This window comes from Anaerocolumna xylanovorans DSM 12503 (genome assembly GCF_900143645.1).
GTDB classification, from domain to species: Bacteria; Bacillota; Clostridia; order Lachnospirales; family Lachnospiraceae; genus Anaerocolumna; species Anaerocolumna xylanovorans.
On the sequence record NZ_FRFD01000019.1, the window covers coordinates 1 to 57671 of the forward strand.

Annotated in this window: 49 protein-coding genes, 1 tRNA gene and 1 rRNA gene (1 of these 51 running past the window's edge); 14 read left to right on the forward strand and 37 right to left on the reverse strand. The window is 39.8% G+C overall.

Features of this window, described 5'->3' with window-relative positions; genetic code table 11:
• The 11 genes from BUF11_RS23155 to BUF11_RS23205 form a co-directional block, all read right to left on the reverse strand.
• Nucleotides 1-97: ribosomal RNA gene (locus tag BUF11_RS23155) — 16S ribosomal RNA — on the reverse strand; the annotation flags it as partial.
• A gap of 717 nt (nt 98-814) precedes the next feature.
• Nucleotides 815-2152, reverse strand: coding sequence for an ABC transporter permease (locus tag BUF11_RS23160; RefSeq protein ID WP_073591247.1), 1338 nt, complete (start codon nt 2150-2152; stop codon nt 815-817).
• Nucleotides 2142-2435: a hypothetical protein gene (locus BUF11_RS23165; protein WP_073591248.1), complete on the reverse strand. Its 294-nt coding sequence runs from the start codon at nt 2433-2435 to the stop codon at nt 2142-2144. Before BUF11_RS23165 ends, BUF11_RS23160 begins: the two co-directional genes overlap by 11 nt.
• A gap of 19 nt (nt 2436-2454) precedes the next feature.
• A complete protein-coding gene (locus BUF11_RS23170; RefSeq protein WP_073591249.1) occupies nt 2455-4935 on the reverse strand; it encodes a COG1361 S-layer family protein in 2481 nt (826 codons plus the stop codon).
• Nucleotides 4936-4959: 24 nt separating this feature from the next.
• Entirely contained in the window at nt 4960-5820 is an 861-nt protein-coding gene (locus tag BUF11_RS23175; RefSeq protein WP_073591250.1) for an ABC transporter ATP-binding protein, read from the reverse strand.
• Between the two features lie 219 nt (nt 5821-6039).
• Nucleotides 6040-7155 carry an AI-2E family transporter gene (locus BUF11_RS23180; protein ID WP_175562136.1) on the reverse strand — a complete coding sequence of 372 codons (1116 nt, stop codon included), beginning with the start codon at nt 7153-7155 and terminating at the stop codon, nt 6040-6042.
• Between the two features lie 255 nt (nt 7156-7410).
• Nucleotides 7411-10047 (reverse strand): transglutaminase-like domain-containing protein, encoded by a 2637-nt coding sequence (locus tag BUF11_RS23185; protein WP_073591252.1) that lies wholly within the window; start codon nt 10045-10047, stop codon nt 7411-7413.
• A 199-nt stretch (nt 10048-10246) separates the two neighbouring features.
• Nucleotides 10247-11302, reverse strand: a complete 1056-nt coding sequence (locus tag BUF11_RS23190; protein ID WP_175562137.1) for a DUF58 domain-containing protein — start codon at nt 11300-11302, stop codon at nt 10247-10249.
• 297 nt (nt 11303-11599) lie between these two features.
• On the reverse strand, nt 11600-12538 hold the full coding sequence (locus tag BUF11_RS23195) for an AAA family ATPase (protein ID WP_073591254.1): 939 nt from the start codon (nt 12536-12538) through the stop codon (nt 11600-11602).
• Nucleotides 12539-12777: 239 nt separating this feature from the next.
• Nucleotides 12778-13401, reverse strand: a complete 624-nt coding sequence (locus BUF11_RS23200; RefSeq protein ID WP_073591255.1) for a DUF47 domain-containing protein — start codon at nt 13399-13401, stop codon at nt 12778-12780.
• 15 nt (nt 13402-13416) lie between these two features.
• Complete coding sequence (locus BUF11_RS23205) at nt 13417-14469, reverse strand: inorganic phosphate transporter (RefSeq protein WP_073591256.1); 1053 nt, start codon at nt 14467-14469, stop codon at nt 13417-13419.
• A 319-nt stretch (nt 14470-14788) separates the two neighbouring features.
• Here BUF11_RS23205 and BUF11_RS23210 point away from each other — a divergent pair, with 319 nt between their 5' ends.
• Both BUF11_RS23210 and BUF11_RS23215 read left to right on the forward strand, forming a co-directional pair.
• The gene (locus BUF11_RS23210) at nt 14789-16333 is read left to right on the forward strand and encodes an ATP-binding protein (protein ID WP_073591257.1); all 1545 of its coding nucleotides are present in this window, start codon (nt 14789-14791) and stop codon (nt 16331-16333) included.
• Nucleotides 16317-17024, forward strand: coding sequence for a response regulator (locus tag BUF11_RS23215; RefSeq protein WP_073591258.1), 708 nt, complete (start codon nt 16317-16319; stop codon nt 17022-17024). The genes BUF11_RS23210 and BUF11_RS23215 overlap by 17 nt, the downstream gene beginning before the upstream one ends.
• A gap of 82 nt (nt 17025-17106) precedes the next feature.
• Here the strand turns inward: BUF11_RS23215 and BUF11_RS23220 are convergent, their stop codons facing one another.
• The 9 genes from BUF11_RS23220 to BUF11_RS23260 all read right to left on the reverse strand — a co-directional run bounded on the left by BUF11_RS23220 (nt 17107) and on the right by BUF11_RS23260 (nt 25428).
• On the reverse strand, nt 17107-18786 hold the full coding sequence (locus BUF11_RS23220; RefSeq protein ID WP_073591259.1) for a M3 family oligoendopeptidase: 1680 nt from the start codon (nt 18784-18786) through the stop codon (nt 17107-17109).
• 134 nt (nt 18787-18920) lie between these two features.
• On the reverse strand, nt 18921-20366 hold the full coding sequence (locus BUF11_RS23225; RefSeq protein ID WP_073591260.1) for a radical SAM protein: 1446 nt from the start codon (nt 20364-20366) through the stop codon (nt 18921-18923).
• A gap of 156 nt (nt 20367-20522) precedes the next feature.
• Nucleotides 20523-20753, reverse strand: coding sequence for a hypothetical protein (locus BUF11_RS23230; RefSeq protein ID WP_073591261.1), 231 nt, complete (start codon nt 20751-20753; stop codon nt 20523-20525).
• Between the two features lie 97 nt (nt 20754-20850).
• Nucleotides 20851-21564, reverse strand: coding sequence for a fascin domain-containing protein (locus BUF11_RS23235; protein ID WP_073591262.1), 714 nt, complete (start codon nt 21562-21564; stop codon nt 20851-20853).
• On the reverse strand, nt 21564-22034 hold the full coding sequence (locus tag BUF11_RS23240) for a cellulase family glycosylhydrolase (protein ID WP_175562138.1): 471 nt from the start codon (nt 22032-22034) through the stop codon (nt 21564-21566). The genes BUF11_RS23235 and BUF11_RS23240 overlap by 1 nt, the downstream gene beginning before the upstream one ends.
• Complete coding sequence (locus BUF11_RS24550; protein ID WP_073591264.1) at nt 21979-22209, reverse strand: hypothetical protein; 231 nt, start codon at nt 22207-22209, stop codon at nt 21979-21981. The genes BUF11_RS23240 and BUF11_RS24550 overlap by 56 nt, the downstream gene beginning before the upstream one ends.
• A gap of 1 nt (nt 22210) precedes the next feature.
• Nucleotides 22211-23836 (reverse strand): glycoside hydrolase family 5 protein, encoded by a 1626-nt coding sequence (locus BUF11_RS23250; protein WP_073591265.1) that lies wholly within the window; start codon nt 23834-23836, stop codon nt 22211-22213.
• 284 nt (nt 23837-24120) lie between these two features.
• Nucleotides 24121-24312 (reverse strand): hypothetical protein, encoded by a 192-nt coding sequence (locus tag BUF11_RS23255; RefSeq protein ID WP_073591289.1) that lies wholly within the window; start codon nt 24310-24312, stop codon nt 24121-24123.
• 96 nt (nt 24313-24408) lie between these two features.
• Nucleotides 24409-25428 (reverse strand): SPFH domain-containing protein, encoded by a 1020-nt coding sequence (locus BUF11_RS23260; protein ID WP_073591266.1) that lies wholly within the window; start codon nt 25426-25428, stop codon nt 24409-24411.
• 305 nt (nt 25429-25733) lie between these two features.
• Between BUF11_RS23260 and BUF11_RS23265 the strand changes: the two genes are divergently transcribed.
• The 3 genes from BUF11_RS23265 to BUF11_RS23270 all read left to right on the forward strand — a co-directional run bounded on the left by BUF11_RS23265 (nt 25734) and on the right by BUF11_RS23270 (nt 26997).
• Nucleotides 25734-25817 (forward strand) — tRNA-Leu (locus BUF11_RS23265).
• A gap of 386 nt (nt 25818-26203) precedes the next feature.
• Nucleotides 26204-26377 carry a hypothetical protein gene (locus BUF11_RS24555; protein WP_175562139.1) on the forward strand — a complete coding sequence of 58 codons (174 nt, stop codon included), beginning with the start codon at nt 26204-26206 and terminating at the stop codon, nt 26375-26377.
• Nucleotides 26378-26379: 2 nt separating this feature from the next.
• The gene (locus tag BUF11_RS23270) at nt 26380-26997 is read left to right on the forward strand and encodes a Fic/DOC family protein (protein WP_073591267.1); all 618 of its coding nucleotides are present in this window, start codon (nt 26380-26382) and stop codon (nt 26995-26997) included.
• A gap of 157 nt (nt 26998-27154) precedes the next feature.
• On the opposite strand, the gene BUF11_RS23275 is transcribed toward BUF11_RS23270, so the two are convergent.
• The 7 genes from BUF11_RS23275 to BUF11_RS23305 form a co-directional block, all read right to left on the reverse strand.
• Nucleotides 27155-28243, reverse strand: coding sequence for an ABC transporter permease (locus BUF11_RS23275; protein WP_073591268.1), 1089 nt, complete (start codon nt 28241-28243; stop codon nt 27155-27157).
• Nucleotides 28230-30272 carry an efflux RND transporter periplasmic adaptor subunit gene (locus BUF11_RS23280; protein ID WP_073591269.1) on the reverse strand — a complete coding sequence of 681 codons (2043 nt, stop codon included), beginning with the start codon at nt 30270-30272 and terminating at the stop codon, nt 28230-28232. Before BUF11_RS23280 ends, BUF11_RS23275 begins: the two co-directional genes overlap by 14 nt.
• Nucleotides 30273-30290: 18 nt before the next feature.
• Complete coding sequence (locus tag BUF11_RS24170) at nt 30291-31139, reverse strand: carbohydrate ABC transporter permease (protein ID WP_073591270.1); 849 nt, start codon at nt 31137-31139, stop codon at nt 30291-30293.
• The gene (locus BUF11_RS24175) at nt 31140-32069 is read right to left on the reverse strand and encodes a carbohydrate ABC transporter permease (RefSeq protein WP_139243499.1); all 930 of its coding nucleotides are present in this window, start codon (nt 32067-32069) and stop codon (nt 31140-31142) included.
• Between the two features lie 30 nt (nt 32070-32099).
• Nucleotides 32100-34379, reverse strand: coding sequence for an ABC transporter substrate-binding protein (locus tag BUF11_RS23295; RefSeq protein WP_073591271.1), 2280 nt, complete (start codon nt 34377-34379; stop codon nt 32100-32102).
• Between the two features lie 133 nt (nt 34380-34512).
• Nucleotides 34513-35808, reverse strand: coding sequence for a sensor histidine kinase (locus BUF11_RS23300; RefSeq protein ID WP_073591272.1), 1296 nt, complete (start codon nt 35806-35808; stop codon nt 34513-34515).
• Complete coding sequence (locus tag BUF11_RS23305; protein WP_073591273.1) at nt 35801-36484, reverse strand: response regulator transcription factor; 684 nt, start codon at nt 36482-36484, stop codon at nt 35801-35803. Before BUF11_RS23305 ends, BUF11_RS23300 begins: the two co-directional genes overlap by 8 nt.
• A gap of 405 nt (nt 36485-36889) precedes the next feature.
• On the opposite strand from BUF11_RS23305, the gene BUF11_RS23310 reads away from it, so the two are divergent.
• Nucleotides 36890-37732, forward strand: a complete 843-nt coding sequence (locus tag BUF11_RS23310; RefSeq protein ID WP_073591274.1) for a MerR family transcriptional regulator — start codon at nt 36890-36892, stop codon at nt 37730-37732.
• 172 nt (nt 37733-37904) lie between these two features.
• Here the strand turns inward: BUF11_RS23310 and BUF11_RS23315 are convergent, their stop codons facing one another.
• Nucleotides 37905-38843 carry a hypothetical protein gene (locus tag BUF11_RS23315; protein ID WP_073591275.1) on the reverse strand — a complete coding sequence of 313 codons (939 nt, stop codon included), beginning with the start codon at nt 38841-38843 and terminating at the stop codon, nt 37905-37907.
• 305 nt (nt 38844-39148) lie between these two features.
• Between BUF11_RS23315 and BUF11_RS23320 the strand changes: the two genes are divergently transcribed.
• From BUF11_RS23320 to BUF11_RS23335, 4 genes are all read left to right on the forward strand, one after another.
• Nucleotides 39149-39460, forward strand: a complete 312-nt coding sequence (locus tag BUF11_RS23320) for a hypothetical protein (protein ID WP_073591276.1) — start codon at nt 39149-39151, stop codon at nt 39458-39460.
• 1 nt (nt 39461) lies between these two features.
• A complete protein-coding gene (locus BUF11_RS23325; RefSeq protein WP_073591277.1) occupies nt 39462-39773 on the forward strand; it encodes a hypothetical protein in 312 nt (103 codons plus the stop codon).
• An 84-nt stretch (nt 39774-39857) separates the two neighbouring features.
• A complete protein-coding gene (locus BUF11_RS23330; RefSeq protein WP_073591278.1) occupies nt 39858-40916 on the forward strand; it encodes a WD40/YVTN/BNR-like repeat-containing protein in 1059 nt (352 codons plus the stop codon).
• A gap of 229 nt (nt 40917-41145) precedes the next feature.
• Nucleotides 41146-42429 (forward strand): LysM peptidoglycan-binding domain-containing protein, encoded by a 1284-nt coding sequence (locus tag BUF11_RS23335; protein WP_073591279.1) that lies wholly within the window; start codon nt 41146-41148, stop codon nt 42427-42429.
• 249 nt (nt 42430-42678) lie between these two features.
• Here BUF11_RS23335 and glgD read toward each other — a convergent pair whose 3' ends face one another.
• From glgD to BUF11_RS23350, 3 genes are all read right to left on the reverse strand, one after another.
• Nucleotides 42679-43794: a glucose-1-phosphate adenylyltransferase subunit GlgD gene (glgD, locus tag BUF11_RS23340; protein ID WP_175562140.1), complete on the reverse strand. Its 1116-nt coding sequence runs from the start codon at nt 43792-43794 to the stop codon at nt 42679-42681.
• A gap of 75 nt (nt 43795-43869) precedes the next feature.
• Nucleotides 43870-45078, reverse strand: a complete 1209-nt coding sequence (locus BUF11_RS23345) for a glucose-1-phosphate adenylyltransferase (protein ID WP_073591292.1) — start codon at nt 45076-45078, stop codon at nt 43870-43872.
• A gap of 218 nt (nt 45079-45296) precedes the next feature.
• Nucleotides 45297-46115 (reverse strand): sulfite exporter TauE/SafE family protein, encoded by an 819-nt coding sequence (locus BUF11_RS23350; protein ID WP_073591280.1) that lies wholly within the window; start codon nt 46113-46115, stop codon nt 45297-45299.
• A gap of 267 nt (nt 46116-46382) precedes the next feature.
• Between BUF11_RS23350 and BUF11_RS23355 the strand changes: the two genes are divergently transcribed.
• The gene (locus tag BUF11_RS23355) at nt 46383-47267 is read left to right on the forward strand and encodes a LysR family transcriptional regulator (protein ID WP_073591281.1); all 885 of its coding nucleotides are present in this window, start codon (nt 46383-46385) and stop codon (nt 47265-47267) included.
• A 413-nt stretch (nt 47268-47680) separates the two neighbouring features.
• On the opposite strand, the gene BUF11_RS23360 is transcribed toward BUF11_RS23355, so the two are convergent.
• The 5 genes from BUF11_RS23360 to BUF11_RS23380 are packed head-to-tail and all read right to left on the reverse strand — an operon-like array spanning nt 47681 to nt 53297.
• Nucleotides 47681-48742 (reverse strand): isocitrate/isopropylmalate dehydrogenase family protein, encoded by a 1062-nt coding sequence (locus tag BUF11_RS23360; RefSeq protein WP_139243501.1) that lies wholly within the window; start codon nt 48740-48742, stop codon nt 47681-47683.
• A gap of 15 nt (nt 48743-48757) precedes the next feature.
• Nucleotides 48758-50062, reverse strand: coding sequence for an alpha-glucosidase/alpha-galactosidase (gene melA / locus BUF11_RS23365; protein ID WP_073591283.1), 1305 nt, complete (start codon nt 50060-50062; stop codon nt 48758-48760).
• 55 nt (nt 50063-50117) lie between these two features.
• Entirely contained in the window at nt 50118-51479 is a 1362-nt protein-coding gene (locus BUF11_RS23370) for an ABC transporter substrate-binding protein (RefSeq protein WP_073591284.1), read from the reverse strand.
• A 54-nt stretch (nt 51480-51533) separates the two neighbouring features.
• Nucleotides 51534-52391 carry a carbohydrate ABC transporter permease gene (locus BUF11_RS23375; protein WP_084558851.1) on the reverse strand — a complete coding sequence of 286 codons (858 nt, stop codon included), beginning with the start codon at nt 52389-52391 and terminating at the stop codon, nt 51534-51536.
• Nucleotides 52392-52394: 3 nt separating this feature from the next.
• The gene (locus tag BUF11_RS23380) at nt 52395-53297 is read right to left on the reverse strand and encodes a carbohydrate ABC transporter permease (protein WP_084558852.1); all 903 of its coding nucleotides are present in this window, start codon (nt 53295-53297) and stop codon (nt 52395-52397) included.
• Nucleotides 53298-53662: 365 nt separating this feature from the next.
• Here BUF11_RS23380 and BUF11_RS23385 point away from each other — a divergent pair, with 365 nt between their 5' ends.
• Nucleotides 53663-54532, forward strand: coding sequence for a LysR family transcriptional regulator (locus BUF11_RS23385; RefSeq protein WP_073591285.1), 870 nt, complete (start codon nt 53663-53665; stop codon nt 54530-54532).
• 35 nt (nt 54533-54567) lie between these two features.
• A complete protein-coding gene (locus BUF11_RS24560; protein ID WP_175562141.1) occupies nt 54568-54705 on the forward strand; it encodes a hypothetical protein in 138 nt (45 codons plus the stop codon).
• Between the two features lie 590 nt (nt 54706-55295).
• Here BUF11_RS24560 and BUF11_RS23390 read toward each other — a convergent pair.
• Nucleotides 55296-55547, reverse strand: coding sequence for a kinase to dihydroxyacetone kinase (locus BUF11_RS23390; protein ID WP_073591286.1), 252 nt, complete (start codon nt 55545-55547; stop codon nt 55296-55298).
• A 473-nt stretch (nt 55548-56020) separates the two neighbouring features.
• Between BUF11_RS23390 and BUF11_RS23395 the strand changes: the two genes are divergently transcribed.
• Nucleotides 56021-57671, forward strand: partial view of a YncE family protein gene (locus tag BUF11_RS23395; RefSeq protein WP_073591287.1) — the 5' portion only. It continues 167 nt past the right edge of the window; only the first 1651 of its 1818 coding nucleotides appear in the window; the start codon lies at nt 56021-56023; its stop codon lies beyond the right edge, outside the window.

Below are 57671 nucleotides of genomic sequence, written 5' to 3' on the forward strand. Positions count from 1 at the left end.
TTCCATCCGAAAACTTCCACTCTTAACTCCGTTCGACTTGCATGTGTTAAGCACGCCGCCAGCGTTCATCCTGAGCCAGGATCAAACTCTCAAATTAAAGTTTAATCATTTCAGAATTAACATTGGCTATTTAGAAGCTTTGGTTTATAGCATAAACCAAACTTTAAACAATCGTTAATTTCCGTTAGTCTGTGATGCAAATCACACACTACTTTACTGTTTTTTTAGGTCGTATCATTTCTGATACTGTTCTTTTTCAAAATCCAAAGCCGAGGCTTTCTATTTTGAATGAAATTTTAAAGAAAATTTCAGGGTTGTTTCACTGTTCAGTTATCAAGGTTCATGTGGACTTTCAAGCTGTTTTTCTTTGATTCTTTCTGCCAGCTCGTCAGTGCTTTATTACTATACCATGGAGTCAATTGTTTGTCAACATTTATTTTCAAGTTTTTTTATCAGACCACTTTATATTTTTTTACAATTTACTATAAATAATATATTGTTTGCATTTTTAATGCAATAGTCATTAAAACCTGATTTTTCATATAAATATTTTAACAAACATTACTGTTTCAGAAACAGCGAATTAAATAATATCACTTATTTACTCTTCTGTCAAGCAAATTTCAGATAAACTTCTTTATATCATCTAACTTTTATCCGCCCTGACTGTTACTACTCCTTTCATATTTCCTTTGCTGCTATCCTTTGCTGCAAACAAAAGATAAAAATACGAAAACCGTTGATTGTGTATAGTTATCACTTCTATACACAATCAACGGTTAAGTCATATCACTATTCCAATCTTTCACTGTCATCAGCCTTCTGTTTTCATAGCCTCTATCGCACTAATCTTAGTTGCCCTGCTGGCAGGATAATAACCCGAGATAATACCGACCATAATTGCAAGTCCTGCTGCGACTAACGGAAGCCATAAGGGAATAATAGAAAATTTACTGTTTTCAGGGTTATACATATAGTTTGTAGACATCAACGCCTGAAACAGCGGCCCTCCGAATTTATTAATCGCCCAGGAGGCTGCGTAGCTTGAGGCAATTCCAATTATGCCTCCAATCAAACCTATCATACCTGCTTCAAATAGAAACAGCTTCTTAACATCTCTTACCAGGCATCCTAACACCTTCATGATACCTATTTCTTTCGTTCTTTCATAGATGGACATTATCATGGTATTAGCAATGTTAATCGCGGATACCAGCATGGATACAGCGCCAATTGCTCCAAGCACCATCTGCAGCATATTTGCTGTGCTTAGCATAGGTGCCATAAGCTTTGCAAGGCTGTCTGTCTGATAACCTAAAGCATCAATTTCCGCTTGCACATCTTCTACATTCTTAAAGTTATCTACCGTTACTTTTAAATTGGTGTAATTTGCTACGGCAGTCATTGCTTTCTTACGTTCTGTTGTTTTTAAGGTATTCACATATTTCGCATACAGATATTTAAAATAATTAATATCCATATAGCCGTTATAATCAAATTGATAGTTATTCGATTTTGTAAGCACCCCATACTGTTCTACCTTAACTGTCAGAGGTTTTTTCTTTTCGTCCATTTGATATTGATACGGATTGAAACCAAAGGTCAGTTTATCTCTTGTTATATCTATTTGCTTGGAAGAACCGAACATCGAATAGGGGTTGTAGAAATTGTTGAGCGAATCACTGCCGAATACAATTACCCTTGTATCCTTTGGCGAGGGCAGGTTTCCTGCAGTAAGGGCCGGAAAGTCCATGCCTGATATGTAATTACTGTCTAAAACATACAACTGGATATTATTCTGGTAATGACCGCTATACAGGAATATATTGGTCAATATCATGGGAACTGCAGTTTTAACATGAGGTATGTCTCTTATTTTTGTTACCAATTCATCATCCATGGGATCTGCCTTGATTGAGATATAATTACCCTTATCATCAACATATCCTCCGGTACTGCTGACATTAATCTCTGTAAGGCTTCCCAGTTCCATGACCTGTTGGGTATAGCTTTTTTTCATACCAATACCTATAGATATCATAACTACTATGGATATTGTTCCTATGACTACACCCATAACTGTCAATGTCGTTCTAGCTTTTCTGCGTTTTAAATTCCGGAGACCTATTTTGATTAAATCACTAATCTTCATAAAGCTCTATCCCTTTTTTTATTTTGCGCTTTGCCAACAGGATACCAACTGCTACACTAACTGCTAATGTAAGAAAGGAAATACCGATAACAAAAGGCCAGCTTGAAAGCAATGGGTCTTTCACTGTACCACCCATATCTGTGGGCATCCCAGCAGATGCATCTCCAGTAAACTCGCCTGTACTCCCGGTTGAATTAATTGCAACGCTTTCTGATGACATGAAAGTATTTCCTTCATGAAGATACACCTGTACACCTAAATCCTGATTCATTTCTATCGTCATGGCTTATCTCCCTTCTTTCTTATTCTGTTTCTTCCATTTTTCTTAATTTCTTCTTGTATAAATTAACCTTGATTTTTCTTGTTGCTACTATTCCTGCACCCAGAACAACCACTTGTACTATTATGAAGAGCCATACGGGAAGAATAGCTTTTTTCGCTGTTGCCACCACGCCGCCATCAGGCATGCCTGTTGATCCGGGATCCGGTATATAGGCACCTTGTATCGTGCCCTCAAAGTCCTTTGTGATGGTAACCTCCTGACCTGTGCTATCTTCAAAGGTCACTGTCAGTACGCCTTTTGCCAGGCCTTCAACAGAAGGAATTACTTCAAGCTCTGCGGGTTCCTGACTGCCGGCCTCTACGTTTCCGATAAATAACATGTCTCCTGAACTTAGCGTATAATCACCTGATACAGTCGCTTTCACATTATTCAAAGTGGATTTTCCCATGTTGTAAAACGCAAAGGTCATTGTACAGGGCTGATTTACTATAGGTGCATCCCAGGAACCTACAACGATATTATCGATTACCGGCCTTGCGTTCTCTGCTGCCTGTAAGTTTATTGTCTCCTTTGCAGTCTCTCCGATTTGTCCGGTGGTAGGATTCGCTTTCGCGCCCTCATAATCATAATCCATGGTAATATCAAGAGGATATGCTTTCGTTACTGCGTCTGATTTCACCCTTAGTTTCAGAGTTTTCTTGATACTTTCCCCTGCTGAAATCTTGCTGATATAAAAGGTATTGCTTCCATTGTCTACCATGAAGATATTATCTGTCTGATTAACTGTCACCTTAATGTTCCTTGCACTAATACTTGAATGGGTATTCTTAATTTCAAAGGTAAAATCAAAGGCACTTCCTGCAACTAATTTTTCTTCACCGGTTGAAAAATTGCTTATAATCAGCTTAGGTTTACTGGAACCTGCGCCGCTGTTTTGTACATTTAAAATATATATGGGAACTGTCTCATCTGCGTTGGTCTTTCCGTTTGCTACATAAGAATATTTTAATGTCAGACTGTTCGTACCCTCCGAAATAGTATCTGCCGCCTTAAGGGACATATTGACTCTTACCTTTTTCCCGCCCTTTATACTGTCTATGTAATAATAAGGCTCAGCACTCAAAGGAGTGAATACATCCCCTGCTGCACTGGCTAACGCTATCTTCACATCACTGATATCGACTTTACTTTTATTTTCGATATCAAAAGATACATCCACTCTGGCACCTGCATTAGGCGCGTCCGGGCTCTGGGTCACATTGGTAATTACTATATTAGGTTTGCCGTTTTCATCCACACCTTCTGTTGCTTCAACCGCCAAATATACAGAGGTCTTTGTGCTAAAGGGTGTCTTGGTTTCATCTGTGTAGGAAATGGTAACCGGAATTTCTTTTAGTCCGACCTTTGCCATCTCTGATACGATAAGAGGGATTTTTACATCCGCCTTACCATTGGCCGCTACATTATCAACTGTAAGTGTCTTCCCTGTATATCCCGGCAGAAAGCCGTCTGAACTTAGCCCGTCAACCGTCACCTGAACATTACGTGCAGGGCTTTTTCCGGTATTGCGGACAGTTACGACCATATTGAACTTATCACCTGCCACCAGTTCACTGGCGTATTTGGTGCTTACAACCTCAATAACAGGAGCCTCTGCATTAGCATTTACTGTGATGTATATCTGACTGCTGTTAGTAAAGGACTTACCATCTTCATCTTTATAATTCATATTAACTTTCAGCTTCTTAGGTCCCGCTGTTGCATCATTCTGGATCTTAAGGGGCAATTTTACATTATAGCTGTCTCCGCCCTTTAAAACTCCGGAATCACCAATTTTTTGCTCAAGCTTAGAATAATTAGGAGCAATCTTGGCATCGCTGAAGCTCGTATCGTCAATACTGAAATAAGCATTTCTCGCTGCTATTTTTCCTTCATTCCGGATAGTAAAGGTAAGGTCAATCTTCTTTCCGATAGTGGCATCCCCATAATTAGCATTATCGATTGTCAGCTGGGCCGGTTCGATTTCATTGTTAATTATGAAATTAACGCTGGGAACGGTAAAGGTTCCGCTTGTATAACCTGAACCATTGTCATAAGATGCATCAACCTTAATTTCCAGCTTTGTTGTTCCAATTTTGGCAGTTTCTTTCACTGTCAAATCAAATTCAATATAAAGTTTTGAAGTACCGATAGTGATAGGCGGATTCGCTGCCGTAAATCCGTCACCGGTTAACGCTATATTCTGAACCTTGTAGGGTTTTTCTTCTGTCACAACAGTGATCCTTGGCTGCAGTAAATATCCGCCGGCTGCCTTTATGGGCAGCTTCACATGAACTGTCTCCCCCGGAACTCCATACACATCATCTGCTGCCTCCGCATACACGATACTGATTCCACTTCCATTATCCGTGGTGGCCCCTGCAACATTCCCTCCGGCTAAATTTGCCACAATCATCGTCATAATTAGTATGGCAGTGTAAATCTTTTTAACCTTTTTCATCCTTTAACCCTCTCTTCTCTATTATTATGATATTTCACTGATTGTTTCAATGCTTCCGCCTGCCTGCGGGACAACTTCAGCTGCACTATCCGGTACTGGTATCTCCTGCTTTTCTGTACCGGTTTCCTGCTCATTGGTTACTGCTATATCCAGGGGAATTGCCTCTTTCACTTCAATTTCTTGAATTTTACCGTCCAATATATGTATGATGCGGTCCGCAAAATCTGCCAAACGCCTGTCATGGGTTACCATTACTATGGTTTGGTTGTGTTGCTTTGCTATCATCCTAATTAGCTTCATAACATCCATTGTTGTCTTTGTGTCCAGGTTTCCTGTTGGTTCGTCGGCAAATACAATCTCCGGACTTGCCACAAAAGCTCTTGCTATGCCAACTCTCTGCTGCTGTCCGCCGCTCATTTCTTTGGGTTTATGATTCAGTCTGGATTCCAATCCCACTTGCTTTAGCATGTCTCTGGCCATTTTTTTCCGCTGCTTTGTCTTCACTCTTTTAAATATCAATGGAAACTCAACGTTTTCCAATGCCGTCATTGAACCTATAAGATTGTAGGATTGAAACACAAAACCTAAATAGCGCTGCCTGAATTTTGCCAGGTTATTTTCACTCATTTTATGTATCTTCTTGCCTTTAATGATTATTTGTCCGCCCGATATTTTCTCTATCCCTGCCATGAGATTTAAAAGTGTTGATTTACCAGAGCCGGAGGTACCTAACAGGCAGCAGAATTCACCTTTATAGATATCAAAGCTTACATCATCAACCGCATATATTTTCTCCTGGCCCATGCGATAGATCTTCTTTACATTTTTAACCTCTATTATTTTTTCAGCCTGGTTTGCCACCTCGAATGATCTCCTCCTTGCCATCGCCTGTCTCTCTATCATCTTACCGTACATATCTTAAATAAATTCTAGTTGATTTCTTACATTTTTCTTACGTTTTATTTCCATGTTTTTCCTGAAAGCAGCTTTCATTCTTTCAAATATCCGGATATTTTGGAACAAGAAAGAGTCTGGCAATTTCCTATAAGATAAAAAACAGGCTGCATAAAGCCGCTTTGCAAGAGGCTCATACAACCTGATGTCTTATTTTATGCCAATTTCTTCCTTCGGCTGCTTTTTGCTCTCTTTTTCCTGTTCCCTTTGATTAGCCAGATTCAACACTTCCTGCTTTTCTTTTAATCTTGTATCAACATACCTGGAGAACAAAAGCTTAATTAAGGCACCAACCGGTACGGCAAACAGCATACCGAACAGTCCTCCGATGGCACTACCAAATATCAACGAGATGATTACCAGCACCGGATGTATTTTGATGCTCTGGCTTAAGAGCTTCGGAGCTATTATGTTGGCATCCAGGGCCTGCACAATTACCAATGCTATAATAGAAATCACCAGTTTCTCATACTCGCCGTAGACAAGGCAGCTTATGGCTGTTGTAATATAAGCTATAAAGGGTCCCAGATAGGGAATCAGGTTCCCAAGACCTGAAAATATTCCAATAAGCACGGAATATTTTACTCCGATTACTGATAAGACAACCGTAAGAGCGCACATCATTACTAAGACATCTAAGAGCTGGCCCCTGATGTACCCTGAGAACACGTAATCTGCATCCTTTAAGAATATGCTGATTCGTGCATTCCAATTATTATTTAAAAACGCTCTTCCCACTTTCCTGATATAATCCTTTATCATCTTGCCGTCAATCATAAAGTAAATTGAGATAATCATGGCAAAAAGCAAGGTTGTTATATAGGAAGAAATATTGGCAAGAGAAGTAATGAATGAAGTTCCGCCGTTCTTTAGTGCCTCTACAACCTTTGTTGCATTTTCCTTTACGTATTCATTAATCTGCTCTGAATGTATATTGACCTTTTCCAGCCGTTCCAAAATGGAAGCATAAAAGTCATTGATATTGTTCATGTAATTCTTTGCCAATATAACAATATCGTCCACCTTAGCTAACCTTAACTGGTTCGTGACATTATAAACAAGAAGTGAAATGGCAAGTACTATGATGGCAAGAAATAAAAGTACTGTAGTTAATACCGCCCAGGTTCTGCAGGATTTTAATTTCCACTTCTTGATTTTAACCTTTCCATACAGGTTCTCAAAAAAGTTCACAACAGGGTCCAGGAGATAAGCCAATACAAACGCAATAGCAATCGGCTTGGCAACTCTCATAACCCAATTTAACATATGGAGCAGCTGTGATAAAATCCCCGCTGCATTTTTAGCTATGAGGCTAAGTATATATATAATGATGCAAGTTATAATAACATAAATGGATATTAATGTGTAGCGTTTATTCATTTTGTTACTGATTTTCATTGGATACCCATACCTTTCTGTCCGTTAAATAAGCGTATAACTTCATTAATTATATCACAGCAGCCACACCCTGTATACCATTTAACACTAACAGAGGGATTTTTTTCTTTGCCGCTGTATATGCTACAGGAAATACAATCCATAAAATATTCTCTTTCCTATTGGAATATTCCTGTACACTTCTTTCTTTGCGAAACGGTAGTAGTGTTTAACCCATTCTAACTCTTCTTTTGTCATAGGTGCATATCCAAACTTTGCTTTTAAAACAGCATCAATAAACCTTAAGAATTCCTCTGCTTTCATTTGGTACAGGGTATCCTCTAACACCATAGCTGTCCCCTTATAATCTTCTTCCTTTAAAGATATGCCTGCTGCTTTTAAAAGGTATTTGACTTTCCGGTAAAGAATAATTGCTTTTCTCTTGGGTTCGGCTTTTATAAAGATAACCAAACGCCCCGTCTTTATCAGAATACCTGCTGCTATAAAAGAAATAAGGGTAAAAAATACAGCTATTTTTAAGAATTCTACAATTTCTTTAAAGCTAATCTGCCTCTCATCTGCTGTTTTTCCTGCATCCGTATCATCTTTCCCATTATTCCCATCGTTTTTTGGCGTTATACTGGGTACTCCTGATATACCTGGTGTTGGTGTTGCAGAAGGCACCATTCCATCGAGCCCTGTAAGAGTGTCCTCCTCTTCTGTCACATAGCCGGGTGTCATTTCAACAGGAATCCATCCCCAGCCATCCTTGTAGACTTCTACCCACGCATGGGCACCGGAATCACTGATCCTTACTTCTCTCACAGCAATAGCCTGTTCTTTGCTTCCGCCGTTTCCGTCTGAAACCATGACATGTTCTGTCCCTATGAGTTTTCCATTCTTAATGTTGCTGGATTTTGCTATATAACCTTCTACATACCTGGCCGGCACTCCGGCAAAGCGGTATGCCATAGCTGCTGCACTGGCATAATGCGTACAAAAGCCCTGTTTTTTCTCATACAGGAAGTATTCCACAAAATCCTTTCCTCTTGGCAGAGTCCCGGGTGTCAAGGTATAAGCCGTACCTCTCTGAATATAAGAGCGGATATAAGCTGTAAGGGCACCCAGGGCTTTTTCTTCTCCATATTTCTCTTTCATTTCCGCATATTTGCCGCTCATGTCTGCCTTAAGCTGTTCAAGTCCCATATCAGGTACCTGTGTATAATATTCCTGTATAAAGGTACGGTATTGCTTTTCCGTCTCTATATACTCTTTAAGTCTTTCACTTAGCCTTCTGTCAATACTGCTGCCTGCCACACCGTCTAAATCCTGCTGGTACCCGGCAAATTCCGCATCAAAGTCGCGGTTTAATATATTTGCATCATCTACATAGGAAAAGTAGCTGAATGTATAATTTTTACGCGCGATACTGCTCTTAACATACTCAGGATTCGCTATATCAAGATTCACATGTTCAAGCAGAGAGGGATAATATGGCGTATACATATATTTACTGTTTGCGCCTACATTCTGAATCTTCATGTTATCCTGATGAAATCCAATCCCATCAAGCTTCATTACTTCACCTAAAAAGCGTAAAATTCCTCCCGTCTGGTCTCCTGCTTCCAAATTGATGCTTTCCCATAATTCCCTGTATTTTGCATATTCCTCTATGGCTTCATTGCTTAGCCCATTCCATGCATTACCGGTATAGGTACTTCCTGCAAAGCCTTTCAGATAAATAGCCGGACTGTTTTCAAGAGCATCTATGACAATATCCGTCTTATTATCATAGGCGATTTTTCCTACGCTGCCAAGTTCCCCTTCGTTCAAACCGCCGGAGGCAGTGTAATATCGAAAGATTACTATTTTGCCATTGTTCAGGAAATTAAAACGGCTTGCAATGTCATTTACATCAATCTTTTCTATTTTCACGCGAAGGTCCTTTTTTACTTCCGGAATATTCATCTTTTTTTCATAGACCGATTTTGTAAAGAGAGCAGAAATAACCAGAAACATTAACAGGATTCCGCAAAACATCAAGAAACTGCCCTTTATGTTTATTTTGTAATGACTGGTATCCATCTGTTTTTTCTGTGCTTTTAATACAGCCCGTTCTTCTTTTGTTCTGGCGCCTGTTGTTTTCAAACGGTTTCCAAGTACAAATACGCCAAAAGTAGTAGCTATGTAAATAGCAAAAGAGCGGCTAGAAGGAATCTGTCCAACTACAAAGGGAAGGACTATAAAGGGAAGTGTCAGTGGATAATACAACAGATGCGACACTTTATTCAGGATAATCAGGCAAAGGATAAATGCAATGGGCAATACCAGAAAGACAAGTAAGAGAGTAATTACATTCGCCGGTTCATACCTGTCTACCATAAAGCCCGGTGAATTTGTATCATAATACTTGTTCATATGAAATATAAAGAAATTCTCTACCTGCCAGAAGCCGTTCAGCAGTTCTTTCCGCAGTCTGTATCCTGCATATAGGTAGGTCAATAATATAGGTAAGGACACAGCCAAACCAACTACCGGAAATGTTATAATTCCCCAGCATATTATCCCTATGAGAAGAATTGCCCCAAAGAGTATCTCCGGTTTTACCGGCAGGTTTAAACCTGTCGTAAAACCAAATATGACACTATAAACCAAGGCTACTACCAGTATTATCTGAATCAGGTAATAGCTGAAGGGATGCTCGGAATATGCCTCCGCCATTACGGTTTCTTTTCCTCTGATAGATATTCCGTCAAATGACCTTTCTTTTTTAGTTCTCATGAAAACCTCTTTCCTTTTAAATCACATCAGACACTATCTGCCATGCCTTCCTCATTACACCTCAAGTTTGTGCCGAGAATTTCGCAGGCACAAACTTGCGTTTGAAAAATCTTGATTTTTCACACTAGCTCCCATGGCATAAATCATCTGTTTGCAGATGATTTACTGCCTCAAACCAGGGTGTGAAATGTTTTTCATTTCACACTATCCCCAACTTAAAAATCGTTTCTTTGATATTTTTTGTATCGACGCAATAGCATGACACCATGGACCTCGTAAGAAACTCCATTGTTCTTGCCTTGAGCGGTACCTTCTGAAGATCATTTATATAGACAATGTAGAGACTGCGTGCACCTGACTTTTGCCATTTTACAACCTTATCCTCTGAAACCTCATTGGTTATAAGAATAACGTTTCTGCCTAATTCGTCCTCCAGCTTATAGTCTTCCTTTTCCTTGCCGTCACTCCCATAAAAGGCAGCACTTAAAAAGGCAGTCAGCGCCTCTTTGCTGCTGTCATTGCCTGTGATATCCTTCTCGGCATAGAGCTTTTCCACCCAGTCATACCATACAAGCATATGCTGGTGCCCTTTTTTCAGTATTCCGTCAGAAACTGACAAAACGGCTTCTATACAGCTATCCGTCTGTAATAATTTCTTCTCCCCTTCTTCATTTCCTCCAACATCAATAAATAAAAGGGATCTATCTCTTAAAGGCTGACTATAATCCTTCATAATCAGCCTCTGATTCTTTCTGCTTAACTTCCAATGTATCTGGTTAGGCCTGTCTCCTTCTTTGTAATCCCGTACACCGAAAATCTCCGATGAGTCGCTTCCTGGTTTATATTCCTGATAATGAATGCTTTCGTCCTCCATTTCCATATCGGCAGTTTTGCGGATTATATCCCCTGCCATCGGATGAGGAGTGGGTGCAACAGATACGGTTGCCCATTCATTGCATTTTTTTGAAACATAACCAACAGATAGAATGTCATAGCATCTGATACTGTAAGCTGTAATTTTTATGTTACCGCAGTGCTCTGATTTAAGACTCAAAACCGTATAGGCCGAGCTGTCCTTATCCACTCCTAATACAGCCTTTTCCTTCTTTTTTCTGTTTGATATCTCATTACAGTAAGTAAAGCATATTTCAAGGTGTGTAATAGGTATCGGGGAATGATTGTAAGCTTCAAATTTCACTTCAAAATCACTCCCCTTTTTCGTTATGACAGGCATGGCTGTAATACGAATCTCCACTTTTCTTAAAGATATCCATGATACTAAAAGGAGTAAAAAAGGCAACAAAAGAACTGCAAAGAAAAAATTCATCGTAAAATAAACATTATAAAATATAGAAAAGAGCCCTGCCAATAAAATTAAAATAAGATATGCTATTCTTTTTCCAGTCATCTTCTATATGGGTACCGCAGCTTAGCGGCTGCCACAGCTTTCATGGTTGGAAGAAACACCAGTGGCATCCTTTCTCTCTTTATTTTTCTTCCAGACCGCATTTTACTCCCAGGTTTCCTTTTATTTCACCAGAATCCCTTACTACTATCCAAGCTTTGGAGCTTGTACCTGTTTTAAAATCCCCTGGCTGACCTGTTCTATACTTACATTATTAACCCTTGCTTCCGGTTTTAATATGATACGGTGTGAAATAGTATCATAGAATATTGTTCTTACATCATCCGGCACCAGATAATCCCTGCCGCTTATATATGCATTTGCCTTTGCCATATTAAGCAGTGCAATGCTTCCTCTTGGACTTACACCAAGCTCTACATAAGGATCTCTTCTTGTCATCAGTACAAGCTTTACAAGATATTCATAAATACTTTCATTTACATAAACCTTCTCCGCCTGCTGCTGCATGGACAGAATATCTTCTCTGCCAACCACGGTCTTCATTTTGGACAGAGGATTTTCCCCGTTCCTGTCCTTTAACATTTTGATTTCCCCAGCAACATCCGGGTACCCCATAGACAGTTTTATCATAAAACGGTCCAACTGGGACTCCGGCAGCATATGAGTACCAATAGACCCTACCGGATTTTGTGTTGCTATTACAGTAAAAGGCTTGGGCACCTGCATAGTGATACCGTCAACGGTCACACTGCCCTCCTCCATTACTTCCAGAAGAGCGGATTGTGTTTTAGATGAGGTTCTGTTAATTTCATCAGCCAGGAACAAATTACAGACAACAGGTCCCGCTTTATAATCTCCTAATTCTCCATCTCTTGTAATAATATGATACCCTATGACGTCAGTAGAAAGAACATCCGGGGTAAACTGCATACGGTTGTATTCCAGATTCATTACTTTTGAAAAAGCTAAGGCCAGGGTTGTCTTTCCAACTCCCGGAATATCTTCTATTAAGATATGTCCTTTGGCTATTATGGCAGTAAGCACTTTCCTTACAATATGCTCTTTGCCAATTACAGTTTTATTTACTTCCTGCATAATATTTTGTGTAATTTCAAAATCCTGCATAATTTGCCCCTTTATATTAAACTTCTCCCTTACTATAACCTAATCGCCATTTATTTGCAATACGCTTTATTATTGCTTGTTTGGCAAATTATATAAAAATTTGCGAACTTAATAAAAAAGAATACAAATATTTGCCAATAACAAATACTTGTATTCCTTCAAGCTTCTCTTTTTTGTATATTTTGTATCATTTCTTGTCTTTTTAATTATTGCTATTACCTTATGGCTTTATTCCAATATTAGGAATTTTTCATAACAATACTCTCTATTTCATTAGCCACATCTTCGCAGGCATCACAGCATTTTTCAAGCTTACGGTAAACTTCTGTCCACACCATTAAGTCAACAGCGTCTGTGGGATTCTTGTACAGATCCTTTACACCGTTAATATATAAAGCATCTCCTTCTTCCTCCAGACGGTTTACCTCGACTACTTCCGCATGAAGCTTCTTGGATCTTCTAAAGTAACGCAGTTCTTCCACTCCCACATACATGGATTTGCAGCAAGCTTCAATGGTCTCTGTAAACTTCAGTATCTCGGGACGGATTTTCTTCACATTAAACATACCAATACACATAAGTACATCTTCCACCGCATCCGTAACATCATCAATCTGCTGTGCAACACTGATAATATCTTCTCTTTCAATAGGAGGAAGGAATTCCTTCACAAGATGTTCAATCATATCATGTTTTGCGATATCCGCGGAATGCTCAATATTATGCATTTCTCTGATCTTTTCCTCCAGAGTAGATACCTGGAAATCAGAAATTGTTTTCTTTAAAAGCTCTGCCGCCTGCAAGGAAAACTTGGATAAGCCAAGAAGTGCTTCAAAATAATCGTATGTTTTTTTACCAGCCATATTATTCCCTTTCTCTTAAAAGATTCTCATAAAGATATACGCCATCAGGTAACCAACTACACCGCAGCCTGGGAAAGTTAAAACCCATGCCAAAACCATTTCTTTTACAACGCTCCAGTTTACGGAAGAAATTCTCTTGGATGCTCCAACACCCATAATTGCTGTTGTCTTTGTATGGGTTGTACTTACCGGAAGACTGGTAAGGGAGGAAATCAGCAGGCTTATTGCCGCTGCCGTATCGGCTGCAAATCCCTGATAGGTATCCAGTTTAACCATTCCCATACCAACTGTTTTTATTATACGGTATCCGCCGATGGAAGTTCCCAGAGCCATAACCAAAGAACAGAGTATCATCAGCCATACGGGAATTGTAAAATTCGTTACGTCACTTTGGCCGTTAGCCAAAAACATTCCTAACATAAAGACGCCCATGAACTTTTGCCCGTCCTGCGCGCCATGCATAAATGCCATAGCTGCACCGCCGAATATCTGTGCCTTCTGAAAAACCGACTTTGATTTCCGTCTGTCCATTTTGCTGCAGGTAGCTTCAATTATCCTTACTACTATAAATCCCAGAACAAAACCTAAAACCGTTGATATTACCAGACCATAGATTACTTTAATCCACTGATTCCCATTAATACCGGAAATACCGTGCTGCAGAGCAATTGCTGCACCGGACAGACCAGCTATTAATGCATGGCTTTCACTGGTGGGTATACCAAAAGCCCATGCTCCCGTTGCCCATGCTACAATAGCAACTAGAGCCGCACATAATGCAATCAGGGAATTATGGGAATCACCTCTGAAATCAACCATATTATAAATGGTCTGGGCTACCGTTGCATTCACTGCGGTCATTACAAATACGCCAAGAAAGTTAAATATGGCAGCCATAATAATGGCCTTCTTCGGATCCATAGAACGGGTTGATACACAGGTCGCTATAGCGTTGGGTGCGTCCGTCCAGCCGTTTACCATGATAACTCCCAGGGTCAGAATAACCGTAATAAGCAAAGCCGGGTTATTAATAATCTGGTGGATAAAATCACCAAATAAAATCGTCATAATGCTCTCCCATCTGCGAAAATTCGCTTATTTTTATGGTGATGCTTGTCTTATAAAACCTTAGAAATCTTAACATAAACTTTACAAAACATCAATCTGTTGTTAATAACTTTACATTTTCTTAACGTTTTCTTAACTCCTCATAAGCCTATAAGAATACTATAATTCGCTTGCTTTTATGCATGATAAGCGGATTCGAATTTTGTAATGCAACATCATATCCTCCTATCCGCTATAATTTTCTATGGTACAACATAAAAAAATATATTATAATGAAAATGCTAATAATTAAAATCTTTCTGTATTTCGGAGAATCAATATGAAAAAAATGAATACCCCTATCATTATTTCCGATATTTTAAAAACGGCTCTTATACTATCAGCCTCTGCTGTCCTTTCCTTTCTTATTATTCAAAGGACAGGAGAGGACAGTAATGCCTATATTTTTTATATTCTTTCCGTTATTATTATTTCAAAAGTTACGGAAGGTTATCTTTGCAGTTTTATAGCCTCCTTTTTGGGGATTATAATCTCCTATTACTGCTTATTCTTTTCAGACATCCATCTTCTGCTTTTTCACAATGGTTATCCTCTGACTTTGGGGGCTATGTTTATCATATCCGTTATCATAAGCACTACCACCGCCAGTTTAAAAAAACATGTAAGGAAAGCTGAAAACCGGGAAGAAAAAACCATGAAGTTAAACGAAATCAGCCGGAATCTGCTGTCCTTAAACAGCATAGAGGATATCGGAAATCTTGCTCTGGAATATGTATCTTCCCTGACAGGCTGCTCCTGTGTATTTTATTCCAAATCACCCCAGTCAGGAGAACAGGGTATGATTCACAGCCATAATCCCAAGCATATTGCTATTATGAATTCAAGTCACGAACGCTTTGTTGCCCATTGGGTTTTTGAAAATAAGAAGACCGCAGGATTTCAGACGGATTTTGGCAATGAGTCAAGCTGCACTTATCTTCCTCTGATATCCCACGACAAAATCTTCGGAGTAATCGGAATCTTCCAGCTGGGCCAAAGCCCACTGGATAAAAGTGCTCTGGATTACTTAAAGCTTATTATTTCGCAGGCAGCTATTACATTGGAACGGCAATACCTGGCAGATTCAAGCCGGAATATCCTGCTTGAAACAGAAAAGGAAAAAATGCGTGCTAATCTGCTGCGTGCCATTTCCCACGACTTACGTACACCGCTTACGGGTATGATAGGTGCCAGTGAAACGATTATGAACAATAAAGAACAGCTAAGCCAGAAGGAACAGGATAAGCTCATAAAATATATCTATGAAGATTCCAACTGGCTCTTACACATGGTTGAGAACCTACTGTCAGTTACCCGTATAAAAGAAGGTGCTTCCTCCGTTAATAAAACTTTAGAGCCCCTTGAGGAAGTGATAACCGCTTCCGTAGACCGATTAAAAAAGCGTTATCCCAAGGCTAATGTACAGGTTAAAATACCGGAAGATTTTCTGATGGTGCCCATGGATGCCACCTTGATTATGCAGGTATTAATTAACCTTTTGGAAAATGGGGTCAAATACGCCGGAAAAAGTGCATTGATATCCCTTCACGTAACAAAAACAGGTGATGAGGTGCTGTTTCAGGTGGCAGATGACGGGAAAGGTCTTACTTTTACGGACGCGGAGACTATCTTTGAAGGCATTTCTCCCACAGCCGCCCAAACCTCCGATTCGGTAAAAGGAATCGGCATTGGACTTTCCATCTGTAAGACTATTATCATGGCACATGGCGGAACCATCAGTGCCCAGAACCAGCCGGACGGCGGAGCACTGTTTACCTTTACACTTCCCCTTGAAGGAGGCAACACACTTGAGCAAGAAAATTAAGATTCTGGTAATAGAAGATGAACCACCTATCAGCAAATTTATCGATGCAGCCTTATCAGCTAATCATTATAAAGTGATTCTATGCAGAACGGGCAAAGAAGGCATTGAACTCATCTCTTCCCATTGCCCTGATTTAGTCTTATTAGACCTTGGTCTTCCTGACATGGATGGATTACAGGTCATAAAGGAAGTGAAGGAATGGTCCTCTCTTCCCATTCTTGTGGTGTCCGCAAGAGACGATGAAACTTCCAAGGTCCAGGCTCTGGATGCCGGCGGAGACGATTATATTACAAAACCCTTTGGAACCAGCGAACTGCTTGCGCGTATCCGGGCAGCCCTAAGGCATTATGCCAAGGCGGACAGCAAAAACGGCCAGGCAAAGAACTGCTATAAGGCAAAGGATTTTCTTATCGATTTTGACAAGCATCTGGTGACAGTAAGGGGAGAAGAAGTCCATCTAACCCAGATAGAGTACAAGTTAGTGTCCCTTTTAGCACAAAACCCCGGAAAAGTACTGACCTACGATTCCATCATTACAAAAATATGGGGACCTTATGCAGAAAAAGATAACCAGATTCTAAGAGTTAATATGGCAAATATCCGAAGAAAATTAGAAAAAAATCCCGTGGAACCGGAATATATATTAACCGAAATCGGAGTTGGATACCGTATGGTAGAAGACTTTTCTTAAAAAACCAGCCCTTTTCTCTGATTTGCAGAAAAGGGCTGGAACTGTTTTTTGACTTTATTTCGTTTTTTCGTTTTCTCTGTCTTTATTTATTAAAATAAGTCTTTGTAAGCTCTTCTACAATATTCTTCATGCAGCCATCCTGAAAAGGAGAATCCAGGCCGACTTTATTTAGCATAGGCTCATAGAATTCCTTTGCAGAAAGCTTGCAAAGTTCAAGATAGCTCTCCCATGCCTTTTTATAATCCTTATCCATCTTAATACGGTATTGAAGGGCACAGGTCTGCGCAAGACAGTAATCAATATAATAAAAGGGTGCGGCGTAGATATGCAGCTGCCTCTGCCAGAAGCCGCCCTTTGAGAAGAAAGAATCATCCGCGTAGTCCATATGAGGCCTGTATTCGCTCTCAAGCTTCATCCATGCATCCTTTCTCTCATCCGGAGTCATATCAGGATTCTCATAAACGATATGCTGGAATTCATCCACCATACAGCCATAAGGTATGAAGACAATGGAATCATTAAGATGCATCTTTCTGTAATCCTCTGCCCTGTCTCCGAAGAACTTCTCCATATACCTGTCAGTAAAGAACTCCATGGACATAGAATGAATCTCTGCTGTTTCCATGGTAATGTCCATATGTTCCTCAATCTCATAATTTCTTGCAACATATCCCTGGAAAGCATGACCGCATTCATGTGTTATAACATCCACATCGGAGCTGGTTCCGTTAAAGTTAGCAAAGATAAAGGGTGCTTTGTAGTCCGGGAGAAAGGTCATATAACCACCGGCCTGCTTATTCTTTCTGCCCATAACATCGAACAGCTCATTTTCATACATAAATTCAAAGAATTCCTTGGTTTCGGGAGATAAATCACTGTACATCTCCTTGCCCCACATAAGAATTTCCTCCGGTGTACCAATGGGCGCAGGATTACCGTTATTAAAGTACATCTCATTATCATAGAATTTGAGAGAATCAAGTCCCAATGCCTCTCTTCTTAACTCGTGAACTTTGGTGGCAAGAGGAACGAGCACCTTCTTTACCTGATCCCTGAAATTCTTTACCATATCTTTGTCATAGCTGTTGCGGTTCATGCGGCAATAGCCAAGTTCCACATAATTCTCATAACCCATCAGCTTCGCCTGTGCTGTGCGGTTCTTTACCATCTTATCGTAAATATCATCCAGTTCCCTGCTGCTCTCTGTAAAGAAAGCGGAAAGTTTACTCCAGGCTTCCTTCCTGACATTTCTATCGGAATCCGTCAGATATTTTCTAAGTAAGGAAATATTAAGCTCTTCTCCGTTAAAATTAATCTTTGCCCCTGCAATCAGTTTATGGTAGGTGGATATCAGATTATTTTCCTCCTGCATAAGAGGAATCAGCTTCTCATCCAATGACCTTAGCTTTAATTCGATATTCTTAAAGGCAACTTTTCCAATCTTTTCTTCCATAAAGGACCTGTAGGGTGATTCTAACAGCACTTTGTAATACTTAAGTCTAAGTTCTTCATATTCCGGTTTCTTTTCGTCATAATAATCATTTTCTTTTTCATAGAATTCATCCGTAGTATTTCCGGAATGCCTGATTTCACAAAGAACCATCTGTGTAAGTACCTTATCGATTAAACGATAGGCTTTTTTATGAATCTCAAATTGCTCCTCGCCGCTTTTAGCTGCCGACTGCTCTTTTATCAATTCATTAAAGGACTTTCTTACCTCCTCCATATCCACGCGCTCATATGGTATATCATTAAATTTCATATTTTAATCCTCCGTTTTTTCTAAAATATATCCAACCTTATTATATCTTAAATAAAATATCTGTATTCTGCAATGTGTAATATGATAAAATTTATAAATAAAGCTTTTATACATGTTTTATTTCACACGATTTCTTATTGTTCATTTTTACGTATAATGATCTCATCCATCATACAGCCGTTACATCCGCTGCATCTGTTGCATCCATTACATCCATCCCAGCTTATTTCTTCATGGCTTTCCTCCCATAACCTGTCAGCTACCGGTTCCCACCTGTCTGCAGCCGGAATACATTTTTCCGTAAGACTTCTCACATCTTCCGGATTCTTAAGATCCGTGGATTTTGCTCCCGACCTTTCCACCATAGCTGCAAGCCTGCCCTGATTGTCAAGAAGAGGACATGGCCTTAGCAGATTGGAATTAAAAGGCTGGTTCTTATGGTACTCCATGAATAAGGGCGATTTTAACGCTTCCAAAATACTCTTCTCATAAATATTGCTGTCCGAATAATGAATAAAGGCACAGGGTTCTATATCTCCGTTGGCATTGATATGAAGATACCTTCTGCCTCCTGCAATACAGCCCTTTACGTATTCCCCGTCATTCCAAAAATCCATTGTAAAGATAGGCTTGCTTCCACGAAAGCTCCTTATCTGGTAGTACATGAATTCCCTCTGCTCCGCTGTTACTAAAAGCTCCGGTACAGCATCTGCACCTATCGGCATATAAGTAAAGAACCATGCAAACTTGGCTCCATTTTCGATCATGTAATCAAAATATTCTGCACTTCCGATAATCTCTGTATTTTTGCTGGTATAACAGCAGGATATACCAAAGGGAAGTCTTTTTCTCTTTAACAGCTCCATTGCCTTCTCCACCGCTTTATAGGTTCCCTCTCCTCTTCTGTAATCCGTTTCTTCCTCAAATCCCTCCACACTAATCGCCGGAACAAAATTCTTCACCCGGAGCATTTCCGCTGCAAATTCCTCGTTGATCAGGGTTCCGTTGGTAAAGGCAAGAAACGCACAATCCCGGTGCTTCTCACACAGCCTGATGATGTCTTTTTTTCTTACCAGAGGCTCTCCTCCGGAATAAATATAAAAATATACTCCCAGGTCTTTTCCCTGTGTGATAATATTATCCAACGTATCAAAACTCATATTTAATTTATTTCCGTACTCCGCCGACCAGCAGCCGATACAGTGGAGATTGCAGCCCGAAGTCGGATCCAGAAGAATTGCCCAGGGCACATTGCACTGATACTTCTTTCTGGCTTTATTCTGTCTTTTTCCTCCTAAAAATACCCCATTAACAATAAAATTCTCAAAAAGCTTTTTTCTGACCTCATCATCAATATCCGTATATAGGCTTTTTACAAGGCGGTACCAGTTGTTGTACTTACTGTCCATGTAGGACAGAATAAGCTTTGCCTGCTTTCCTACGTATTTTCCCTCTTTGTCAATCCTTATCAGCCAATTTAATATTCTGGGTATGTTTTTTTCAGGATCAGAATCAAGATAATGCAGCGCCTTTTTGATTCCAAATCCCAGAATGATTTCCTTCACGCTTTTTCTTTTCATAACCAACCATAACTGCCCTGTTTTTAGTAATTATATGCTTATAATCATCAGAAATACACGGTTAGCCCAAAGAATAAACCAAATAATAATGCTGCCATCCGGCAGCCCCGTAAAAGAAAGGCTATCAAATGGCAGCATATTTATCAAAATCTAATTTTACATTGCAATATCTTTTAAGTCGGATATCAGTTCCACATCAGACATAGTGACCTTCAAATTCGAGCTTAGGGTTTCACCGGATGCTGTTGTAACCGTAATCTCAATAACCGATCCCTCCTGCAAACCTTTACTCTTTACTGCCTCGATAAATTTAGGGAACTTGGGATGATTCCCCGTGAAAGTCTCCCAGGCTTTTTTTAACTTCATCATTTTAACGGGATTTATCATGTTAACCTCTTTCCTGAATATTTAACCTATATTAAATATTCCTTTGGTAATTACTATAACACATACATTAAATCCCCCAAACAAAAAAATCAACATATTATTTTGCTGTAATATAAAAGCTCTCCCAGCTGCTTGGACTGTCTCTGTCTGCTATTAAAGGAACTCCTGCGAGATTTTCATCCGCACAGACGAATTTTCCCGTAACGGACGACCTTATGGCATATAGGGAATCTGACATCTCTGTTACTGTGAATTTATCAGCATCCTTTTCTGTTTTTCCACCGGTTTTTAGTTTTTTCGTAGTTTTATCCACCGTTACATAGGTTTTATCCTCTGCCCGTAACAAAATTGTTCCATTCTTCCCCTTAATGATATGAAAATAATTCTTCGCGGCGGCATCCTTCGCCAAAAGGCTGCCATCTTCCTGAACGGAAACAAAAAGATTGGTGTGAAGTCCCTTTAAGCTGTAGTCTCCTTCTGAAAAATCCACAGTCTTAAGTCCCAAGGAATTTCCTCTAGCCGGCATTACAGCGTATTTTGTTACTACATGGGTAAGCGGCCTATTTTCTGCTGAATCACCCGCTTTACCCCAGGCATCCATATTATTAAAATAATTAAATTCCCCCATATAGCCTAGAACGTTATAGTCCGCTGCCGCTATGGCATTTACCTTGGTCTCCATGTTGGCTATCTGTTTTCCCTGTGCATTATCATAATCATCATACAGGTAATTATGATACTCATACATTACATTTTCCCATTTATAATCCGCCGGGTTTGGAAGGTCAACAGGGTCCCAGGTTGCCTCCATCACAATGACATGGTCTTTATCAAGAGCACAGATGCGGCCGTATGCCTGTCATATACTTCCCACAGAATTTTATGAAGCTCTTCATCGCTCCTGCCGGAATTGTAACGGTAGGTGCAGTATGGCTCATTTAACAGGTCATATCCGGCGACTACAGGATTGCCTTCATAGCGTTTTACGATTTCTTCCCATATCTTATAATATAGCTCCTGATTCTCTTTTACTTCCTTTTCATCTCCAAAGAAGAATACAGAGGCTCCCATCTTATCATCCCCGCCGTCAACGCCTGAGTGGTCGCTGCCGCTTTGGGAACCGGGGGCTCCATGGAAATCCAGAATCACATACATTCCTCTTTCGCCGGCTTCTTTTATGAACCAGTCAAAAGTCTTATACCATTCCGTATAAAAATCACCCTTCTCATCCACAATATTCCGGTACCAAAAAGGTGTCATTCTTATCCGTGGTATCCTCATCCTCCTGCGCCTGTACGGCAGGCGAAGGTGCCGGTGCAGATGCATCCTTCTTCTGGCAGGCCGCAAGACCTCCAAACATCAATACTATTCCCAATCCCAATATGCATTTCAGGACTGCTCTTTTTATTGCATCTTTGTTGCTGTTAACTGATAAGTCAGGCTTATCCCGCACCATATTACCGTGTCTCTCCCCTATACGTATTAACCGCTTCTAGCTCTATGGCTCCTTTTATTACTCTGACAGTGAGCACCGTATGCTCTCCCTGTTTTAACGCCAGCTGCCCGGTGACTTTTTGTTCATTTCCCGGTTCACCGTCTACTACCGCAATACTTTCCCCATCCTGCAGTACTTCAAAAACAGCAGGCTCACTGCAATAATAACTTAAGGTAACACCATCCTTTTCCCCTGCGTTATTCAGGCTGTAACATGCATATTCCCCTGCTGTAAGTTCCAGGACAAACCTCATAAACCCGCAGTCAAAGCCGAATTTCTTCTTGTAATCCTTATATTTTTCTTTTATCATCATGCCAGTGCCAAGACGGTAATGGTATATATTATCTTCCTTTCGTAAACCGGAGAAAGATACACCCTTACCGGGAAGTTCATCAAAATCTGTTCCTCTGATAATACTGCCCGGTTCTCTAAGAACAGCGGCCGATACTTCTTCCTTAAAGTCACAGTTATGAAGCAGCATATTATTTAGATATTCTTCTAATATTTCTCTTGCCTTTTCATAGCCCGGATGCTTTCCACCGGTGGTATAGCCTATTATCATCTCCCAATCCTTTGGTATAGATACAGAGCAGGGAGAGTTAGAACACTCCATCTTCTTCCAGGGCCAGATATTATACCCAATTCCAAGTGCTTCTGCCAAAGGATACATGGCAGTAAACCATTCTATTGTATTCTCTCCGCTCTCTCCAAGCCAAAGGGGAACATTCCATCTCTTTGACAATTCAAGGTATTCCCTAAAGCTAACTATATCAGGTATGCAGGCATATCTGTGGAAATGAATAATCATCCTGGAGTCATATTTTTTATAAAACACCTCTGTTGCAGTAGCCCAATGGTGCCCTTCGATACTGATAAGATGCTTTTTGTCCACCTTCCTGATCTCTTCTGTGGCTTTTTCATAGAATTCACATAAGCGTGGTACCAGATACTCTAAATCACTGTCTTTTTCATGCCTCTTGGGTCTGATTGGCTCATTTAACAAATCATACCCGCCTACAATGTAACGGTCTGCATAACGCTCTGCCAGACGTCTCCAGAGCTGTATTCCCTTCTGGAAGCAGTCCTCATCCACAAAAAGCCTGGGTACGTCATCTATGCTGTCATCTATGTTCGCTCCGGTCTGGCCTCCCGGTGCCCCATGAAGGTCTATAAAGGCATAAAGCCCGTATTTCTCACACCAGTCAATCACTCTGTCAAGCAGCAAAAATCCTTCTTCCACCCAGTTAAGCCCCGGCTCTTCCTCTAAGAAAAGTCTGGAATTAATCGGAATGCGGACAGAATTATATCCCAGTTCTTTCATGCGTCTGATATCTTCTTCGGCAATATAGTTATCACGAAATCTTTTCCAGAAGCTCTCTGCATATTCCCTTCCGGCAAGCTCTTCCACTACAGCCTCAATTCGTCTTGGCCTGTCAAACCGCTCACTGCCCATGGATTTCCACATGTATCCCTCGCAAAGCAGCCAGTTTCCAAGTCCCCATCCCTTTAGCAGGACTGTCCTGCCATCTTCGTTTACAACCCTTGTACCGTCTACATCCAAAAATCCCTTTACTACATTCTCCTGCATAATACTCCTTTCTGCTTGTAACCCTGTTGCAAAGCAATAAAAACGTTTTTATATATAATACCACATATTGCACTTATTTACAACATAGAATTCTCAATCTTTCATGACTTTCTAACAATGAATACCAGTATTTTTTTTAAAATCGTTTTACATTTTTCTATCTTACACATAAGTTTTCCCGCAAAAAAATACCTCATACCTTTCCTTTATACATTGGTTAAAAGACATGTCATTGCCCTTCATCCAGTGCCTCACAGGAAAGATAGGAGGTTTCTTCCGGTATATTATGTTCCCTTTCTCTTTTTCACGCACTCTGACAGTAAAAATTCAATCTGCCCATTTATGGACCTATAATCATCCTCTGCCCAAGCGGCAAGCTCATTCCACAAGACAGGCGATAATCTTAAGAGAATCTGTTTTTTCGACTTTTCTTTTTCTTTGAGTTTTTTTTCCTTTTGTAAAAGCTCCTGCTCCATTTCCCTGACTTTTTCAAGGCGCTTTTTTAATTCTTCTTCTCTCTTCTCCACATTTCCTTCATTATTTACTGCCATCTTACTGCCTTTCCATTAATCTTAATAAATAGAACCGCTGTTTACAATAGGCTGGGCATCCTTATTTCCGCACAGTACTACAAGAAGATTGCTGACCATTGCTGCCTTTCTCTCGTCATCAAGCACAACAATCTCTTCCTGTCCCAACTGGTCTATCGCCATCTTAACCATACTTACAGCACCTTCTACGATCTTTTGTCTGGCTGCAATAACCGCCACAGCCTGCTGCCTCTGAAGCATCGCTGCTGCAATCTCCTCTGCATAGGACAGATGCGTAATTCGGACTTCCTTTATTTCAAGACCTGCTTCACTGACTCTTTGCTGCAATTCCACTCTCATGCTTTCAGCAATCTCTTGGCTGCTTCCTCTTAGTGTCTTCTCATCCGCATCATTTTCCATTGTATCATAGGGATAAAGTCTTGCAACATTTCTTATAGTGGAATCACATTGTATCGCCAGATAAGTCTTATAATTATCTACATTAAAGACAGCTTTTGTAGGATCTGCCACTCTCCAGATAACTACCGCACCAATAATGATCGGATTACCTAATACATCATTTACCTTTTGCTTTTCATTGCTAAATGTAAGTGTCTTCGTTGAGATTTTTTTGCTGACAGGGTTTGCCGGCGCTGTTGCAGCTGTGGTTGTGCCATAAGTCCCCACATTTATGCCCGCATTTACGTGTACTGTTCTTGCAGGATGAATTGCTCCTGCAAACGGATTGGTATAATAAAAGCCTTCCTTCTTAATCGTCCCGTAATATTTTCCGAATAAAGTCATTACCAGCGCTTCATTGGGATTTAGAATGTGGAAGCCATTCAGCAATACACACAGCACGATAAAAAGAACAATACTTGCAATCAGGAAAAATGCTCCAAGCCCATATTTTGCCTGGCTTAAGTAAATCGAGCCGCCAATAATTCCCCAGATCGATATCCCATACCAAAGGAGTATCAGCAAAAGCATTATCCCTCCGCTAAACGGCCTGATCTCCTTTTCTTCCACATTATTTTGCCTCTGTCCATTTTCATTTTCCATAATAACTCCTTTCTTGAATATCAAATCTTTGATTTGGTATTTCTAAAACATAGGCGTATCTGTCTTTTTAGCAGCCACCTATCAGATTGCAAATGATTTTCTGATTCAATTTCTTTGTATTTATGTTTATATTGATATTCAAATCTATATTATTATGATATCAATATGATATCATAATATCTTCATACAGCTGTTTTGTCAATAGTAGAATTGGAAGATTTAAGGATATTATTCTACCGATAAAAAATTAAAACTTTTGCTTGACTTTTGGACAAAATATAGTAGAATATATACGTTAGTGTTTCGCAGTTGTGGCGGAATTGGCATACGCGCTAGATTCAGGTTCTAGTCCGGGTTTCCGGGTAGGGGTTCAAGTCCCCTCAACTGCACTACTTATAAAACAAGGGTTTCGGAGTTTTTGATATAGTCTGGAACTCTTGTTTTTTTGTGTTTGGAATGCAATGCGAGAGAAGAGACAATTAGCTGTTATCCTTCGTTCAATAGAAAAGGAGCCGAATACAAACTTACATTCAGCTTCTTTTGATACTGGCAATAATAAAGATATTGTTTTGTCACCGACGTTAAGTCATTCATTTATAATTACCTCCCATTTATGTTGTCGGGAATATTATAAGCATATTCCTTTGTATTAGAATCCTTTAAAAAACCGACAATAAAGTAGAACTCTTATCGATATCTTACCCTTTATAAAATTCACATAAAATGTTATAATAAACTTATATCCAAAAACATTCACAAGAAAGTAGGTGCATGAATGAATCGTTCAGATATTATCATAGAAAATGTAAATGCAACCATGAGCATGGAAGATATGCCCCTTTCACAGTCTGACAAACAGCGAATTCAAGAATGTATTGACGGAAAAGTGAGTTTTCAAGAGGCTGTTACCCTACTAATTCAAAAGCACACGCATAAACAGGCTGTATAATTATGAAGGATGAATATTACTATGAATATGAACAAGATAGCTTCTATTGCTATCCCGGCACTTATGTATTAAAAAACAAATTAAACATTTTAGATGAGAATGAGTTAAAGACTGCCGAACGCGAAATTACATCCTTACGCACCGCTCAAGCATTGACTAGCAGAATAGAAGGTAACTTTGATTTCAAACATTTAGCTAAAATACACAACTTTCTATTCGGAGATATTTATGAATGGGCAGGTAATATAAGAACTGTTAATATTTCAAAAGGTAATCAATTCTGTTTATGCCAATTTATTCAGAGCCAGATGGATGAAATATTTCAGAAATTGAAGAATGAGAATTGTTTAAAAGATTGTAAAGATAAGAACGGGGTTGCAAAGAGACTTGCCTATTATCTTGGCGAAATTAATTCGATTCATCCCTTTCGGGAAGGCAACGGCAGGACCCAAAGAATGTTTATTGAACATCTGGCAGCTTCTTTAAGCTACCGGTTGGATTTTATGAAAATAACCAGTTCTGAAATGTTAAAGGCAAGTGCCCAATCATTTATGTTAGATTACACATTGATGGAAGAATTAATGATAAGAGCACTGTCTATAGATACTGATGAATTATAGTTACAGGAAGGCAATCACAGAATTCAGGTTCTAGTCCGGGTTTCCGGGTAGGGGTTCAAGTCCCCTCAACTGCACTACTTACCAGTATTTGTTGGTATTTCAAAGCGAACGGACTTCTTAAAATACTCGTTAGATTTCTATGAGAAATTATAGTAATCTAACGAGTATTTTTTGCAGAAAAGAAGAAATAACTTCTTATTGCCAGCTTTACCTGAAGACAAAAGACCAGATAGAACAGGCACATCACAGTAACAGTAAGGGGCGTTTCTATCAGCTCCTTCTCTAATAAGATATCCTTCCCGTTTGGCCCCGCAAACTGCACCTGTCTCCACTGTTCTCTCATCAGCCGGTACTGCTCTCCCCAATAACCAAAATCCGAAAACCTGGTGGGAAGCAGCTTATCCGTTATAAAAAACGGAGCCCCCGTAAACTGATAAAGGATGCTCCCATACAAAATTATGGTGATTGCACTGGCTGCGGCATATAACAGGAAGGCCTTCTGTGTAAGATTAGATTTCTTCTTCCGCAAAGTTTTTATAATCCATAGGCTGATTGCCGCCAGAAGCAGCCATACCGGTAACGCCAGAGCTGATTTTATCATCCCGCCATAGAACCACCCGTCGTATACCACATAATCCGGCGGGAAATTATTATTCAGGAGGAAAGCATTTGTAAGCTCCTCTCCCTGCTCCCTGTTCTGATATACCACCTCTAAATTAGAGTACTCCTCCAGAAGTTCCTTTCCCTGAACCAGCAGCAAGGCATCCGTTGTCCTTACCACTCCTCTTATGCAATACTCTTTCCCATCCCAGGATAGGTTGTTTCCAACCGCATTCTCCGTACCATATAATAAAAAGGCCGACCTGGAATCAATTACACATCCTTTTTTATCCTCCCTGTAAGCATAATTGCCATATAAAAGCGTCATGGGTGCCGTTAAGGACATCTCACCGGAGACAATCTGAACCCTAACCACCGCCGACCTGTTTAAACTGTTATTTTTTACTCTTGTCTCATAAGGCTTTGACCATGCAGTAACCTCCGGTATCCCTAAAGTCCCTCTTTCCTTTTCCTTATCCAAGGCTGTTTTGACCATCTCTTCCGTTACACCGTCTTTTTGAAAACGGACGCTTACGCAAGTATACTGCTGCTTTATAACATCAGCTCCTATAAGCTGTATAACAGAGTAAACGGCGGCAGCTATGAAAAATACGGCAGCCAGTAAAATCCTCTTATTCCACTTCATAGACCCTCACCCTGTCTCCTTCTTTGAAACTGCGATTCCCCGTGGTAATTATCTGATCCTTTTCCGTCAGAGACGCCTCTACGGCAGCCATTTTAAAATCCATGGATAGCACTGTTACATTCATCCGGAAGGCTTCCTGTATGGTTCCCAGAACACTTTCCTTTTCCTTTACCAGCAGGATATAGGTACCTTGGGAATCCTGTCTTAGAGCCTGAATGGGAATACAATTTCTATAATCGGAGGAGTCCTTGCTTAGCGTGAATGCCAGACTTTCTCCGGCCTGATAATTTCCTTCCGGTAAGATGGCTGTAAAATTGACCTTATTGTCCTGTCCGGTAAGCTCTATATTTTCAATCTGAGACGTAACGGTATTTTCCCCATCTCCCGTTTTAACGGTAACCGTATCTCCAGCGGCAAAATGCTTCATATCCTCCGCATCAGCCGACATGGTAAGCCCATATCCGCCCGTTGTGATAACAAGCTTTTCCTGTCCTGTTAAGAGTAAGCCAGGCTCCAGGTTATTTGTCGTTACTGCTCCATCTGCAGGGGCATGAATTTTTCCCTTTCCGTTGATGATATTCTGCAGCTGCTTTAGTTCCTGTGCGGCTTTATCGATGTCAATCATAAGAACACTCCGGTCAATATTCTCCGACGCCTCCTTCTTTTCCTCTCCTTCCCTTGCCTCCCGGCCTTTTTCCTCTGTGCTGTTTTGTTGAAGCTCTGCTGCCTTAAGAGTCCTTTCAGCTTCCTGCAGGTTCTTTTTGAAAGCCTGCTCCTCCTTGCTGTAATCGTAGCTTCCTGCTTTTATGGCCTCCAGATCCTTTAAAATCACCTCCGCCTTTTCCCGGGCTGTCTTTTGCTTCTTCTCCCATTCTTCTTCCACCGCTTTTTCATCTTCTTCTGCTCTGGAAATCTTTGTTCTGACAGCCTCAAGCACAGAGGCATCCGCTTTTTTATCCTCCGTTAACATTCGGTATACGGCGGCTTCCAATACATCCGCGTCCGCTGTTTTGTTGATCAGTGCCGTACGGAGATTATTCAAGGCTTCCGTGAGCTTCTCATCCTTCCCGGTCAGTTTTTCGTAAGCTTCTTTGGCATCCTCTACGGCACGGTTTGCCCCCTTTAATTCTGCCTTCTTTGCTGCCGTCTGCTCATAATAAGCATTTCTAACGGAGGTGTCCGGGTCATACATGCGGTAATCCTCCAGATTAACGTTCTGCCATTTCTGTTCGATACCTGCCAGATCCTCTCTGGCTCTTTGGAGATCCTTTTTCGCCTGCTCCGCCTTTTGGCAGTGTTCCGCATATCCCTCGCCGTAATAATACTGAAAAACCACCTGAAGAGCACTTGAGATACTGGAATCAATACCTTCTGCTGCCGCTTTCTTATAGACATTTATAACATCCCCGGCCTCTTCTTCCGGCAAAAGCATTTTAGACAGCTCTTCTTCAAGGTCCTGGACTGCCCTTTTTGACATTTTCACAGCAGTTTTCCCGGAGGCCTTCGTCTCTTCCAGGGCATCGGCTGCCTCCTTATAAGCTTTCTCCTTATTTTCCTTCACTGTCTTTTTTACATCACTAAGCGCTCTCTTTGCTGCATCTATATCTTCTTTTGCATTTTCTACTGCCAGCAAAGCGGCGTCTTTCTCGGAAGAATTATCTGTACTAACATCTGTCACTCCAATCGCTTGGTACTGCAGCCTAAGCTTTTTCAGCGCATTCTCTTTTTCTTTTTCTATTTCTTTTAACTGTTTCACATCATAGGCAAACAATAGATCTCCCCTTTTTACCTCCTGCCCCTCCCTGACAGAAACGGTTCCGATTTTATACCCGGCTGCCAGTTCCATGTACTTTGCTGCATCAGCCTTCACAATACCGGTACCTGCTATCTCATAAGTAAGGTTTCCGCTTTTTACGGAAGCCACCCGGACCTTTGCCACTACTGCCGCCGCAGCTGCTCTGGACAAAAAAGTACATACCAGCATAAGTGCAAAGAATCCAATCAATAACCTTTTTATTTTATTTTCCATGTTAGCTCCCTTTCGTGTTTATTCCTTCAGTCCTGAAGCTGTAATGCCCTGTTCCAGATATTTCTGACCATATAAAAACAGAAGCAATGCCGGAAACATAACAAATACGGAAGCACTAAAGGCAACTCCGAGGTTATCCGTTGTAATATTCGGCAGGTACAGTGTCAACGGCCAGAGCTTTTTATTATTTGCCAGAAAAGTAAGGGGCTGCTCTATGGCATTCCAATATTCCAAAAAACCCAATATGAGAATGGAGAAAATACCGGACTTCTCCATAGGAATCCCAATGCGAAAGAAAAGGTACCTTTCACTGGCTCCATCCAACCGGGCCGCCTCAAGGAGGGACCCCGGAACAGCCTGAAAGAATTTTGTCATAATAAATACGGGAAAGGTTGAAAATATATTCGGCAGAATCACTGCCAGATGGGTTCCCGCAAGCTTCATCCGGAACAATACCAGATAGCTGGACACCATGGTAATCTGAAAGGGCAGTACCATCAGAATAATATACAGAACAAACAGTGCCTTCTTCCCCCGGAATTTATAGGCAGCAAATGCCCATGCCGCCGGTACTGAAACAAGGAGCTGCCCTGCCATGACCGGTATTACCTGAATGCAGGAATTCCAGAACATTGTAAAAAAGTTCGGGGAATCCAGGAGCAGTTCCACATAGGCACGCAAGGTGGGATACACCGGCAGAAGGGACCAGGAAGCCCTGCCCTTAGCCTGCCCCAGTACCGGCCCCACATTTTTCAGGATTTCATCCTTTCCCATGAAGGAACCGCTGCATAATACCCATACCGGAATCCAGACAAAAAGGGTTAACAGCAACAGGAAGCCAAGAAAACATCCGTTTTTTCTCTTCATCTACTCCTCCTCCCTGTCAAAGCGGATAAATGACAGAATCAGACTTAAAAATACCAATATCAACAGCACCGCAGCCGCACTCATTTTCTGTATATCCAGAGATACAAACCAGTTGCTGAATATATGCTGCAGCATGTAGATGCTGTTATCCGGATAATCCCCCGCAATTAAATAGGCCTCACGGAAGACCTTAAAGGAATTAATAAAGGATAAAGCTCCAATCATGAACATTGTAGGTACCAGCTTTGGCAGTGTAATATAGCGGAATTTTGCAAAGGCCCCTGCCCCGTCAACACTGGCGGCTTCATACAGGGAAACAGAAATATCATTTAATCCCGTCAGCCATAGAATCATATCATAGCCTACATTCTTCCAAAGGTAAGTAAATACCAGAACCAAAAATGCTTTATCCGAATTCATAAAATCAATTGTTCCTATTCCCAAGTGGGAAAGCAATACATTAAGAAGTCCCTTCTCATGGAAGATGAGCTTCCACAGAATTACAATAGAGGCTACGGGAACCGCCATGGGAAGGAGGAAGGAGGTCTTTAAAAATCCTTCCAGCCTTTTCTGCCGGTATAACAGCAGTGCCAGAATCAAGGAAAGAATTAATAATAACGGTATACAGATTCCTATAAATTTAACCGTATTCTTCACCGCAAGCCCAAAGGCCTCGTTGGTAAGTACCATCTTATAATTTGAGATACCGACAAATTTGTTGCTCATGGCCTCACAGAAGGACCGTCTGATCACATCTGCAAAGGGTATCAGCACAAACACCAGGATGCCGGCAAGGCTGGGAAGGAGGAAGAGCCAGGCCTTTCTTTCTTCCCTCTTCTCCGATTTGGTAAGTTTCTTATTCTGGCGCACAAATGATGATTCTGGCTCTTTATACTTTGATGCTTTATATTTTGATTCTTTATTTGCCATAATCCTTCCGTTTCTGATGCAGTTCCCGCTTTATTCAGCCAGATAGGTAGACAGTTTGGAATAAACTGCTGCTGCGGCCTGTTGTGCATCAATTTTCCCGGTAAAGTAAGGCAGCGCTTCCTGAATGATAATCCCATAAACATTCCGATTTATCTCAATAGGTGAATTCAATTCCTTTATCATTGATTTGAAATACTCCCGTTCTTCCTTGTCTGGCAAGTCTCCATCCACGTAATTCCCGTCTCCGTCAGACATGGCAAATGTGTCGCTGCTCTCCTCTGCCATCCACTTGTCCAGAGAGCCGCTGTTCACCGGGAAACCTTCTAATACTTTCGTATCCTGGACCCCCTTTGTAAATAAGAAGCCGATAAACTCTTTTGCAATTTCCTTATTCGCCCCGGAGTTATTCAGCCCTACAAGCCCCTCGGGAATAAAGTGCTGATTAATGGAGGCAATATGTAAGCCGGTCTGTTCCGAAATTGCACAGGGAACCGATAATTGGAATATGCCTCCAATCTGTGTTACTCCTATACTGTATTTGTTTTTTATAAGACCCAGAAAAGCTCTGTCCTGAAGCAGCAGCCCGCTGTCTATGAAATTATCCCCCGTATCCGCAGCCTCGCTCCTGCCGTCTTCCAGATATTCCACGGCCTTGCGGTTATCGGCGATTTTCTTTAACTTCTCCAAAAATGCCGTAATCCTTTCTTTATCCGGTTTTCCATCCACATACAAATCCTTTGCATATAAGGCCAGATAATCCTGCAGAAGTGCCTTATAGGTCGTAGGGCCGCCATAGGGTACTTTCTTTTCCTTCTCCATATAGCTTAGGATACTGTCCATATCCTTCATAGACAAAATTCCATCCTCCCTGCCAACTACAATGGGAACATTTATGTGAGTGGGCATCTGGTATATCTTCCCTGACTGCTGATAGCAAGAGGATATATTCGTTAACAGCTCCCCTGATTCTTCCAGGGGCTTTATAATATCTGTGATATCGGCAAGTACCCCTTTTTCCACATAGGAGTCCACCGGCAATCCATCCAGTACCAGTACATCCGCACCGTTTCCTGCAAGGAGCTCGGTGTTCAGGGCACGGATATAGTCAGACACCGTTCCCCCCTCTTCTCCCATAGCTACCACATAATTAACCCTGATGTCCGCATTTTCTGCCTGAAAGAGTGAAGCAGCCTGCCTTATGGTGTTACTTTCCTTAAGGGAATATACCGTGATTTCCTGTGCCGGTACGGCTGATACATTCTTATCAAAAACATACTGCAGTAACCGGTATCCTCCGTCATTATCTGCATAAGAAGCGTAATACTGCTCCTCGTCCCCGTCCGAAACAAACAATTCATCAAAGTAGAGTGATGGCATGCTCATGGAATTTAAGACGCCGTCCACCGTTGTCTCCCACAGGCTTCCATCTTTCGCCAGACGGTGAATTCCCTTCCGGTCCCCCACAAAAACCGTGCCGTCTTTTTTTACCGCAAAGGCTTTTGCATCCCGGCTGGCATCATAAGGTACGGTTTTTTCTGTCTCCTTTGTCCCGGTATTATAAAATATAATATTCTTCTTGTCCTGTGTAACCGTTATGACATCATTTTCGGAGGCAGCAAAGGAAGCCATACCGGTATCCTCCGAATATGCTGCCGGTATCTTAGCCAGTTTTTCTCCCTCTTTTGAAAATATCAGTAGCGAATCCTTGTCATCACCAAATACCAAATCCCCATTTTTCGTTACAGCTATTTTCTGGACCCTGGGATATATTGTATAGTCCTTGTATGTCTGCCCTTCCTTCAAATAAGGAAATTTTATTTCTTCTGCTGCCTTTTTGTCCTTTGATTTAATGATGTGGGAACCGTAGCCTTTATCACTATACTTTATATACACTGCATAATAATTGCCGTCTTCCCCCAAACACAGGTCACTGAATTCTACATTGCTTCCGCTTAGTCTACCGTCATTTAACCAGGCGGCTTCACCGTTTTCCCAGGTTTTATCCTCCTTTAGTTGGTACATCAGGTACTGCTTCTTTAAATATGTATATACTTCAATCTGATTCTCCTGATTCCTGATAATTTTAACTACCCTTTCACCCTCCTTTAAATCCGGAAAACTGATTTTACTTTCCATAAATCTTCCCATTTCAGGTGACTTGCTTTTGTAATCCAATTGTTCTTCCTGTTTATTATTTTCCTGTTTTCCATTTTTCTCTTTGTTTATCTGCCCGTTCTTATTGCTGCATCCTGATAAGCTTGTGATTACTAAGACAAAAAGCAGCGCCAGGGCGGTTATTTTTCTTCCCATAACCTTATATCCTCCCTTTTATTCTTTTCTTTGTTAATGGGTATATAATATCAGGCAAATCTCTAAAATTTCTCTAAGAAAGGGAGCCGCTTTCGCGGCTCCCTTTCTTAAGGATACTCTTATGCTGCTGCAATCAATCCTGACAGACCGGAAGATATACACTAAAAGTAACACCTCCGCCCTCCGTATCCTTTACACTGATCCGTCCTTCGTGAAGCTGTACCAATTCCCTGGCAATACTTAACCCTAATCCAAAATGGCTCTTATCCCCTCTGGATTTATCTCCTTTATAGAACCTTTCAAAAATATCCTTTTTCTTCGCTGCCTCTATTCCCGGACCGTGATCCTCCACCTCAATACACAGCTGGTTTTTCTTTCTGTAAGAGCGCAGGACGATGGTATCGTTATCTTTTGTATAGGACACGGCATTGTCCAGCAATACAGCCAGTATCTGCTTCATCCGAAGCAGATCTCCCCATATTTTAGGGAGCATATCCTCCGGCAGTTCAAGTTTAAGCCTTTTATTCTTTTCCCGGCAGAAAGGCTGAAAGGAGTCATAGGTCTCGATTAACAAAACATCCATATCGATTAATTCCTTTTTCACCTTCCAGTTCTTCGCATCCGCCGAGGCCAGCAAAAGAAGGTCTTCAATCAGTGCGGAGAGCCGCATGCATTCCTTATCAATTCCTTTGGTAAAATCATCTGCTCTCTCCGGTTCAATCATGATAGCAGAGATATTGGCACGTATCACGGCCAGAGGGGATTTCAGCTCATGGGAGGCGGCAGCAATAAATTCTGTCTGGCGCCTTCTGCTTTCTTCCACCGGTTTTACGGACTTCCCCACTACCCATCTGCTCACCAGATACAAGCCGGTCATTCCTGACAAATACAGCAGTACAATCAGGATACCCTGTCTCACCGTTTCGGACCGGTTACCGGCAATATACTGGAGGACTGCAACGCTTCTGTACCCCTCCTGTACTGCAGCGACATAGACCTGGCCAAAATACTTATCCTTCCCATTTCCCTTTAATTCATATATCCGGCTGCGAACCTCCTTTACGGAAACAGGCCGGATATCCATATTGATATCATCAAGACGGGCGGCTTCCTTTAAACGGCTGATTAATATCTCCCTGTCCGTTACCGGCTTCCAGGCCCCTTTATACCATAAAGGCTGCCCTCCGTCTTCGATGTGGATAATCAGGTGATTCTTGGTTTCCATTTCGGCCAGCCACAGGTTACTGACCTCGTTGCTGATAGAAAAGTTCTGTGTAACAATCATAAATTCATTTTGAAAAGTATCCTTTTTATTCCTGACCGTCTGCTGGCTGATAACAATTAGTACCAGTATCAGTACAACAGTTAATATAATTCCGGTAGTCAAGGTATACAATAAAATCAGCTTTTTCCGTAATTTATCAATCATTCTTCTTATACTCCAACTGGTACCCAATCCCATGGACCGTCTTAATGGCAACACTTGTGCCTGCTGCTTTCAGTCTCCGGCGCAGCAAAAATATGTAATTATCAATATTTCCATCCTCCACAAAGCTGTCTTTTCCCCATACTCTGTCAAGAATCTGCTCTCTGGCCAGTATCTGTTCTTTGTTTAAAAGAAAAAATTCCAACAGGTTCCCTTCCTTTTTTGATAAAGAGATGCTTTTATCCTCCCTTGTCATGATGCCGGCACTGGTATCAAAAAAAATATCCCCGTACTGCAGCACCTTAGAATTTTCTATTGTTCTCGGTCTTCGAAGAAGTGCCCTGATTCTTGCAAGCAGCTCTTCCACCGCAAAAGGCTTTACCAGATAATCATCGGCTCCGGTATCAAGCCCGTCTATCCTGTCGTTTATTCCATTCATGGCGGTAATGATAATTACCGGTGCTGTTACGCCTTTCCTGCGTGTCTTTTCCAAAAGAGTAAGCCCGTCTATCCCTGGCAGCATCCGGTCCAGGATGATTACATCATGGTTATGGTCTGCGATATAATACAAGGCGTCATTTCCATTATGGCAGATATCAAGTTCATACCCTTCCTTTTTCACATAGACAGCAATTGCGTCACATAATTCCTTATCATCTTCAATTAATAACAGTCTCATAGCAGCTCCTCCTGACCTGGCCAGGCAAAATTGTAACACCAGGGTATAAATTTTTCCTCTATTTATTATATCACAATGCTATCCCATACTTAACCATATTACAACTGAATTCTTGCCAATCTGCATGCTTCATCCATTATATACACCTGTGGAGCCATTTGTAAAATGAGAACTTCAATACCATTCCAGAAACAGGAGCTTCCAGCATCAGTATAGGGTTCAGGTCCCCTCGACTGCATTACTGATAAATCATAATTTGTTTTGCTCCTGAAAGAATTTTGCGTTTATACACTCAATTTTCTCAATATTATTATTGTTCTGCAGTATTTGCAATAGTAAAATGAATCTTAAGTATTGACTCTCTCGTGGCGTAATGGTTTAGGCTTGAACTGAAAGGAGGTAAAAATGAAAACAGTAAAAGATGTTTCTGAAATTACCGGAGTAAGTATAAGAACACTTCGGTATTATGACGAAATCGGATTATTAAAGCCAACGCAATTAACAGAAGCTGGTTATCGACTCTATGATAACAAGTCATTAGAAAAACTACAGCAAATCATGTTCTTTAGAGAATTAGCGATACCATTGACAGATATTAAGAAAATTATGGATGATCCTGATTATGATAAAGAGCAAGCCTTATTAGCGCAAAAGTCTCTGCTGGAAAGCAAACGAAATCGCTTAAATGGAATTATCGAGTTGTTAACGGACGTGATGAAAGGAGTTAATACAATGAGTTTTGAAGCATTTAGTGATGACGATGTACAGAAAATGTTAGACCATACACTGGAAAATATGTCAAAAGAAACCCTTGCCGAACAAGTAAAAAAATATGGCAGCATAGAAAAGTACCGGGAATATCTGACTGCCGGTTTTCAAAATGAACAGGCAGTAGCAGATATACTGAAATGGTATGGCAGTAAAGAAAAAGCTGTGGAAGCTGCCCTTCAATCAGTACCAAATAAAGAAGAACAAACACAACAGCAGGCAAAAAATGTGGAAATCTACAAACAGCTTATGCAGGCAAAAGAATCGGGAAATACCGATTTGGAGAAAGACGCCATTGCAAGGCTGGCAGAGCTTTACAAGAATATGTTTAATTTGGATAATGCAAGAGCTATACTACTGGATTTGGCAAAAGAATATAAGGAATATGAAAAATTAGCAGAGGCAACGGATAATCAGTTTGGAAAAGGATGTGCCGAATATACGGCCCAAGCAATACACCGGTATTACGGTAAACTCTAAGAGCGGGGGAGAATCCCATTCCGTATATGCATTGTAACCCGATGAAATATGTCTTTACAATGAGCCTTAGGAAGATTTATTTTCTTAACAGCATAATTATATACCTTATTGATTAAGGGGCTTTTGTAAAATAGACGAATAGTCTATGGGGCAAAAGCCCCTTTATTTATTTTTACCATTCATAATGTTGATCAACCGTTTCCATTTTCACCGGCTTAAATTCATCGTCCTGCCATAATAAAAGTATCTTTAAATTGTTTTTATAATAGTTTCTGCCACCAATTTTTTGATATAATACGAAAGCTGTTTTATCCTCATATTTTTCTGTTCCAATACCCCAGGCGTAGCTGCTGATCAAATCGTTATCACGATATCTTACATCCCGATTGTTGTCGTTTCTTTCAATCTGAATTACTTCCTCATAATTTACATAATCAGCAAATAAAGTTATTTCACTGTCAGTATCATTTTTTGCATATACCGGATAACCAGCAAGATATTTATCACTTGTAGTGTCGTCGACAGGAGCCGGTAAAGATATCCTTTCATACTCCGCCCCGGTTTTACGAAAGACTGCTGTTTCACTATAAGATTCCGGTTCTGTCATCGCATCATGATGTCCTAAAAAAATAATTTCATTGTTACCATCGCCTGTTAAGTCGGCTCCTATTATTTTTATACCAAGAAATGCGTCATCAAACATTCCAAGCTCCAAACTATCACCATTACCAAAATCTATACGAAAACTCACCTTATCAGGCACTAAGCCCTGTGATTTTTTGCTTGGCTCTGTATAAGATGCCTCTCTGTATACCCTATCCGTTAATCCATCATTATCGTAATCACTTAATTCATATTTGGTTCCAAACCAACTTTCGACAGAATCCATGTAACCATTATAAGCTAACATTTCATTATGCGATAATTTGAGTTTTCCATCATCGTTTGACTTTATATCAGTATCAGTTTCTCCCGGAGCCTGGGCATTCATGTTTCCTGCTATATTATTATTGCCGGTTTTTCCCGCTGATGTTATATCTTTAGTCCCACACCCAGTCATAATTAGACAAATTACAAATATGCTTATTAACAACTTATCCTTTTTCATCATCTCAAAATCCCCTCTGTATAAAAATACTATATTTTAAACATTACTATTCATTGTAATAAAATACAACTTAAATTTAGTTTTGTTGTGTATATGGCAAATGCAAGGAATGACAGGGATATTTAATTGTTATTTATATTTCCTTCCATATACTTCATCTATAAACTCCCAGTAACTTTTGATATAATTCTATTGAAAAATTATGTTTTATCAATGATTAGGGGTTAGATTGAAAAATGCATTACATTTTTCAACTTTCTATTTCGGCAGTATCGCAAGTAAACTTGCGATATGCATGGAGGATCTAAATGAGAAAGAATAAAACGAAAGAAACTTCGTTAAAAGATCTTGAAAAGCTTTTGAAACCAAAATTAATAGCCCATATTTGCTATGGACTTATTTATATAGGCCCCTATCTTCATCTTTATTTAATTCATATTGAAAAATCATATGAGCGGCTGTTGACTGCAACCATACTGACCGGGATTTGTCTGCCCTTGTTTACGTTAAACTGGGTATGGTATTTTTATGAGTTAAAGCATTATAAATCAGCGGCAAAAGAACTTTATGAAGAGTCAATAATAAATATGGAAGAATGCAACTCAAAAGAAGAGGTATAACATGGCTATAAAGCGACCCCGTATGAACAACAATTACAGTAAGACTGCAAATTTAATCTCTTTCTTTTTATTAATAGCAATAGCAGGACTTATTGACAACATTCTTTTTCGAATACTGGGGATATTTATTTTTTCATCTATATTTGAAATATCCTATGAAATTATTTTTAATAAGAAAGAGTTTTTATTGGTAATGAATGCAATTAAGGATGAAAAAGATATAAAGCAAAAGCTGGCCGGTATAATTGCTCTTTTATTTATTCCACTTTTCACAACCATTCTTGCTGTAATCTTTAATTTATTAATTATGTAAAAGAGTTATCTATTGAAGGACAATATCATTTGTACTACACTGTAAATGAATTCTTAAATAAATTATTTATTGCAGGTAAAAACTATGAAGAAAAAATTATTTGTCCTATGTACCTTTTTGACTTATTGCATCATTACAATAAGCTGCAGTAAGCAGATTTCAACGCCTGATAAACCAGATAATACAGAAGCTAAAGAATCAACGATAACAAACCCAGAGCCGTCTGCAATAACACCATTAAAAGTAACTTCACCTGCAAAAGCCGTACAACAGCCAGCTATCTTAAAGAACGTATGTACCATATATATGAAGGACAGCAACAGGGGGTGGGCATTATTATTTGACGGCAGTTTAATAACAACAAGCGATGCCTGGATTACCCATAAAGAGATACATAAATTTTTATCCTTCAATAAGGATGCATCCAGGCCATCCATTTCCTGTGTGAATGGTACCTTAATCGTAATTGGCTATTTTAACAAAGAGCGTGAAACCGTTGATATTTACAGGACAAAAGATAATGGAGATACCTGGTACACAAGTCATATAAAGGATTCTGCGCTAAAGCTTTCAGGAGGCGGCGATATATTCAGCAGCTTTATAGATAAGAAAAACGGATATTTGTTATGCTGCGGTAGTCCAGCCTGCGGATTAATGCCTAAACTCCTCTTCCAAACAAATGACGGAGGAAAGACCTATAAAAAAACAGCCGATATATCATACATCGACGGCTATCCTACCGGAATCGCTTTTAATAAAGATGGTAATGGATATATAGCAAGTATTTATCACGGAAATGATAATGCTTATCTATATATTTCAACCGATAAAGGAAAGACATGGAATACTTCAACTGTACAACCACCCAAAGATTTAGACTATGCATATATTGATGGATTTCCTCCCTGCTTTATCGGAAAAGACAGCTTTATGATTTTAAAATATGTGATTAATGGAGATGCTCTTCCTAACTATATTATGTTTTGTTCTTCAGACGAAGGAAAAGCCTGGGCCTCTAAAGGGTGTATCCCTTTGCAATCAGCGATTTCCAGCTATTGCTTTAGTGATAAAAGTACTGTTTATGTCATTGATGACACAGGTATCATGATTAAAATAGTACGAAGCAATGATAAATGGAATTAAATTCTGTAATGTTTACCATTAATTTAATACCATTAAAAATTCACAATAAAATGCGCCATAAAAACTCAAAGGATTTAATTTTATCACTGTTTTATTAAACTATTATTGCTTATTCCCATATATTATTATAACTATATCTATGAGGTATAATGTGAAAATTAAAAAACAATTTTCACTTTCTATTTAAGCAGTATCGCAGGCAAACCTGTGATATGCATGGAGGATTGTTATGATAATACACATTGTCAAACCTGGTGAAACCATCCAATCAATAGCAGAATATTATGGAGTACCTGCAGATAAGCTTATTCAAGACAACAACCTTAATACCCCTGATAATTTGACAATTGGTCGATCAATCGTTATTGTAAAACCAGAAACAATATACACAGTTAAAGAGGGAGACACACTAGCAAATATAGCTGATTATTATAATGTATCTATCATTCAATTATTAGCCAACAACCCTTACCTGGCAGATAGAGAATATCTATATCCGGGTGATACTATTATTATCAGTTATACTAAAAAAGGGGTAATAACAACGCATGGTAATACTGTCCCTAATATCGATAAAACTACTCTAAGAAGGACCTTGCCGTATTTAACATACATTTCGATATTAAACTATACTGCCACCAATGACGGAGATATAATATCGTATTATGATGATACGGAGATAATACAGATATCAAAGGCTTATGGTGTTGCTCCTCTAATGTTGTTAACCACACTAACCATTCAAGGAGAAGCAAACGTAAAAGCGGACTTTGATATACTTTTAAACGAAGAGTTCCAAAATAGACAAATAGAAAATATACTAACTATCTTAAAATCAAAAGGTTATTTGGGTTTAAATCTTTCCTTACAATATATAAGTTTATCTAATATCCAGCTGTATGAAAGTTATCTTGTAAACGTAACAAGCCGTTTGAACGAAGAGGGATATCAAGTATTTGTTACTATTAACCCCAATATAAATGAAATAAATAACGAGGTAGACTTTCAAAAAATAGATTACTCCCTAATAAACCGTTTAGCACAAAATGTAATATTCACGAGTTATGAATGGGCATTTAATATTAATCCCCCCTCACCAATCACCTCTGTTTCCCGAACTGAAGTATTTTTGAATTACGTTCTGAATTTTATTCCGCCTGACAAAATAATTATCGGCATAGCAACTTTAGGTTATGACTGGGAGTTGCCTTATGTAGCCGGTCTTTCTAATGTAAATCTTATCTCATTTGATAATGTTAATAACCTGGCAAATGAGAATGGAGCCATTATCCACTTTGATGATGTCTCTCAAACACCTTATTTTACTTATACTACGAATAATCTTGTGAATCATATTGTTTGGTTTATTAATTCCCGAACGATTAATGCCACATTAGATTTGGTATCAAAATATAATTTGAGAGGGATAAGTATATGGAACATAACCGTTTTCAACCCTCAATTATGGCTAATTATTAACTCTCAATATGAAATTAGAAAAGTTGTGATTTGAACAGGCTGTCTATTATGTTCAATACCTCTTTTTGTCTGCCGGCATTTAAGGTGTTTAAATCCTCTTTTTAGTAAAAGCTTTAACTAATATTGCCCTATCCTTTTCCACTTCAAAAATCAAAAAATCCTTGTCTTCCTGAATTGTCCACACCTTATGGATAATGGCACATTTCCAGCCGCTTTTAATAAGCCAGGGCATCAAAAATTCCCTCGAATTTTTGATGCCCTGGCTTTCTTGCAGATAGCTTTCTTACAGCTTGCTTCCTTTATTCACATAAATAGGCTGCTGTTCACAGCCAACTAACATTCTTCCATTGCTAAAAGTAACAGCTTTATCCGATAGTACATACTGAAGAATTGCATTTTCCCCTACATATGTTCCTTTCATCAGAATGGAATCCTTTACTACTGCTCCCTTTTCGACCGTGACTGCAGAAAATAATATACTGTTTTCCACCTGACCTTCTATGAGACAGCCGTCTGCTATCAGGCTATGAGATACTTTTGCTTTATGTCCGTACCGGACCGGGATTTCATCCATTACTTTTGTGTAGACCGGACCATGGTTGTAGAAAAGTACTTTCCTTGCCTCCGGCTCCAGAATATCCATATTTGCCTTGAAATAATCATTTAACGAGTTAATTTTTCGAAGGAATCCATTATATTCCCATGCCGCAATTTTGTACCGGCATAGATTTTTCTGAAAAATATCTTTTTCAATATCTGTCAGGCTGTAGGCCATAGCCTCCTGAATCATACTGACCAGAAACTGTTTACCGGTAATCCACATGTTTGTCCCGATGATATCCGATTCCTTTGCTGTTTGAGATATTTTCATATCGGTTACCAGTCCTTCTGGGGATAAGCTGTAAACGGTTTCTTTCTTTCTCTCCTCTTCCGCTTTCAATTTATAGGAAATCACCGTGATATCAGCTCCCTGGGTAATATGAAAGGATAGCGGCTCCTCCCAATCCATATTGCAAATGGTATCGCAATCCGTGATAATAACATAATCATATCTGGATCTGTCAATATATGTCATGATGCCATTTAAGGCTTCGATTTTATTCTTGTAAATCCCCGCTGATGAGCGTCCATAGGGCGGAAACAGGAATAACCCTTCCCTTTTTCTTGCCAAATCCCATTCCTTGCCGGAACCTAAATGTTCAAGCAAAGACTGGTAATTGCTCTTGGCTACAATTCCTACACTTGCAACGGAAGAATTTCGCATGTTGGATAAAGCAAAATCCACTAAACGATATTTGCCGCCAAAGGGAAGTGCCCCCATGGTTCTGCTGCCTGTTATTTCATGCATCTCTTCATCATGCATATTGGAAAATATGATCCCGATTGCATTCAGGTTCATTTTAACTCCTTTCGTGAACATCAAATCTTTGATTTGATATTCCTGAATACGTAGTTGAAAAATGCATCGCATTTTTCAACTTATTACCTCCCGGTGGTCAACGTCAACCATCATGTTTCCTTCCACTGCTTCAGAATCCTGTATGTGAACGTTTCTGCCGATAACCGTTAACGGGATAGATTTTTCAGTATTTTCAGGAGCAGCTTCTCCGATACAGGACATCTCACCGATAACTGTATTTTCATCAACAATAGCATTTTGGATTTTAGCCTGCTTCTTAATATAGGCCCCCGGTAAAATGATAGAATTACTGACAGATGCACCTTCTTCCACAGTAACTCCCTGAAAGATTACAGAAGAAGAAATATTCCCGGAAATACTGCACCCTTCCGTAATAATGCAGTTATCTACCTTTGCTTTGCTGCTGATATAATGGGGCAAACGTACAGGGCTGTTGGCATAAATAGTCCAATGCATATCACTTGTCAGTATATTTTCCTTTTGGTTTAACAAGTCCATCTGTGCCTCCCAAAGGCTCTCCACCGTCCCAACATCCTTCCAATATCCATAAAAAGGGTAGGCATACATCTTTTCACCGGCTGCAAGCATGGCAGGAATAATATTCTTCCCAAAATCATTGGCGGAATTGTCACACTTCTCATCCAATTCAAGATAATGCTTTAATTTATCCCAACAGAAAATATAAATTCCCATAGATGCTTTATTACTCTTAGGCTCCTTGGGCTTCTCCTCAAATTCATAAATCTGATTGTCTTCTTTTGTATTCATAATTCCAAAACGGGAAGCCTCCTTGATATCCACCTCAATTACCGCAATGGTGCAATCCGCTCCTTTTTCTTTGTGATATTCCAGCATGCGGTAGTAATTCATTTTATAAATATGATCCCCTGACAGAATGAGGACATATTCCGCCTTATACCTGTCAATAAAGGGGATATTTTGTGCTATAGCATTGGCAGTACCCGTATACCAGTCAGAAGCTTCTCTTCTTTGGTAAGGCGGCAGTATATGAATTCCCCCATTTGCCCTGTCTAAGTCCCAGGACTGTCCATTGCCGATATAATCATTTAACTCATGAGGCTGATACTGGGTCAATACACCAACCGTATCTATTCTTGAATTGACGCAGTTGGATAAGGTAAAATCAATAATCCTGTATTTACCGCCAAAATAAACAGCCGGCTTTGCCCTGTTCTTTGTCAGAACTCCCAGCCTGCTGCCCTCGCCTCCTGCTAAAAGCATGGCAATACATTCTTTTTGCATAAATACCTCTTCTTTCATTATGCCACTCATTATTTTAAAGACTCATGCTGTATGGCAAAAGTATTTATAATAAAACTCGCTATCATACTATTTGTGAATACAATGTCTTTTATACTCAAAATGATAATCGCTTTTGTTTATTATCATTCCAAAAAAGACAGCTTTTATAATATCAGAAAATTTGTAAAAATGTAAATTCAAAGAAATTTTGTGTGCAACTAGACAAGTCCCATATACAAAATGCGCACACCTGCAAAAATCAACGCAATCGCCAGACAAAGCATTATAACCGAGCCCTTTATGTGCTTGGATATGCGGGCTCCTATTTGTGCACCTGCTGCCGCACCGCAGGCAATGCTAAGGGACATAGCCGCATTTTGAGTTAATGAACCATCTCCTAAATGCACCAAAATGCTGACAGCAGAAGAAAAGACCAGGGCAAAATGGGAGGTAGCTGTAGCAAAGTGGGCCGGAAAGCCTAAAAGCACCAATGCCGGTACATGTACGATTCCGCCGCCAATTCCTAAAAAGCCTGATACAAGGCCCACAAATATACTAATGAGAATACCGGAGACCATATTAAAGGAAAATGATATTTCATGCCCTTCACGGTCGGTCAGATTCCTTTTTACCCGAAAACGCCCCTCCCGGTCGATTGGAGCACTGCTGTTCCCCATACGGCTCTTAAGGATAATCACAACCGCAAAAACAACCATAAAGGCCCCAAAAATACAGTTAAACATCTGACGACTGACATATCCCGTTAATATAGTCCCAATAACTGCTCCCGGAATTGTTGCAATAGCGAAAATAATACCTGTTTTATAATCAATACGTTTCATAAAAGCATAGGCAGAAGACCCGGAAGCAGAATTAAAAAAAACAGTAATCATGGAGATTGCAGTAACAGTTTCCGCTGTCATGGACGGAAAACATATAAGAAGAATCGGCGTCAGCAAAAATCCTCCTCCGGCTCCTATCAATGTACCAAACCCTCCTACTGCAATTCCAAGGAGCACAAATAAAAATATCGTCATTACACACACTCTCTTTCTATTATTCTTATTACGTATCGTTCATTTTATATCCCATGCATACCGCAGGCAGGCTTGCGGTACCGCATTTTTCAAGCTAATTACTTGGCTTTTTTCCTTACATTACAAATTATTCTTCCATTAGAATGTTCCGGTAATACCCTGTTATATTCAATATCGTCATTATTAGTTTATATCTTGTTGAAACATTAGTAAAATAGTATAATATAATAGAGTTCATTGTATTTTCATTATAAAGGAGTTGATAAAATGACATTGCGACATATGAGGATCTTTGTGGCCGTCTGTACTCATAACAGTATCACCAAGGCGGCCGATGCCCTATTTCTTGCCCAGCCAACTGTCAGCCTGGCAATTAAGGAAATGGAAGAATATTATGGTGTCAGCCTGTTCAACCGGATTTCACACAAGCTGTACCTGTCTGAAACAGGCAGGCTTTTTCTAAGTTATGCTACTCATATTATTGAACTTTTTGATGAATTGGATGCTAAAATTAAGAACTGGGATACTCTTGGCACTCTTCGTATCGGTGCAAGCATCACAACCGGGACATATCTTCTGCCGGGACTCGTATCCGAATTCCATAAGAGTCACCCTCAGATAAAGGTACAGGCTGCAATAAAGAATTCTGAAGAATTAGAAAAGCTGATTATGCTAAATGATTTGGATTTTGCACTTATTGAAGGTGAAATCCACAATAGTCAGATTAGAAGTGAAAAGATTATGGAGGACAAGCTAACTCTCATATGCGGAGCTAACCATCCCATGGCCGGTATCGACTCTACTGATATCCGCCAGCTTGCAAGCTATGATTTTATACTCCGTGAAAAGGGAAGCGGAACCAGGGAATTCTTTGACAGCACACTTATGGTCCATAACCTGACGATTAAACCCATCTGGGAAAGTGTCAGCACCCATGCCATTTTAAATGCTGTCAGCTGCGGATTAGGCCTATCTGTCTTACCTCACATTATGGTAAAACCCTATCTCGATACCGGACGTGTGAAAGAAATTAAAATAAATGATGCCGACCTTGTAAGGCCCTTTTACGTTATTTACCACTGCAATAAATTCCTGTCAAATAGTGCAAAGGATTTCATGGCTCTATGCAAATTCCCGGTAGAAATACTATAATAGTCTTAACCTGCATCAAAAATCCCAAGGTCAATAATTTCTTTAGCAAACTTGCTCTTCCCCCAGCAGTGGGGTGCCGACAAACCTATTGATACTTTTTATCTGCCCCGCCATATCCATGCACATGAGGTGCGCTTGGGCTGGGAGCACCGCCTGACTTGCCATCCAGCTATTCTATCTTTATTGTTTTCCAATTTATTTACATATCTCCTTTTCATTTATTCTTTCAGTCATTGTTTGGTTATTTTTCAATTATCAATTACAATGTTTATATAGATACGAAAGTTTAAAAATTAAGGCTGGGCACACAGCCCAGCCTATTTACTATTGTCAAACCTTTATTAAAATCATTGTACTAATTAACGGTATTTTTACAGAAGGGAGGGGGGAGGGAACTTCGTGACAGTGAAATATTAATTTAAACGGTTAAGGATTGCCTGCCCAACCTGGTGAGTCGTTGCAGTTCCTCCCATATCCGGTGTCAGTACTGTACCATCTAACAGTAAATCTTCTATTGCCCGCAGTACTTTTTGTCCCCACTGGGGATATTCCAGGAAATCAAGCATTTGACTAACCGCCCATATTGCTGCCAATGGATTCGCAATGCCACGGCCTGCAATGTCCGGAGCTGAACCGTGAATAGGCTCAAACATCGATGGGTACCTGCGTTCAGGATTAAGATTTGCACCGGCTGCCAATCCAAGTCCTCCGGCCAGTGCAGCCCCCAGATCCGTTAATATATCACCGAACAGATTCGAAGTGACAACTACCTGAAAACGTTCAGGATTTTTAATCATATACATACTGGCAGCATCCACCAAATAGCTGAAAGTTTTAACATCAGGGTATTCCTGTCCGATTTCTTCAAAAATCTGATCCCAAAAAACCATAGAATAATTTAGTGCATTACCTTTGCTTATACTTGTAAGGGTTTTACCTTCTTTACGTGCATATTCATAGGCATACCGAATGATACGTTCGCAGCCATGCCTTGAGAAAACACCGTTTTGCAGTACCACTTCACGAGGGGTATCTTTAAAAAGCCAGCTGCCGCTTCCTGCATATTCTCCTTCACTGTTTTCCCGAATGAAGGTCATATTAATACTTTCCCTGCTGATGTCTTTTAAGGGGCAGGGAGCACCCTTTAGCAGAACTACCGGACGCAGATTGACATATTGGTCAAAACTTTTCCGAATGTTCAGCAGCAGATCCCAAAGAGAGATATGATCCGGAACTCCCGGATATCCCACAGCCCCCAGAAAAATAGCATCAAACGCCATTAATTGATTGATACCGTCTTTCTCCATCATCCTGTTATGCTTGAGGTAATATTCGCATCCCCAGGGAAAATTTTGATAGTTAAATTGAATTGTTTTATCCAATTCCGCTACGCGATCCAATATATTGATTCCTTCCGAGATTACTTCCGGCCCAATTCCGTCACCCGGTATTACGGCTATTTTATGTCTTTTCACATTAAACCTCATTTCTTATTTATATTCAGGCATCCAATCTTTGTGCTTTTCAAAGAGCTCATCGCACATGTTTGTGATTTCTTCCAGGGTCAGCTCACCAGCTGTATGAGGGTCTAACATTACAGCATGATAAACATCTTCTTTTCTCCTTGTCTTTGCAGCCTGAATTGCCAGCAGCTGGACATTGATGTTTGTACGGTTTAATGCAGCGCATTGCTCCGGCAGCGCTCCGACATAAGTAGGTGTAATTCCGCTTCTGTCAGCTATACAGGCTACTTCCACACATGCTTCCGGCGGCAGATTAGAGATCAAGCCATTATTTATAACATTGCCGCCGAACTTAAAGGGCATGTTTGTTACATGGGCTCCGATGATATTGGCTGCATATTCCACCGATTTTTTATGGGTAAGGGTGGGATTTTCCGTTAATTCTTTTCTCATAGTGGTCCATTCATTAATATGCCTGATACAGCGTCTTGGGTATTCATCTAATGGTATATCCAGCTTTTCAATCAGCTCAGGCGCGTTTCTTTTAATGAAATAGGGCATATATTCTGCATTATGCTCACTGGATTCCGTCACATAATAACCAAACCGCTGCATAATCTCGTGGCGTACTTTATCGCCCTTAGGATATCCCTGTAAGGAGCGCTGTTTAATCTCCGGATAAAGATCTTTTCCGTCTTCCATAATTTCTAACAACCATGCCATATGGTTAATTCCTGCAATTTTCCACTGAATATTTTCCGTTTCAGTCATCCCAATGCCTTCAAACAATTCTCTCACACATTTTTGCACGCTGTGGCAAAGTCCGACCGTTTTCACATTGGTATGACGAAGCATATAGCCAGTCAGAATACCCATTGGATTGGAATAGTTTAGAAAGAGTGCATTAGGGCACACTTTTTCCATCTTTTCTGCAAACATTTCCATAACAGGAATTGTACGCAAGGCCCGGAACACTCCTCCAACCCCCAAGGTATCGGCAATGGTCTGGCGAAGACCATACTTCTTAGGTACCTCAAAGTCTGTCACCGTACACGGCTCATAGCCCCCCACCTGAATGGCATTAATAACAAAATCCGAATTTCTTAAGGCTGCTTCCAGATTTTCCACACCCACATACCTTTCAAAAACGGCACGGTTATTATTGGAATTGGCGTTGATATTAACCAGCATATTGTAACTGTCATTTAACCTTTGGGCATCAATATCATAGAGGGAATAGCATCCGTCATGTAAACCTTCTGTCAGCATGCAGTCCCCGATAACATTACGTACGAAAACAGAACTGCCTGCTCCTAAAAATGTAATTTTCATATTTGGCTCCCTTCTGCGTGCTTTAGCACGTGTAACTTCCTTTACTACTTCCTATTTACTCATCAATAGCTGCTTGCATTTCTTCTTTCATGGCTTTAACTGCCTTCTCTGCTGTAGCAGATTTATCAATTGCCAGATAATCCATCTGTTCATTCAGTATGGCATTCAACTGCTGGAAACGGGTAGAGGTTTCATCTGCTGCCATTTTCTCATCTACCGTTGCAACGATACTGGTAAAGGTCTTCATTTCATCGGTAAAAGACTTATAATTAAGCCCTTCCGAGATAAGACTCTTTCGAACAGGGAGGAAGTTACCTTCTTCACAAAAAGCCTTCATATTCTCCTTATTTGTGATATAGTCAATGAAAATTGCAGATGCTTTGGGGTATTTTGTTCCTTTGTAAGCAAACAGGCCGTTTCCGCCCATATCGGAGGTTGTCTTACCGCCAACCTGAGGCATATAGGTTACCCCCCAGTTATCCGGCATGTTCTCCTGCATATAGGAAAGATGCCAGCTGCCTGCAAATACAAAGGCAAGTTTTTTTGCAACAAACATCATGTTATTCTGAGCATCCTGGGTAAATCCGGTATTAATAATCAAATCATCTTTGCGCAGGTCTTCATATAATTTGAAAGCTTCACTTGCTTTGGGTGAATCAATGGTAATTTGAGTGCCGTCATCGCTTAAAACAGCACCGCCGTTCATATAAACAAAGGGTAAGTAACGATAGCCGCTATTCTTTTCCCATATTCCGCCAAATGCATATTCAAGATTATTATCTTCCTTTAACTTTTTCGCATATTCCTTCAATTCATCCCAGGTCCATCCATCGGCAGCATTTTGGGGAATCCGGATATTGGATTTTTTGAACATCTCTTTATTGTAGAATAGGCCAATAGTGTCCGTATGATGGGGCATTCCCACCAGGCGTCCATTGCTTGTAACGGCTTGTTTATAAGCCGGCAGCAGATCATCTGTTGATTCTGTGTTAATCATATCTGTCAAATCAAGCATGACATCGGCTTCTTTGAATTTTCCTAAACGCTGGTATGTATAACGCATAACGTCCGGCCAGTTGTCACCGGCTATCATGGTATCTAACTGGCTGACATAGGTATTGGAAGGATACGCCTCTGCCTGCAGGGTGATTTCCGGATGGTCTTTCTTAAATTTGTCAAATATCAGTTCCCATGCTGCGGCGTCCGACGGAGACCCCTCCCAATATAAGAATTTAACAACAGCCCCTTCTTCCGCTGTCAGTTTTCCGCTTTCCGCCGTACCTGTAACCTGCGAGGTACCAGTGTTTTTTTCAGAATCCGTCTGGGATCCTGTTTTACCCGAGGCACAAGCAGATAACAGTGCGCAAAAAAGAATAATTGTAAACCCAGCCATTTGTTTGATAATACGTTTTTTCATATAGTTTCCTCCTACATATATAGTTTTATGGTATTTATAAAAGAATTATGGGGATTAACCCTTGATTCCTGTGGATGCAATTCCTTGCACAAATTGCTTTTGGAATATGAAAAACACAATAAGCACCGGCAAAATCGCTATCAATGAGGCACCCATCAGCATATTCCAATTAATATACTGTGAACCGTTAAGCATAGCTAACCCAATTTGAACGGTATACATTTTACTATCTGATAAAACAATGAGGGGCCACTGAAAATCATTCCAACGCCACATTACCGTAAAAATAATCAGAACACTTAATAAAGATTTGGAATTGGGTAAGATGATATGTCTGAAAATTCCAAACTCTGTAGTACCGTCAATCCTTGCCGATTCAATCAGCTCATTAGGCAATTCCGACATAAACTGACGGGATAAAAACAGGCCAAAGGCTTCGGCACAGGGAGGAAGAATAAGTCCCCAATAATTGTTTAGCAGATGCAGCCTGGATATGATCATATAGTTCGGTATCATTGTGACCTGAATCGGTATCATCAGGGTACTTAATACAATGAAGAAACAGACCTCTTTTCCTTTAAATTGAAACTTTGCGAAAGCGTATCCCGCCAGAAGGTTGATGAACACTGTAATGACTGTTGCGCTAAAGGTTACTATAAAACTGTTCTTAAAAAGGATTAAAAAATTTGTCTCCTTTATAGCTGCTATAAAATTATTAAAGTGGAATTCACTCGGCCATAGAGTCGGCGGATAGGTAAATATTTCACTTACCGGCTTTACAGCGGTTACAAACATCCAGTAAAAAGGAAAAAGGACTAAAAGCGTTACTATGCCAATAAATAAATACTGGGCAGCCATAACCACCGGATGCTTTTTTTTAACATACTCCTGTAAAACAGCTGAATCTTTCATTATCTACCTCTCCTTTTGCATCTTGAATCGAATTATTGTAAAAATCAGCAGGATAAAAAACAGTACAATACCGGCTGCTGAGGCAGACCCATACTGATTTTTTTGAAAGGCGGCGTCGTATATATATACCACGAGTGTTTTGGTGGAATTCAGGGGGCCTCCCTTGGTCATAACATAGATAAGATCAAAGGAACGGAAGGAATAAATAACACAGGTAATGAAAATAAACAGGTGGGAAGAGGTAAGTAAAGGCATTGTGATATACCGGAATTGCTGCCATTTGCCAGCGCCGTCTACAGTAGCGGCTTCATAATATTCCGGTGAAATCCCCTGTAATCCTGCAATATAAATTACCATGTTATACCCGGTTCTTATCCACAATGTGCCCACGATAATCATGATCATTGCATATTTAGGATCGTTTAGCCAATCAATAACCGGCAGTCCAACACTTTTTAGCAGAAAATTGATCAGTCCGATTTGCGAATTAAACATCCAGACAAACACCATTCCGGCAGAAACCATGGATACAACTGCCGGCATATAAATCGCACTTCTGAAAAACCCACGGAATTTAAGCTTTTGATTCAAAAAAATTGCAAAAAAAAGTGCTAAAGCCATTAACATTGGTACCGTAGCCACGGTCAGCTTCAGCGTGTTCAAAAGAGAAATCAGAAAGACATCGTTTTTGAATAATTTAACATAATTCTCCAAACCGATGAATTTTGGTTTACCCATACCTCCCCATTTTGTTAAGCTGTAATATGCAGACATAAACAGAGGAATTATCATAAATGTCAGAAACAATATCATATTAGGCAAAATGTAAAGATAGGGAACAACTTTCACATTGTTCCAGAAATGCTGTTTTGTCACATCCCTTTTATTAATTAGCCGCTTTCCCATGAAAAATACCACTCCTTTTGGTTCGTTATTTGATGCTGTCTGACTGTCAAACAACAGTTTCGATTACAGCATGCCTTCTTTTGCGGATTTCCGACATAATCAGACAGTACCATTGTCCGCATTTTCCCGCTTACCGATTGCCATGCTGATACCATTGCTAAAACGCATGTCTCCTTTCTTGTGTATATTGTTCAAATATGCCACTGTTTTTGTGCAGTTTTTGCATATATTTAATATGTATTTTCATTATACTTGACGAAATTCAATTTGTAAATTATCATTATTTTATAAATCAATAAGTTTTTCCTATAACTATAGGCATTATTACCAATATGCTATAATTTGTCAATAAAGGAGGTATTACATTGAAATTGTTACAATTGAGGTATTTTTATGAGGCATGCAGACACAACAACATTACCAGGGCGGCTGAAGAGCTGCATGTTTCCCAGCCTTCCATTTCCAATGCCATTAAGGAACTGGAAACCGAATTCGGCATCACCTTATTCCATCGTTTGAACAAAGGGTTTTCCCTGACAAAGGAGGGAAAAATATTCATGGAGCATGCCGAAAGCCTGTTAACACATGCAGATAATATATCTCATATCATGGAGGACATGGGACATAAAAGAAACATGCTTCGTATTGGAATTCCGCCTATGATAGGCACTTTTCTTTTCCCAAAAATATACCGGGGATTCAAAGAAAAATACCCCAGCGTAAACATTGTTACCCAGGAGCAGGGCACCCAATCCCTTATCGAAGCAATTGAAGATGAAACTTTGGATATGGCCATTGTTCCAAGCAATAACCTTTCCGGCAATATGTTTCATATACTTAATCTCACTCAGACAGAAACCGTTTTTTGCACTGCCCCGAATCATAAACTTGCCGGAGAACAAATGGTTACGATTCCGATGATCCAAAATGAACCGCTTATTTTATTTCACAACGGATTTTTTCAGAATGATGTTATTACACAGTTATTTTCCAAATACGGAGCTGTGCCTAATGTCATACATTATTCCAGCCAGTTGTATACAATGAAAGAGTTTATTGCGGGCGGTATTGCTTGTGGATTTTTATTTAAAGACATTGTACAGTTAGTTTCCGGTGTGGCAGGTATTCCATTGTCCAATCCCATTCATGTTCAAATCAGCCTGGTTTGGAAGAAAAACAATTATATGTTTAATGACATGGTCCGCTTTATCAATTATGTAAAAAAAATCTTCTGAAAATTATTTGTCTTTTTATGATTGGGGCATGCAGCATGATTGCAATAAGCTGCGGTAAGAAAATTACCATACCTGGTAACACAGACAATGCAGAATTAAAAGAATCAGTGGCAGTACTGTCAAAGCCACCCGAAGCTACACCATTAAAAGCGTTCTCGACTCCAAAAACATAATTTTCATCCTTTGATAAGGATGCATCCAGACCATCTATTTCCTATGTGAATGATACCTTAATCGTATTTGGGTATTTCAGCAAATGACGTGAAATAGTTGATATCTATGGAACAAATGACGGAGGGAAGATCTACAAGAAAATAGATGATATCTCTTACATAGATTGATATACTACCGCTTGTTTCGGAAAAGACGGCTTCCATTACTTTCGTGTAGGCCGGACTATATCTGTAGAGAAGTAATTTTTTTCCTTCCGGTTTCGGAATGCCCTCGTTTGCCTTGAAACAGTCATCTGATAAATTAATTTTTCAAAGGAATCCATCATATTTTGCAGTTAAAAAGTTTTATGCATTTCCATAAGCGGATTCGTTCTTTCTATTTTATCCTCAATATACATACATATTGAAACAGAACTTTTGATGCTATAATCATTATTTTAATACCAAAAAAGTCCCACATACAAGATATGTGCTCCAGCTCAAATCCAGGCAATAACTTATATCCTGATATTCCTCCTAAAAATACGGCAAATACTATTAAAAGAAGCCGTCCTATTTGCTTTATAAGCTATCTTCCCGCATAAAATTAATTACCCCTGTAATCCTCTGGATTGTCTCTCCATATCTTCTACCACAATATCATAAATTTCCCCTAAAGAAGAGCAATACTCCAATACTTGCCACGGTTCATTAGTATGGAAATGAATCTTAATAAGTTCTTCGTCTCCGACAGCTAATAAGCAATCTCCTTTTAAGTTACTAGTAAAATAATCATTTATAGCATCTTCATCCAAATTCTTTCCTTCAATAAGAAGCTGTGTATCATACTTAAATTCTAACATACTATTTATCCTCCAAATTCCTGTTTATCGTTATTTTACTTTAATCATCCGCAAGAGTAAATGATTTTGAATCAACTTTTTCTTTTATGAAAATATAATAGTTAAAAAACCTCTATCTCTTGGGTTTAATATACCACTTTCTATAATTTCAGAAAACATTTCTTTGCCGAAAGCATAGGACTGATGGGAAGTGTATCAAAGTTTTAATTAATGCTTCTTGTCCGCTTTCTTCCTGGTTATCAGAAATAGAGCAAACATCGATAAGAGGTATTATATAAGCGATTTCCTTACGGATAATTTTATATTAAAATACATAAAGTTACTATACCCAATTACTCTTTTACATAATTCATCTTTTGCTATATAATGAGTAAAGACCGAATATTCGTACACGCTAAGCAGCGCAATTCAGAAAAATCATTATGTTACATAGAGAACAAACGGAATACATACCAACCTAAAGGAGGTATTTAATGAAAAAACACCGCAAAATCAAAGCTTTTTTGCTGGCTGCCTTAATGCTGGTTTTTATCATTCCCGGTATATTTACCGGACTTGGAACAATAACTGCTTCAGCTCTTTCTGCTTCAAACTCCAATGAGTTTGCTGACAAAATAACCAATACATTTTTTATACTAAGCAACGACCTGTCTAACACGGAAGTGGCCGCTTTTTATCAGGATTTGAACTCTCCTAATGAGCACTTATCTGTAGATTATATTTACGCAGACAGTATAAACAGTGCATTGACTGATAAAAGCTGTTCCGGTAAACTAGCATCGGCGGATAATGTCATTATTATCGGACTTCTGCCATCAAAGACAGAAGTAGACGACATAAAAGCAGATATGAGGGCAGATTCCAAACTTTATTTTACCGGTACTCATAATTTCTATAGTAACCAGTTAGATACTACGAAAATTAATGTATTATCGGCACATCAGTTATGGATTGACATGTACTATGCCAAAATTGCTGATTTAAAACAGCTGAACTTTCATAAACCGGATTCCAAGCCTACCCCTGCTGCCGGGTTAGCTCTGGCTGTTTATCTGCAATACCAGATTAGCAATAACACATGTGCCGATACTTCCTATGCTGCGCTAGATAGCAAAATGGATTTAAAGAACCAAAAAGGAATTGATGAACAGCTATACAATACTATCAGAAAGTTTGTACCGGAAAGGACTTCCTATCCGGCAATTGAAAATATCCCCGTCTTGAGGTTAAAGGAAATCAATAAGCCTGAGCTTTTGAATCAGTATACCCAAAAGTCTTATGATGTTTTTGATCAATTATATAATTCTAACGTCAGTGCCGGTATCTTTTCCATGGAACAGACGCCAGAGAATACGCCAATCTGCTACAAGGCCTTATATCTTGATGCTGATGTCTTTAGCAATAAACAAGTATACTCATGGAACGGCAGCAAGTGGACCAAGTCCAAATCCGGTCTTCGGGAGGAATATGCCTTAAGGGTGCTGACCTGGTCAGCCGGAAAATGGCATGAAAAGATTTACCGCTTCACTAACCATTCAGGAAAAGCCAATCCCTTAAAAACCTCTGAAGCCCTGAATATTAAAAGGGATAGCACCGGCAATTGGTACATGTCCTATAAATCAAACGACAAATATTTCATCGCCCAGTTGGATAAAACCCTCAAAGTAAAATATCAGGTTAAAGTCTCTGCCCTTACTGACAGCCAGTATTCTGATTTCCACCTGTTATCAAACGGGAAAGTTCTTCTGGAAACCTATGAATCTGCTGCTAATTATCCTTATGAAACGATGTACAATGACAGCTTAAGGCTTTATCATAATTTACAGCTCCTTGATCTGAATGCAGGCAGGATTACAAAAGAATATGATGTCGGTTATTATCCTTACGGATATGTAAAAATTAATGGCAATTTTATTTATATGCGGGATAGGTCGAAGGAAAAAATCATTGTAATTGATTCCAAATCCGGTAAAGCAATAAAAATAATATCTCTGGCGGATTATGACTATCTTGTCAGTCCCTATGATTATTCAAAAGAATTGGGTTCTCAGTACGACTATGACTATTCAATCTCAGGAAAATATCTATACCTGCTTAAAAAATCGGGAATTTACAGAATTGATA

Bases quoted from the DNA above. Each gene is read 5' to 3' on its own strand.
- BUF11_RS23305 (WP_073591273.1), bottom strand. From the start codon at position 36,484: ATGAGACTGTTATTAATTGAAGATGATAAGGAATTATGTGACGCAATT.
- BUF11_RS23195 (WP_073591254.1), bottom strand. From the start codon at position 12,538: ATGCAGGATTTTGAAATTACACAAAATATTATGCAGGAAGTAAATAAA.
- BUF11_RS23280 (WP_073591269.1), bottom strand. From the start codon at position 30,272: ATGGAAAATAAAATAAAAAGGTTATTGATTGGATTCTTTGCACTTATG.
- BUF11_RS23160 (WP_073591247.1), bottom strand. From the start codon at position 2,152: ATGAAGATTAGTGATTTAATCAAAATAGGTCTCCGGAATTTAAAACGC.
- BUF11_RS23380 (WP_084558852.1), bottom strand. From the start codon at position 53,297: ATGGGAAAGCGGCTAATTAATAAAAGGGATGTGACAAAACAGCATTTC.
- BUF11_RS23320 (WP_073591276.1), top strand. From the start codon at position 39,149: ATGAGAAAGAATAAAACGAAAGAAACTTCGTTAAAAGATCTTGAAAAG.
- BUF11_RS23375 (WP_084558851.1), bottom strand. From the start codon at position 52,391: ATGAAAGATTCAGCTGTTTTACAGGAGTATGTTAAAAAAAAGCATCCG.
- BUF11_RS24550 (WP_073591264.1), bottom strand. From the start codon at position 22,209: ATGGTGCGGGATAAGCCTGACTTATCAGTTAACAGCAACAAAGATGCA.
- BUF11_RS23270 (WP_073591267.1), top strand. From the start codon at position 26,380: ATGAAGGATGAATATTACTATGAATATGAACAAGATAGCTTCTATTGC.
- BUF11_RS23315 (WP_073591275.1), bottom strand. From the start codon at position 38,843: ATGATGAAAAAGGATAAGTTGTTAATAAGCATATTTGTAATTTGTCTA.
- BUF11_RS23275 (WP_073591268.1), bottom strand. From the start codon at position 28,243: ATGAAGTGGAATAAGAGGATTTTACTGGCTGCCGTATTTTTCATAGCT.
- BUF11_RS24170 (WP_073591270.1), bottom strand. From the start codon at position 31,139: ATGAAGAGAAAAAACGGATGTTTTCTTGGCTTCCTGTTGCTGTTAACC.
- BUF11_RS23225 (WP_073591260.1), bottom strand. From the start codon at position 20,366: ATGAAAAGAAAAAGCGTGAAGGAAATCATTCTGGGATTTGGAATCAAA.
- BUF11_RS23210 (WP_073591257.1), top strand. From the start codon at position 14,789: ATGAAAAAAATGAATACCCCTATCATTATTTCCGATATTTTAAAAACG.
- BUF11_RS24555 (WP_175562139.1), top strand. From the start codon at position 26,204: ATGAATCGTTCAGATATTATCATAGAAAATGTAAATGCAACCATGAGC.
- BUF11_RS23180 (WP_175562136.1), bottom strand. From the start codon at position 7,155: ATGTTAAATTGGGTTATGAGAGTTGCCAAGCCGATTGCTATTGCGTTT.
- melA (WP_073591283.1), bottom strand. From the start codon at position 50,062: ATGAAAATTACATTTTTAGGAGCAGGCAGTTCTGTTTTCGTACGTAAT.
- BUF11_RS23310 (WP_073591274.1), top strand. From the start codon at position 36,890: ATGAAAACAGTAAAAGATGTTTCTGAAATTACCGGAGTAAGTATAAGA.
- BUF11_RS23230 (WP_073591261.1), bottom strand. From the start codon at position 20,753: ATGATAAATCCCGTTAAAATGATGAAGTTAAAAAAAGCCTGGGAGACT.
- BUF11_RS23175 (WP_073591250.1), bottom strand. From the start codon at position 5,820: ATGGCAAGGAGGAGATCATTCGAGGTGGCAAACCAGGCTGAAAAAATA.
- BUF11_RS23300 (WP_073591272.1), bottom strand. From the start codon at position 35,808: ATGATTGATAAATTACGGAAAAAGCTGATTTTATTGTATACCTTGACT.
- BUF11_RS23325 (WP_073591277.1), top strand. From the start codon at position 39,462: ATGGCTATAAAGCGACCCCGTATGAACAACAATTACAGTAAGACTGCA.
- BUF11_RS23205 (WP_073591256.1), bottom strand. From the start codon at position 14,469: ATGACGATTTTATTTGGTGATTTTATCCACCAGATTATTAATAACCCG.
- BUF11_RS23330 (WP_073591278.1), top strand. From the start codon at position 39,858: ATGAAGAAAAAATTATTTGTCCTATGTACCTTTTTGACTTATTGCATC.
- BUF11_RS24560 (WP_175562141.1), top strand. From the start codon at position 54,568: ATGATTGCAATAAGCTGCGGTAAGAAAATTACCATACCTGGTAACACA.
- BUF11_RS23260 (WP_073591266.1), bottom strand. From the start codon at position 25,428: ATGGAAAATGAAAATGGACAGAGGCAAAATAATGTGGAAGAAAAGGAG.
- BUF11_RS23240 (WP_175562138.1), bottom strand. From the start codon at position 22,034: ATGAGGATACCACGGATAAGAATGACACCTTTTTGGTACCGGAATATT.
- BUF11_RS23390 (WP_073591286.1), bottom strand. From the start codon at position 55,547: ATGTTAGAATTTAAGTATGATACACAGCTTCTTATTGAAGGAAAGAAT.
- BUF11_RS23165 (WP_073591248.1), bottom strand. From the start codon at position 2,435: ATGACGATAGAAATGAATCAGGATTTAGGTGTACAGGTGTATCTTCAT.
- BUF11_RS23185 (WP_073591252.1), bottom strand. From the start codon at position 10,047: ATGAGAACTAAAAAAGAAAGGTCATTTGACGGAATATCTATCAGAGGA.
- BUF11_RS23200 (WP_073591255.1), bottom strand. From the start codon at position 13,401: ATGGCTGGTAAAAAAACATACGATTATTTTGAAGCACTTCTTGGCTTA.
- BUF11_RS23355 (WP_073591281.1), top strand. From the start codon at position 46,383: ATGACATTGCGACATATGAGGATCTTTGTGGCCGTCTGTACTCATAAC.
- BUF11_RS23235 (WP_073591262.1), bottom strand. From the start codon at position 21,564: ATGGAGGCAACCTGGGACCCTGTTGACCTTCCAAACCCGGCGGATTAT.
- BUF11_RS23370 (WP_073591284.1), bottom strand. From the start codon at position 51,479: ATGAAAAAACGTATTATCAAACAAATGGCTGGGTTTACAATTATTCTT.
- BUF11_RS23295 (WP_073591271.1), bottom strand. From the start codon at position 34,379: ATGGGAAGAAAAATAACCGCCCTGGCGCTGCTTTTTGTCTTAGTAATC.
- BUF11_RS23335 (WP_073591279.1), top strand. From the start codon at position 41,146: ATGATAATACACATTGTCAAACCTGGTGAAACCATCCAATCAATAGCA.
- BUF11_RS23170 (WP_073591249.1), bottom strand. From the start codon at position 4,935: ATGAAAAAGGTTAAAAAGATTTACACTGCCATACTAATTATGACGATG.
- BUF11_RS23250 (WP_073591265.1), bottom strand. From the start codon at position 23,836: ATGCAGGAGAATGTAGTAAAGGGATTTTTGGATGTAGACGGTACAAGG.
- glgD (WP_175562140.1), bottom strand. From the start codon at position 43,794: ATGAACCTGAATGCAATCGGGATCATATTTTCCAATATGCATGATGAA.
- BUF11_RS23345 (WP_073591292.1), bottom strand. From the start codon at position 45,078: ATGCAAAAAGAATGTATTGCCATGCTTTTAGCAGGAGGCGAGGGCAGC.
- BUF11_RS24175 (WP_139243499.1), bottom strand. From the start codon at position 32,069: ATGGCAAATAAAGAATCAAAATATAAAGCATCAAAGTATAAAGAGCCA.
- BUF11_RS23350 (WP_073591280.1), bottom strand. From the start codon at position 46,115: ATGACGATATTTTTATTTGTGCTCCTTGGAATTGCAGTAGGAGGGTTT.
- BUF11_RS23255 (WP_073591289.1), bottom strand. From the start codon at position 24,312: ATGGAGCAGGAGCTTTTACAAAAGGAAAAAAAACTCAAAGAAAAAGAA.
- BUF11_RS23220 (WP_073591259.1), bottom strand. From the start codon at position 18,786: ATGAAATTTAATGATATACCATATGAGCGCGTGGATATGGAGGAGGTA.